Consider the following 57,106-nt stretch of genomic DNA (forward strand, 5'->3'; position numbering starts at 1 on the left):
CGGACGCACGCGGGCTGCAAACTCGACAAACGAGTTAGTGGTCGCATCGAGAAAGTGCTTGTCGAAACCTGAGTTCACTGGCCACCCTTTTGCACGAAGTTCCTTACAAAGTCTTCGGCGTTTGTTTCCAACATGGAGTCGATGTCGTCCAGGATGTCGTCGACACCCTGCGTGTTGATCTGGGCCTGACCGGCTTCAACAAATTCTTCTGAATCGTCGTTGTTATCTTTTCCGCCACCGGCGTGTTGCTGAAATTGGCTCATCTCATTCCCTTTCGTTGTCTGACAGTTTAATAAGTGAGAGCGCTGTGAACAGCGACTGGGCGTCAGTCACGTCAGCAAGTGCCTTTTCCGCGAGCTCTCGCGTACCCAGTTCTGGGTAGCGCATGGGAATGCGTACGTAGTCATGCCCCAGGTTGAGCACGATCGTGTCCCAGCTTGCCGATTCAACAAAGTCACCAAAACGTGACACCAAGGTTCCACGTAGCCACGCACGGGTATCTTCGGGCGGGTTCGTCACCGCACGTTCAACGGCCTCGGGCGTGGTTAGGCGACGGATCCTGCCCGATGCTTCGAGTTTGTAAAACAACCCTTTCTCCGGGCGCACATCGTGGTACTGCACGTCGATGAGCTGGAGCTTGGGGTGATCCCACGGCAGGTTCTGTTTACGCACATAACCCTGGAGCAACTGGTATTTCGCAACCCAGTCGATCGAATCAGCCAAGGACAACGGGTCGGACGCAAGGCCCTCAAGGAACCGCTCCCACTCAGCGACGACCTCGGCGGTGGCCTCACAGTCAGGATCCATGTGAGCCTTCACCGCGTCCAGGTACGTGCGTTGGATTTCCAACGCCGTCATCTCTCCCCCGCCTTCCAGCGGAAGGCCGGCAGACAGCCCGAGGTCGTGCGAGACCGTGTAAAGCGCCTCAACTGGGTCTTTCAACAAGATCTGAGGTGCCAGGCCACGTTCGATCAGCGCAAGTACCAAAGACGTGGCACCAAAGCGCACCAGGGTGGCGGGTTCCGCCAGCGTCGCATCACCAATGATGACGTGCAGACGTCGATATAGCCCGGGTTCAGCGTGTGGTTCGTCGCGCGTGTTAATAATGGGCCTGCGCAAGGTCGTCTCCAGTCCCACGCGCTCTTCGAAGAAGTCGGCGCGTGAGGAGATTTGGAATCCGGGGACTGACGCAGACTGCCCGATACCCACTCGGCCAGATCCGCACAGGATCTGACGAGTGACGAAGAACGGGGTGAGTCCTTCGACGATCGCGTCGAACTCAACAGCCCGGTCCACCAGGTAGTTTTCGTGGGTTCCGTAGGAGGCGCCTTTTGAGTCGGTGTTGTTCTTGTACAGGTTCACCGGCTGGTCGCTGGTGGCCAGATTGCGCACCGCTTCAAGCGCTACAAGGTCACCCGCCCGGTCATAGAGCACCACGTCTCGCGGATACAGGCTTTCGGGGCTCGAATACTCCGGGTGCGCATGGTCGACGTAGAGTCGCGCCCCGTTTTCAGTCACCACATTTGCCAGGTACTGCGCTTCAGGTTGTGACTCCGGCAGATGCGTGAGTTGGGAAATGTGCGCGTCGTCGACGCTCATGAGAAAGCCACGGGCGTCGGCAAGGGGGCTTTCGGCGGAGAAGTCCCAGAAGTTCTGGCTAGATTTCAAACCCCGAGGTTGTGCGTACGCATCGACCACGCGCGCCGAATCGCGCATGGGGTTGGCTTTGGGGTTACCCGGTTGCCAGACACCGAACTCGGTCTCGGCACCCATTACACGCCGAACACTAATCACGTGAACCTCCCTGGCTCGCAACTACACTATGAGCGTGTCACGAAAATCAACGTCTCATCTTCTTATCACCCTAGTCACCGATGCCGTGCTCGTGTGTCTTTTTGCCGTCGTGGGCTACTACACACACGCCCAGAACCTGGAGTTCTCTGGGATTCTGCGCACCGCGTGGCCGTTTATGGCAGCGCTCGCGATCGCTTGGTTGGCCAACGCTGTGTGGACTGCTCCTCTTGCGCCACTTCGCACGGGCGTAGGGATCTGGGCGACAACGGTCTTGGTGGGAATGATCATCCGGATCATTCTGGGCGAAGGCACCGCCGGCCCGTTCATTCTGGTCGCCTCGGGCGTCAACCTTTTCACCTTGGTTGGCTGGCGTTTGCTGGCCAGCCAACTCGCGGGGAAAAGCGGCCGGTAGGTATCAGAACATCGACATGTGAGTGATCCGCTCACCTTTCTTTCCGGAAACCCGCGCCCACTCGTCGGGGTTCGACGTGTTGGGCAGGTCTTCGTGTTCACGGAATTCTTCGCGAATAGCCGTGTGGAGGTGCTCCCACGTGATACCGCGTTCGCCCGTTGACAACAGCGACTTAATTGCGTGTTTCTTGGCGCGGTCGACCACGTTGGAAATCATGGCACCGGAGATGAAGTCACCAAAGAACAACGTCTCTTTCTTCCCAGACACGTAGGTCACTTCGACGAATCGGTTTTCATCTGTGCGCGCGTACATGGTTTCTACGCACCGGTCTATGAGATCGTTCACGGCGTCCTGAGCCGTCGTGTCTACCGTGTGAATGGGCAGATCGGGAGTCAGATACTTGCTGAAAATATCCCTCGCGCCGTTTTCGTCAGGACGCTCGATACGGATTTTGACGTCGAGACGCCCTGGACGAAGGATCGCTGGGTCGATGAGGTCTTCGCGGTTCGACGCACCCACCACGATGACGTTTTCGAGCTTTTCAACACCGTCGATTTCGGCCAATAGCTGAGGAACAACCGTGGTTTCGACGTCGGAGGACTTACCCGTTCCGCGGGTGCGGAAGAGCGATTCCATTTCGTCGAAGAACACCACGACCGGCGACCCTGCAGTTGCTTTTTCTCGCGCCCGAGCGAAAATCTGGCGGAGCTGACGTTCGGTTTCACCCACGAACTTATCCAGGAGCTCTGGCCCCTTGATGTTCAGGAAGTACGAGCGGGTGGAGGTATCTTTCCGGCGCTTGGCCAAGGAGTTTGCCACGGCCTTTGCAATGAGGGTTTTACCGCACCCAGGGGGCCCGTACAGCAGAATTCCCTTAGGCGGTTTGAGCCCGTGTTCCGTGTAGAGCTCCGGGTGTTCAAACGGCAGTTCAACAGCGTCCTGGATCTCTTCGATCTGGTGGTCCAATCCTCCAATGTCGCTGTATGAAATATCCGGAACGGTTTCCAGTAGCAACTGGTTCGACTCGGGCTTCTCAATCTGTTCGAACGCGAATTGCGTTTTTGAGTCCACCAGCAGGTGGTCCCCGGGACGGATCGTGATCTCGCGCAGCGGGGTGGCCAGCGTGTAGATCTGTTCTTCGTCGTTCACCCCGCCCACCAGGACACGGTCGCCCAGAACTTCGCGTACGGCGACAACGGTTCCGGCGGCGTGGAAATCCAGCGCTTTGAGAACCACGAGCCCTTCAGACAGCAACACGGTCCGCCCGGGTTGCAGATCATCGGCAACCACCTCGGGCGCTACCGCCACCCGCATTTTGCGGCCGGCATAGTGAACGTCACACCGAAGGTTCTCACCGGGGACGGCCTGAACCACCGTGGCGTATGAATTGGGCGGTTCGGTGAGAGCGTTCGCTTCTGCGCGGATACGTTCAAGCTCGTCACGCGCTTGGCGCAGGGTCTTCGTCAGGGCTTCATTTCGTTGCGCAGCGTTGAACAGTTGCTGGCGCAGCCCCGCAAGCTCCTTGCGTACCTTGGGCAATTCAGCTTCTGTCATGATTCCTCCTGACCAATAATCCCGGCTCGCTTTCCCGCTTCTCGTGCGGCTCTGCGGAGCTTCTTACCAGTAGTGTTAGGGATTCCCAGCGCCTCGTCGGTCACTTCGCCAGACTGCCACGCGTCAATGTCTTCTTGGGACGGCTGTTGTCCCTGCGGGCGCTTCTTCTTTTCAAGCGGCGTAGTGCCAGGTGCCAGACGGCGCGCAAATACCAGGAATCCCGTGTGCCCGATCATGCGGTGCTCAGGGCGAACGGCCAGCCCTTCTACGTGCCAATCACGCACTGTGCTCTCGAGCGCTCGCGGTTCGGTGTAGAGGCCGCTTTCTTTCAGAGCCTCCACCGTGCGCGACACCTGTGGCACCGTGGCCACGTAACACACGACTACACCTCCAGGGCGCAAAGCGTGCGAAACCGCGTCGATACACTCCCACGGTGCGAGCATGTCCAAGACAATCCGGTCGACTTCTCCGGCTTGGTAAGCATTGGGCAATTCGTGGGCGAGGTCGCCAATGCTGAGTTTCCATGCTGGGTGGGAACCGGCGAAAAAGTCTTCGATATTTCCCTGGGCGATTTGAGCGAACTCTTCGCGACGTTCAAAACTGTGAACCACGCCGGAGTCTCCCACGGCGCGCAAAAGAGCCAACGTGAGGGCACCAGAGCCCACTCCGGCTTCAACCACAGTGGCACCTGGGAAGATGTCACCAAGGGTGACAATGAGTGCTGCGTCTTTAGGGTAGATTACCGCTGCACCGCGAGGCATCGACAGCACAAAGTCCTCATACACAGGGCGGACTACCTGGTAGTCGACGCCTGCCGTGTTGGCGATGACCGTACCTTCTGGCTGGCCAATCAGGTCGTCGTGAAAAAGTTGGCCCTTATGAGTGTGGAAAACATGGCCCGGTTGCAACATTATGGTGTGGAGCCGACCTTTGGGGTCGGTCAATTGCACTTTGTCGCCGGCACGTAAGTTTCCCCGGCGGTCTTGGGCTCCTGTTGCTTGTTCTGAAGTCACCCCATCAACTCTAGCGTGTCCTAGCAAGCGACCGCTGAGCTGTTCTATACGTGGAGCAATTCGTCGAAGAACTCCTGGAGGTCAATAACACCGGTGAGTGTGCTGTCTTTCATGACGAGGCAAAATTGTGCTTTGGGGCGGTGCGTGAGTGACTCCAGCAAGTGTGGAGCGGTAATGTCCCCCGGAACACCGATCCATCCGCCCAGCGGGTGGGCGTAGCTGTGTACCAGGTCATCGGAGGCGTTCTTGGTCACGATCGCTTGCGTTGCGGCGTGACGGTCGAGCAGTCCGTACGGCAGTCCCCGTTCGTTGAGGATCACCACAATGGTGGACGGACCGGCGACCGAATCTGCATATTCCAGGGTGGCATCGATGCTGGCGTTCCAAGAAGCCGCGATTGCAGGTTGGATGACTTTCTTCAGGTCGTAGGTTTCCATGCGCCGTGCGCGTTGCGCGTGTTTGGCAGCGTCAGCAGCGGAGAACCACAGCATGATGGCAATCGCCGAGGTCCAAATAATGGTGACAATGTCCGGTTTCCGGCCTGCGATCAGGGGTCCCACGAACGCACCCACGATGAAGAGCACTGCGATGACCCGACCGATGAGTGCGGCCATGATGGTGCCGGTGAACTGAGACCTCGTGATGCGCCAGATGAGAGCTTGGAGGGCCCAACCTCCATCCAAAGGGATTCCGGGGAGGAGGTTGATGAAACCGAGTGCTGCATTTGCGAAAGTAAATGCCAAGAGCAAAAGCCACACGACCGAGCCCTGCTGGGTTGAAGTCATTCCCCACCAGCCCAGCGCAGCCAACCCGATGTTCACAAAGGGGCCAACGATCGAAATGATGAAACTGTGCGTGGCGGCCCTGGACGAGTTGTCGTCTGTGCGAGGTTCAAAACGCGTGAACCCACCCCAAATGTTGAGTTCGATCGCAGCGACCTTCTGCCCAGTGAGCGTTCCTGCAATCGCGTGTGCGAGTTCGTGTAGGAACACTGAACTAAACAGCAGAACCGCATAGGTGAACGCGACAAACCATGCACCGATTCCCAAGTCGGGGCTAAAGTGACGCACCCACGGCGTGAACAGCATGGTGATGACGGCTGCGGCTACGAACCACGACCACGCCAGAATAATTGGGGTGCCCAAAAAACGGCCGATGATCAGGCCGTTCGATGCTCCCTGTTGTTTGGCGTGTGGCATGGCTTTATCCTAACGGCCCAACGGTCGCTGGGCGTGCTATTTCAGACCTGCGTGGCTCGATGTGGTTATTGTGGTTTTATGGCTGAACTCATTGCGCTTTCCCCCTCGCGGGCAAACGATTTTGTGTCGTGTCCCCTGAAGTTTCGCTTGCGAAGCGTGGACAAGATTCCAGAACCGCCGTCGGCAGTCGCGTTTAAAGGAACTCTTGTTCACGCGGTTCTTGAACAGCTATTCGATGTGCAGCCACATAAACGCACGCTCGATCACGCTAACACTCTCATCGAGCCCACGTATGCCTCACTTGCGCAGAAAAATTCCGACGTTTCAGAGCTTTTCCCTGAGCAAACTGACCGCGACAAACTTTTTACGGAGGCCGCGTCGCTTGTCCGCGCCTATTTCACGCTAGAACTCCCCCAAAACCTCGAACCTGACGCTCGGGAAAAGTTCGTGCAAACAGAACTCCCGGGCGGCTTGAAGTTGCGCGGATTTATCGACCGAGTCGACCGCGCGTCTGGCGGTGAGGTACGTCTGGTGGACTACAAAACTGGCAAAGCTCCAAAACCGCAGTACTCTGGGGAAGCCGATTTTCAAATGCGCTTCTACGCGCTTGTCCACTACATGCTCACCGGTGAGATCGTTCACACACTTCAACTCATGTATCTAGGTTCCGGGCATGTGAAAGAACTCAAGCCCACTATGCAGGACATCGAGCGCACGTTTTTTCAAGTTGCAGATGTCTGGAACGACATCACCGACTGCGCTGAGTCGGGCAACTGGCGCCCTAAAAAGTCACCGTTGTGCAACTGGTGCTATTTCAAAACCATGTGCCCGGCTTGGGGCAATGAAGCACCTGAAGCTCCCCAGATTACGAACGTTGCAGTGGTTGAACCAGATTTCCCAAGGACTGCGCGTTAAGCCCGTCTAATGTTTGCACTAGAACGGCTCCGGGCTGTTCTTCCAAGGGCACGTGATTTGGGATGCCCACAGTCAACGTGCCCGCTGCGATGGCGCTGGCCATTCCCGGTACCGAATCTTCCAACGCGATACACGCAGAGGGTGCCACATCGAGAGCCGAGGCACCCGTCAGATAAGGCTCCGGGTCTGGTTTCCCTTTGGTGACCTCGTCGCCCGTAATCAGCGTTCGGAAAGTGCCTTCCGGCAGTCCGTCGACCACTGCCTGAGCCAGCGGGCGGTACGACATGGTCACAAGTGCCATGGGTACGTGCGCGTCCGCAAGTGAAGCGATCAGTTCTTGTGCCCCCGGCCTGAACGGGATACGTTCGCGTACCCGTTCGATAACACCGCGCAAGAGCGTCTGTACGACCTCGTCGGTGGCAAGTGGCAACCCGAATGACCGCATGATGTCGGCCGATGTGGTGAGTTCATTGCCCACCATGAGCATCGCTTGTTCATGCGTCCATTCGAGTCCATGAACCGCCATGAGTTCAGTCTCGGCAGCCATCCAGTACGGCTCAGTGTCGACAAGCGTTCCGTCCATGTCCCACAAAACAGCGTCGTAGTTGAGGCTCATACCAGTTTGATTCCTAGCAACGCATCGATCGCTTTCACGACGGCCTCCGATTCGCTTTCTGACGTGTTCTGGTCGCGTGCCGCCGCCCAGTCGTCGATGAGGGAAAGCGCGGTGGGGGTGTCCAGGTCATCGGCCAAGCATTCGCGGAGCTCCCGGATAACGTCCTTCGAGACCACGTGGCTACCGCATTCGGCGGCGCGCTTCCACTGTTCTAAGCGTTCGGTCGCTTTTGCCAGGGCGGCGTCGTCGTACATCCAGTCGGACCGGTAGTGGTGGTCCAGAATCGTGAGTCGAATCGCCATGGGGTCAACACCCTGTTTGCGCAGCTGTGACACCAGCACCAGGTTGCCCAGCGACTTGCTCATTTTTTCGCCTTCGTATCCCACCATTCCGGTGTGCATGTACGAATGCGAAAGTGGGGTGTCTAACCACGCGGCAGCGTGAGCCGCACCCATTTCGTGGTGCGGAAACACTAGGTCGTTGCCCCCACCTTGAACGTGCAGCGGCAGGCCCGCGTACTCCTGAGCGATAGCGGTACATTCGATGTGCCACCCTGGGCGTCCGGCTGGCAGTCCGTCCGGGTTCCACGACGGTTCGCCTTCGCGTTTTGCGCGCCACAGCAGTGGGTCTAGTGGGTTTTCTTTTCCTGGAACATCAGGGTCTCCCCCGCGTTCGGCGAAGTATTTGGCCATGGTGGCTTCGTCATAATGCGACACTGACCCGAAAGGTGGCGTGTACTTTGAATCGACCCTGAAGTACACGTCTCCGTTGTCCAAGCTGTATGCGAAACCCTTGTCAAGCAGTTCCACAACACTGCGCGCAACCAAGTCCATGGCTTCGACTGCACCGATGTAGTGCGTGGGCGGAATAACCCGCAATGCTTCCATGTCTGTGCGGAAGAGGTCGATCTGTTCGCGTGCGAGTTCTTGCCAGTCAACTCCTGTCGCCTGGGCACGTTCCAACAGTGGGTCGTCAACGTCGGTGATGTTTTGCACGTAGGTGACGGTGTATCCCGCGTCGATCCACATTCGGTGAAGAATGTCGAAGGCGACGTACGTGGATGCGTGGCCCAAGTGGGTGGCGTCGTACGGGGTAATTCCGCATACGTACAGTTTGGCTTCGTCTCCACGAACCAACTTGCGTAGTGGTCCTCGCGCGCTTGTGCAGTACACGGTAGGTGGATCGCATGATCGCACGAGGGCAGGAACATGTGGTGGCGTCCAAGATTTCACACAGCCAGCATAACGTTCGATCGAACTCCGTGCTCACCCGCAAGTTTTTTAGAGATTTTAGAGGGGTGGCCAGGGAATCGGCGTGCGGTTAACCGGCGGATACGGAAACGTCCCGGCGGACAACAAAGCGCGTGCTCGTTCGTGCAACGCGTGTGTTTCGGTTTGGGTTGTTCCCAAGTCTTCCGCGGTAAGTTCCAGCGTGCGTTCGCACGCCTGAAGATGCCGAGGTGCCAGCCGGGTTCCAGCGAAACCCCATAGGACTGTGCGGAGTTTGGGTTCGGGGTGGAAGCTCAGACCGTTGTCGATAGCCCATAGAGTCGCTTCCTGCTCACCTGGCAGATACCCGTCTATCACGTGGCTTCCTTTACGGTCGGCGTTATTGGCCATAACATCGAACACAGCGATGTCGAAAAGGCGGTCGCGTAAAGCGTGGCCCACAACGACCTCGGCGCCGTCAGTGTTGTACCCCCTAAAAACCGGTGCAACGTTATCAGGCACGTGGTCACTGGGCCACGCGTCGACAACCGGATCATCCCCTGCCGAATCTACAAACAGCTGAACCGATCCGGGGCCGTGAGGCAGATCCGAGCGCATGATGGTTTCGGGAACACAGCTGAGACCGCTCAGGTGGCTCAACCGGTAGGCGGCGACTTCGCGTCGGGCGAGCTCAGAAAAATCCTGCAAGAACGCCTCACCCTGGCTGGGTTTATAGACCGCTTTCAGTGCCGCTCCCGTGGGCGGGGTGAGCACGATGAGGTACGTGTCGTTACTCGCCTCGGGAATCAGACCCAGGATCGTGGCCGGCCACGTGGCGATATCTTGTTGGGCGCTCACTCAGCGAGCGACCCCGTTTGCGCGCGGACACACGTGGCCCTCGGGATCCAACGGAAGTGAACAGAACGGGCAGTCGGCACGGCCGGCGTTCACAACGAGTTCGGCGTGCCGGGCAAACTCACGAGCCTGGACAGCATCCAAGGTGACACGCAGAACGTCACGCTCGGTGTCTTCGTGAGGTTCCGCGCTAATCCCTGCTTCGCGGTCTGCTTCCGAGAGTTCGAAGCATTCGACCACCAGACGGTGAATACGCGTATCCCATCCCAGGCTCATAGTGCCAACCCGGAATTCCGCATCCACCGGCATTGTCAGTCCTGAATTATCCACGTAGTCCGGAAGCGCAGAAACCGGGATGTTACTTTCGCCCACGCTTTTGGAACGCACCGTGTCAAGAAGTTCGTTGATGCGCTCCCCGAGCATCTCCACCTGCTCTTTTTCAAGCAAGACCGAGGTGATGGTGGAGTCGGAAACCGCTTGGAGATAAAAAGTACGACCCCCGGGCATGCCGACTGTGCCGGGAATGAAACGGTCGGGAGAATCGTGCTCAAATACGTGGCCGGACATATTCCTAGCCTACCGTTTTCGCGTATAAGATGGAGTCATGAGCCTCGAACCGGAAGTTGCATTAGAAGAGTTCCTCTCAGCAGTCCGCGCACACTTCTCTGCCGCAGCGCACCGCACCTCTGACACCGACGCCCGCGTCGAGGCCACGTACATGGCGCTCGCCGACGCTTTTGAAGTGTACGAAGACGCCTTGTACAACGCATTCGACGAAGTCACTCCGCTTGAACTGTTCGACGACATCGAAGACGCAATCGCCGATGACGACAACGCGTATGACATGGACGACTTCGATGACGACCTCGACGATGATGACGACGACTACGACGAGGACGATGAGGATGACGACGAGGACGACCGCCGCTGACCTGTAGTCGCTCGGCGGTAGTCGCTTAGCTCGAAATCTGCGAAAGCGCGTCCCGAATTTCTGGTTCCAGAACTAGATCGGACTCCAGTAGCTCCGTTAACTGTCGAACCGTCCGTGGGGCCACGATCGAGCTGGACACGCCCAGTCCACGGTTCCACGCCAACGCAATATCGACGGGTCGCACGCCCAGCGCCTCGGCCGCTTTGCTCACCCCTTTGAGAATCGGCTCGTAATCCGGTCCCAGGTATGCGCCAACGTACTGTCGCAGATCGTGGGCTGCGCGGGAATCTGCAGGCGTTCCCGTTGCGTACCGGCCCGTGAGAACACCGCGCCCCAGGGCAGCCCCGGCGATAACGCCCATACCCATGTAATCGCACGCCGGCACAATGTCGTCTTCAGCCGAACGGTTCACCAACGAAAGTTCCGTAAACGCGCACACAACGTCCACCTCGGCGCGCATGAGCGCGACCTGCCATGCTGTGTGGTGAGCAACAGCAACATAGCCGATCTCACCTCGGGCTTGTAGGTCACGCAAGGTCAGCGCCGTTTCAGTCAGCGGCGTGTGCGGATCGAAGGCGTCTACGATCACCAGGTCCACGCAGTCACGGCCCAGAGTTTGGCGCAGCCGTGTAACCTGCTCCGTGATGACGGCGCGGGAGTTACTGATCTGCAGTTCGCCACCGATCGACTCGATCCCGACACGAGCAGCCACACGCAACGTGGAGGGAACTTTCATGGAACCGACAAGTGCGTGGGCGCTCGACGTACACGCAGACAGTTCAAGCAGCGTCCCACCAGCATCAACGTAGGCTGACATGAGCTCGAATGCCGTTTCCTGATCGACCCTGCTCCCCCACTCAAACGTCCCAAGAGTGAGGTCCGAAACAGTGAAACCAGACTGACCAACACGGTTGTGCAACATAAGTGTTGAGGTTACCGGAATTTTCGGAGTAGTGTAACGCCTGGTCGTGTAAGAAAAGGGGTGTTCATGGACTGGCTCGTCGCCATCATTATGGGAATCGTGCAGGGACTCACGGAGTTCCTACCCATCTCCTCGTCCGCGCACTTGCGTATTGTGGGCGAGTTCCTCATGCCGGGTCGCGAACCGGGCGCCTTCTTCACTGCGATCATCCAGATCGGTACTGAAACGGCTGTTCTGGTGTACTTCTGGAAAGACATCGTTCGGATTATTTCCAAGTGGTTCAAAGCCCTGGTTGGCAAGCACGACCGACGTGACCCCGACGTTCGCCTGGGCTGGCTCGTCATCATCGGGTCTATCCCAATTGGCGTGCTGGGCCTTCTGTTCCAGGACATGATCGAGACGACGTTCCGAAGCCTGTGGATCGTGGGCAGTATGCTCATCATCTTTGGTCTGCTGTTGGGCCTTGCCGACCGCGTGGGTCGCAAGGAGTACACGCTCGACAAAATGTCCTGGGGACAGGGTTTGCTCTACGGTGGCGCCCAAGCGTTGGCGCTCATTCCCGGCGTGTCGCGTTCGGGTGGAACGATCATGGCCGGGCGTTTCATGGGCTTTACGCGTGAAGCTGCCGCTCGCTATTCGTTCTTGCTTGCGATCCCAGCAGTGATGGCCTCCGGTCTGTACTCGCTGGCCAAGGCTGCCAACGAACCGCTCACCTTGGGATGGGGCCCCACGGCCGTTGCGACGATCGTGAGCTTTGGCGTGGGTTACGCGGTGATCGTTGGATTCCTCAAGTTCATTCAGACCAAGTCGTTCGCAGTGTTCGTGTGGTACCGCGTGGCCTTGGGTATCCTGATCTTCGTCCTGTTGGGCACAGGAGTTCTGAGCGCTTAAACGCGCGTGCTTTTAGCACTCGCCACCCAAAGTGGTGCCAGGTATTCTGCTTCCGCCCAGGCTCAGCGTCATCGCCTGTCCCTGTACATGAAGCACGCAAAACTGGGCAGGCTGCACCCCAAAGCGTTGAAAGTTACTCAGTCCCGCGCCGACCGCATGAGCGACCATCGCTTTTATGACATCGCCGTGGGACACGATGAGTCCAGTTTGTCCCGGCCCGAGGTCGTTGATGAGTGACGTGAGTCCGTCCACGGCCCGGTTAAAGACGTGGGTCATCGCTTCACCGCCGGGGAACTCGAATGTGTGGGGTGACTGCTGGACCCGCTCCCAGTGTGCGCGTGTGCGCAGATCATCGAGAGCTAGACCGGACCATTCGCCGTAGTCGACTTCGTCGAACCGGCTGTCTGCTTCAAGAGTGACGTCACTGCTCTGGGCGCTTGTGCGGTTTGAAGCAACAATACGTGCAGTGTCCACGCACCGGTCGATCGTAGAGTGCCGGATCACATCGATGCGCGGGAGTTCTTGAGCTACCTTGGCCACCTGCTCACGACCTCGGTCAGTGAGCTCAACACCCGCAAGGCGACCAGCAAGAACGCGTTGCACGTTCGCTGTGCTTTCACCGTGGCGCAACAGTATGATCGTCACCATGGCTTAAGACTACGGAGGTTACACAGTGAGGGGCAACAGTTGGTTGGCCGTGAGCGGCGCGTTCATGGTCGGTGCAACGATCGCTGTGCAGGGCTTAGTCAACGGTGCTTTGGCCTCGAAAGTGGGAATCGGCGTTTTGGCCGCTACGGCGTCGTTCTCGATCGGTTTAGTTCTGATCTCGATCATCACGGCGTGTAGTCGTTCTGCCCGCCGAGGTGTCGTCACCGTTGTGGGTTACCTGTTCTCGGGTTTGGTTCCCTTTTGGTTGTTCTTGGGTGGTGTCGCAGGTGGCACCGTGGTCATCTCGCAAGCAGTCTCGGTCCCTGTCATTGGGGTGACGATTTTTACGACTTCCATTACTGCGGGTCAGTTGGTGGGTGGTCTGCTGGTCGATGCCACCCGAATTCCTCCTGGCGGGAAGAAGAAGATTACCGTCCAGCGAGTCGCGGGCGTGCTCATTGTCATGGCCGGAGTCGCTGCCTCTGCGACCGGTTCAGCGTCTTTGGGGTTCGCGTGGTGGTGGCCCCTCTTTCCCTTTGGAGTGGGCACCTTGGTTGCGCTTCAGCAGGCGGTCAACGGGCGTATCCGAGTCATTAGTGGATCCACCCTGGCGGCGACGTTTATTAACTTCGCGGTGGGTACGTCGTACTTGGGTCTGTTTTCAATCGCGCTAGTGTCGATTGGTTATTCGTGGACTGCTCTGCCGCGGACGCACGAAATGTGGATGCTCACCGGCGGGATCCTGGGTGTCTTTGTGATCGGGATGTCGGCGTTTGTGGTCCAGGGTTTAGGTGTGCTCACCATGACCATCATTACCCTTCTTGGGAATATGACGGCATCGGTGGTCATCGATATTGCGACGGGACACGCCCAAACTGCCTTAAGCCCGCTTACCCTGCTGTCGCTGGGTTTGGTGACTACCGGCAGTCTGGTCGTGTCTACTGCACGGACTAAGCCGAAACCATAAACCTCACAAGAGTACGTGCGCCGAAGTCCAAGGCTTCCAGGGGAACACGCTCGTCGACACCGTGGAACATGGCTGGGAAGTCCAAATCGCCTGTCAGTTTGAGCGGCGCAAAGCCATAGCCCGTAATGCCAAGTTCGGACAATGCCTTGTTGTCGGTTCCACCAGACAGCGTGTACGGCAAGACCGTGGCGCCAGGATCTTCGGCTTCAACCGCCTCTTTCATCCGATCGACCAAGTCACCCTCAAACGGTGTTTCAAGCGACACACCCGAAATGACTTGCTCGACCACAACATCGGGTCCAGCCAGTTCCTTCAAGGTCAAAAGTGCGTCTTCGTTGCGCCCGGGCAAAGGACGGCAGTCGATGAGTGCCGATGCCTGACCAGGAATCACATTGTGCTTGTACCCAGCGTCAAGCGCAGTAGGGTTTGCTGTGGTCTTGAAGGTCGCCCCAACGAACTTCAAAGCTGAGCCCAGCTCTGCAAGAAGCTTGTCGCGGTTAGCTTCCGTGTTCTCAATGCCTGTCAGTTCGGATACACCAGCAAGAAGTTCACGGGTTGCGGCAGGGGGTTCGGTAGGCCACTCGTGCTCACCGATACGGGCCACTGCGGCCGCCAACTTCACCACCGGGTTGTCGTTGTTAATCTGCGAACCGTGCCCCGCATTACCGTGGGCTGTCAGGCGGACCCACTCCATTCCCTTCTCGGCAGTTTGTACTAAGTACGCACGCTGCCCGCGAATATCAACCGAGTATCCACCCACCTCGGAGATGGCTTCAGAGGCACCTTCAAACACCTCGGGGTGGTTCTTCACAACCCAGTGCGAACCGTAAGTGGAACCAGCTTCTTCATCAGCGAAGAACGCGATGATCAGATCGCGGTCCGGCTGAACGTTGTTACGCACCAGAGCGCGAACACCGGCAACGATCATGGCGTCCATATCCTTCATGTCAACCGCACCGCGACCCCACACGCACCCGTCTTTAATGACCGCTTCGAACGGGTCGACGCTCCATTCGGACGCGTCAGCCGGAACAACGTCTGTGTGGCCGTGGACAACCAACGCCGGGCGGTCCGGGTTCTTCCCCGGGATCCTCGCAAACAGGTTGGCCCGCCCAGGAGCGGACTCGAAAATCTGGGACTCGACGCCCACCTCGGCGAGCTTTTCGGCAATATAGTCCGCGGCAATGCGTTCAGGGTTCGCCTTTCCTTCGCCCCAGTTCTGGGTGTCAAAACGGATCAGGTCCTGGCACAGCTGCACGACCTCTGACGCCGCCTCATCGCACACTTTGTCTAACGCGCTCATAAAAACTCCTTTCACCAAATCAGTGTAGGAGCGTAACGCCAACCACGTTGATGTGTTCGTGGTTTGAACAAACTTCATGTTCTCTTCACCCCAGTTCACCTGTCACCAGCGATGACACAAGGACACAAAGGCTAAGCTGAAAGAACGCGTATTTTGCCAAAGGAGAATCCGAGTGAAGATTATCGTTTTCGGTGGAGACGGCTTCTGTGGCTGGCCCACTGTTTTGCACCTGTCTCAGCGTGGCCACGACGTCATGATTGTGGACAATCTGTCTCGTCGCAGAATTGACGATGAACTCGGAGCACAGTCCCTCACCCCTATTGCTTCGATTGAGGAACGCATCGACGCGTGGGAAGAAACCTCTGGCAACAAGCTTCAGTTCCGCAACTTCAACATGGCAACCCAGCCGGATCAGCTGCTGGAGACGCTGGTTGAGTTTGCGCCGGACACGGTCATTCACTTTGCACAACAGCGGTCCGCTCCTTATTCCATGAAGCGACCTGAAAACAAGCGTTACACGGTGGACAACAACGTGAACGCCACCAACAATTTGCTCACCGCGATTGTCGAATCGGGTCTGGACATCCACCTGGTACACCTGGGAACCATGGGCGTGTACGGTTACGGAACCGCCGGCATGAAGATCCCGGAAGGTTACCTCGATGTGGAGGTACCCAACGAAGAGACCGGTGAGAACGTTCACCAGCAGATCCTCTACCCCACGAACCCTGGCTCCATCTACCACATGACCAAGGTTCTGGATCAGCACTTGTTCGCGTACTACGCCAAGAACGACGCACTGCGTATCACCGACCTCCACCAGGGAATTGTGTGGGGCACCAATACGGAAGAAACGCGTAGCGACGAACGTCTCATCAACCGGTTCGACTACGACGGAGACTACGGAACCGTCCTCAACCGGTTCCTCATGCAAGCGGCCGTCGGCTACCCGCTCACGGTCCACGGAACCGGGGGCCAGACGCGCGCATTCATCCACATCCAAGACACCGTGCGTTGCATTGAAATCGCAGTCAACAACCCACCGGCATCTGGCGATCGCGTCAAAATCTTCAACCAGATGACCGAAACGCACCGCGTGCGCGACCTCGCCAAGCTCATTTGCTCGATTACCGACGCCCGCATGGAGCTGGTGAACAACCCGCGCCACGAGTCCGCCGAGAACGACTTGCACGTCAAGAACGACACGTTCTTAGACCTCGGCTTGGAGCCCACCACGTTGTCAGAAGGCCTTCTGCTGGAGGTTGAAGAAACCGCCAAACGTTACGCAGACCGCGCTGATATGTCGAAGATTCCAGCCCGGTCGCTGTGGACCAACAATCAGTCCGCCGGAGTGCCCACCGACGCTCCTGTAGTCGGCTAACTGTCACGGGTCATGCGGATCGCAATATTCACCGAGGTTTTTCTTCCAAAAATCGACGGTGTAGTCACGCGGTTGCTGGGCACTTTGGACCAGCTTCGCGACATGGGGCACGAGGCGGTCGTGTTCGCTCCGGGACACCCGCCTGCACGTTATGCGGGGTTCCGGGTAGAACCCGTCCGGTCGATTTCGTTTAAGCCGTGGTATCCCGAGCTCAAACTCGGGTTGCCCACGGAGCGGATCGCAACCACTATGGAACGGTTCGAACCGCACGTGGTTCACGCGGTGAATCCGGTGTGGCTGGCCGCATGGGGAACCATGGCGGCCACACGACGCAATCTGCCACTGCTCGCGTCGTTCCACACTGATGTTCCAGAGTACGCCACCCGCTTGGGGCTCGAATGGATCACCGACACGTCTACGCGCTGGGTGCGGTACATGCACAACCGTGCCGAGGTGAACCTATGTACGTCCGGCCCCATGGTGAAGCGCGCACAAGAGGCGGGCATTCGCAACGTTGGGTTGTGGCCGCGGGCGGTCGACACGCAGACGTACTCGCCTGAGAATTATTCGCACAGCATGCGTGAGCGGCTCACGGGTGGCAACCCTGACGACCCGCTGGTGTTGTATGTGGGAAGACTGTCCAAGGAAAAGGACCTCGACGTGTGCCGAGGCATGCTGGAACACCTGCCGGCGAACACGCGACTAGCTATGGTGGGGTCAGGGCCGCACAAGGCGCAGTTGGAGGCGATGTTCGCAGGGACGAACACGGTTTTCACTGGCTACATGTCGGGCCAGGATCTGGCGGCGGCGTACGCGAGTGCGGATGCGTTTGTGTTCCCGTCGACAACCGAGACGTTGGGGCTCGTGGCACTTGAGTCGTTGGCGTCCGGTGTGCCAGTGGTGGGGGCACGTGCCGGGGGGATTCCGTACGCAGTTGCTGACGAGCGTACGGGCTTTCTGTTTGAGCCGGGGAATTCCGCCGAGGCGGCCCACAAGATTTCGTTGCTGTTGGACAACCGCTCACTGCGGGAGAAGATGGCGCGTGCTGGTCGCGAGCAGGCTCAGGAGTGGGGTTGGCGAACTGCAACTGAGGCCTTAGTGGGCTTTTATGAATCCGCGATTGATTTGCACCGGTATGCGCCCAAGTCGCTGGTGGGCCGGTTGCGGTCGTAGGTTCATTCCGCGGCCAGGCGCATGGCTTCGCTCCACGTGCCGAACGTGTTACGCACTGTAGCTCCTGCAGGGCGCTCCCGCCCTTGGGCTCGCTCTGCTTTGACCCATTCTTCGTATGCCTTATACGAACGGTTGTCACTGGCTTTGCTGAAGTCGGTCATGGCCTTGCGGAAGTCGTCGTGACTAAACCTGCTACTTCCCCGAGCTCGCCCGGTTTTTGCGGTAGGAATCCCAACGGCGTGGAGTGCGTCGTTCCATGCGCCCCCGCCCAGGTGAGCGCGCACGGTCTGGCTGGTGGGTGGCCACAGGCGCACGCCTGCGTTTCCGCTTCGAGGCATGCAGGCGACGATCTGCGACCGCGCCTTGTCGTATGCCGCTGCGCTGAGAGTTTTTGCTCCTGGGCGGCCCACCACGATTTTCGCCGCGGTGGCGAGTTGCAGAATGGGTGTCGCGTCAAGCTCGTGTGCCTTTTGCTTTGTAAGCAGGTCGGTTATTTGTTGGTGGAGGTCCGCGTCGACGTCAGCGTCGGAAGCGGATTCGACGTCGTGCACCAGGGCATATATGTAGAGAGTGGCTACTTCAGTGAGCTGGTGCTCGGGATGTGACATGCGTCCTCCGTGTTCACGGTGCGTTTTTCGGGTCTGATCATCTCATATCGAACGGTTGTGGCCTTGCGCTTTGACCTGCAACGGCATCGAGAATGACATTAAGATAGAGCGACTGAGTGATACCAGTCACATAGTCTATGCGATGACTGTTGTCCGTGTTCCGTGGAATGACGAAGTGAGGATCAAACAGGTTCTCGACCTCGGTGCACAGAACCTCGTGGTTCCAATGGTGTCGAACCCAGGGTGTACGCAATGTGGAGGAAATCATTGCGACCGAAGGGGTCGACGCTCTGTTTGTTGGTCCGGCAGACTTGGCTGCTCACATGGGGCACGTGGGTGATTCTTCCCACGCCGAGGTCGTCGCAGCTGTCGATCATGTGGTGAGTATCGCTGTTGCGGCAGGTGGCCCGAATCCGCGCACGAGACTCACGTTCATAAGCTCAGTTACGCGATTAGCCCACCTTGGACAGCCAGCGAACTGGTGCGCCCTCGCCTGCGTGGCGGAATGGTTCCAGTTCGTTGTCCCAGTCCTGACCCAGGAGCGCGTCCATACGTTCCGCGAAGAGGTCGGGGCGTCCTGAAGCAATTTCCATGACTGACCGGATGCGGTCTTCGGGGACGACGATGTTGCCGAACGCATCGGTGATTGCGTGGTAGATGCCGAGTTCGGGCGTGTGGCTCCAACGGCCACCGTCGTAACCTTCTGACGGTTCTTCGGTGACTTCGTAGCGAACGTTGTCCCAACCACGAAGCGCAGAGGCGATCTTGGCACCTGAACCGGCTGGGCCACGCCAGCAGATTTCGGCACGCAGAAGTCCTGGTGCCGCCGGTTGGTCGGACCAGTCAAACTTAGCTTGAGCGCCAAGAGCACCGCCTGCTGCCCATTCGATGTGTGGGCACAGTGCACGCGGTGCAGAGTGGACGAACAGTACGCCCTGAGTATTCATTGTTTCCTCCTTTGTGAATACGTCTTCCCCTACGATCCACAACGGAGGTCAGTTCATAGTTTACGGCACGACTCGCACGAACAAAAACAGGCTGAGCCGTAAGCTTTGCTAATCTTGTCTTTGCGCCCCTGTAGCTCAGCTGGTTAGAGCAGAGGACTCATAATCCTTTGGTCGTCGGTTCAAGTCCGACCGGGGGCACTTTTGATGCCTAAACGTTCCTGCGCGAAGCAAGCCGGCTCAGAACGGCGCGGGCACCGTCCACGCACGCAAAACGGTCGGTGGTGAAGTACGTTTCAAAGTCGGTTCGCCCTTCTGCCCCGGGCCGCGCAAGCCGGTGCGCAGTAATCATGGCGGACCAATCTGAGCTCACCACGACCACTCCGTATTCGTTGCGCAACGGATCCGATGAGTCTAACGGCCCTGTCATGATGTTCGGCAGGGTGGTCGCGACCGACTCCCCTGACACGGACGCCAGGACTCCCACCTCGGGAGCGATACTGCGGATGAGGTCACCAATCGTCGGATCCAGACACTCATCAGATGAGTGAACTACCACGACAACCGCGGACGGTCCCGCGTGTTTAGCTCGCTCAAGCAGAGACCGGATCTCTTCGAGCAGAAGGTCTTGGGAGGTAATCAGTGGGTCGCGCCCCAGTGACTGGCTGATGGAGTACGGGGTTCCCTGCACTTGCTTGTTGCGCGTGTAGTGGTCTGCCAGGTAGTCTTCGGCGGCCATTTCGAGAGGTTCGGGAGTTTCGGTTCCCGGTCCGAAGAATGGTCCGCTGATGAGGCGGACTCCCATTTGCTCGGCAAGGTCCACGTCGCGTTCGTCGCGGACGCCGCGTGCAAAGATCACGCCCGAGGTGCGTTCGATGTGGGATTGAAGGAGCCACGTGAGTTTGGAGAGGTATGCGCGGTCTTCGATGCGCAAGACATCCGGGTGAAGGCCCACAATCGACGGGTTGATGAGCGGGATGAAGGAAAGCGACTCCAGGTCCAGACCCACGTTGCGAATTCCAATCCCCCACCCCATCTGACGGGCCGAGCGGATTGAGCGCAACACGGCAGCCGGATTGTCGCGCACACTTGTGTGATCGAGTTTCAGGATCATGGAGCGCGCTTGCGAGTCGGGGCGTTCTTCTAGCGTGACGAGGGATTCTGGTTCGGCTGAGAAGAAGAGGCGCGTGTTTTGTGTAATGCCCGCGTTTTCAGCATCACGCAACGCGATGCCACGGATTGATGAGTCGTAGTCACCTGTGTGATCAGACTGCTGGATCGATTCACGTAAGCGATCGCTGTCACAATCGTCGATATCGCGACGGAACGGAGTGACCACATAGCCTGCAGGAGACCCCGTGACGTTGTCGTGGACGGGTTCAAATTTGGTGCCAATGAGCCCGTGCCGGATCACATGTTCGAGGTCGTCAGAATCCACCGAACGTCTCCTCACAGTATTGCTTAAGTGTGTAGGACTTGCGCAGGTTGTGGCGCAGGGCTCCCAAAGAATCTTTCCATAGGAACCGTTCTTATTCTTCCACAGCTTAGTTGCTAACGCGCGCGACGTCCCTTGACCATGTCATAAACGCCCACACACCCGGCCAATGCAACAATGACCGAAATGATGGAAAAGGACAGCGCAAAGGTTCCATCCCACCCAAGCGCTTGTTCAAACCCAAAGAAGACGCCGGTGATACTGGCAATGCCAACTGCGGTTCCCAAACGTTGACCCGCCTGGATGACACCTCCCGCTGAACCCGCGTACGCCACGGGCACGTCGTTTAAGGAAAGTGTTTGATTGGGGCTAATCACGACGCCTTGAGCGCCACCGACAAGTGTCAGCGGAATCATCATCCACCACACGCTCACATCAAACGACCGGTTGAGCAGTGCGACGCTAGCCGTGCCAATCAGTCCCACAAGCACCACCACGATACCCATGACGACCAGTTTGCGACCGTACGTAAAAACCCGTGAGCCCGACCAGCGAGAGGTAAAAATTGACAACACGGCGGCAGGGAGTCCGATCATGCCTGCTTCAAAGGCAGTGAAGTCGTGCCCCTGCTGAAGGAATACTGCAACGATCACCCATACGCTCGTCACTCCAGTGAACTGTAGCGTGATGAGTAAGGTTCCGTTCGCGAAACTCGGAGTACGGAAAAGCGCCAAATCTACCATGGGTTGGCGACCTCGTTTGGTGTAGTGGCGTTCCCACAAGGCCCAGGCAGCAAACATCATGAGTCCCACTGGCAAGAGCAGATACACCAGCCCGCTTTCGTGCTGAAGGAATGGCAACATGACAAGCAGAATTGCCAGGGTAAAGATCATTGTTCCCACGGGGTCGATGTCAGGTACGCCGGACTTGAGCGCCCGCCACGCACCTTGTGGGAACCATAGGAATGCCAAGATGATCGCGAACACCACGATGGGTACGTTGACTAAGAACGAGGATCGCCAGCCCCACTCAGGGCCCAACAATGCGATCAAAACACCGCCCAGAACCGGGCCAATGGCAACCGAAACACCTACTGTTGCACCAAACAAACCGAAAGCAACGCCACGTTGCTTACCGGTGAAAAACTGTTGGATCAGCCCCACTGTTTGGGGGTTCAGAAGGCCGGAGCCCAGCCCCATGCCCACACGCGCGAGATTCAATATCAACGTATTTGGGGCGAGCCCTGCGACCAACGAACCCGCACCAAACAGGACCAGACCGGCGATAAATAAACGACCTCGGCCGTAAACGTCCCCTGCGCGACCGGCCGGCACCAGAACGACACCGAACGACAGCGTGTACCCCGCAAGCACCCACTGGAGACCAGAGTTGGAGGCACCAATCGTCGACTGCACGGACGGCAGAACCACGTTGACGATCGAAACGCTGAGCAACGCCGAAAGCAACGGGACGAGCGCGACTCCTAGGAGTCTGCGCTGCTCAAGTGTCATCTCACCTGAGCTCATGACTTCTGTGCGATGACGGCCCGGTATATGTCTTCGAATGTGCTCACGGTGTGGCTGATGTCGTGTTGGCGGGCAATCGTCTGGGAGACTTCGCTCATGCGGCCGAGGTCGTCCTCCTCTGCCGTAGCGAGGCGGGTAAACGCGGTTGCGAGTTCGTCTACGTTGCGAGGTTCGAAGAGGTAGCCGTTCTCGCCGTGACGGACCAGGTGAGGAAGGGCAACGGCGTCGGCGAGGACAACGGGCTTGCCGGATGCCAACGCTTCAAGTGTGGCGATCGACTGCAGTTCCGCGGTGGACGGCATGCAGAAGAAGGTGGCGTCTTTGTACGCCTGCACAAGTTGTTCTTGGCTGACTTTGCCGGGAATGTTGACGCGGTCCGCAATGCCGAGGTCCTGCGCCTGTTGTTTCAGTGCCTGAAGTTGTTCGCCTGCCCCGATGATCGTGGCGTGGAGGTTCAGTTCTGGTGAGGTGCGTGCAACTGCTGCCAGCAGGTCCTCGATGTGTTTTTCACTTGAGAGGCGACCTACGAACAGGACTGAAGGTGGCTTGTCCCCCGCGGGTTCGTCGCTGGGCGAGAATTCCGACAGGTCGATTCCGCACGACACTGGGCGGACGTGGCGTGTGAAGCCGTTTTCGGTAAGGAGATCGGCGGCGAGCTGGGTGGGAACGGTGAGATAGTCCGCTTGTTCGAACTGGTTCTTCAGATCCCGCCAAGCCATGCGGGTTCCGACCGAACGGACCGGGCCAGGGGCAAGGATGTAGGGTTCCACGTTGTTGGGCATGAAGTGGTTAGTGGCCACCAGCGGGATGTTCCGGGCGGTTGCTTCAGCGATCGCATACCGGCCAATCACAAAGTGAGCTTGCGTGTGAATAACGTCCGGCTTAATCGTGTCAATCAGGTTCTTGACCGCAGGTTTGACCCACCACGGCATGCAGATCATCCATGTGGGGTGCCACGGCCAGTGCCAGGACCTGATGTAGTGAACCCACACATCGCCTGCGCGTTCACTGCGTTCGTACCCCGAAGGTGACGGACAAATGACGTGAACCGAGTGCCCTCTGCTCGCTAAACCGTGGGCGAGTCGCTCCGCAAAAACTGCTGCGCCATTCACTTCGGGCGCGTAGGTTTCGGCGGCCAAACAAATCGTCAAGGGCTCTGAAGCGGCGTGGTGCTCTTTCAGTGTTACTCCCAGTTCGGTCGTCATGGTCGGATTTCAATCTACCGCACTTGGGTCGAGGTTCGTCCAATGTACGTGTCAGACGTGTCGTTACGCACGTGTTCTTACGTGCTGGTTTGTGCTTTGAGTTCGGCTCTGCGCAGTACGTCTGGATGGTACTTGGACAGAATAAAGACTGCGCCGCATGCGCTCAAACCGATAAGGCTCATCACGATCACAACCCACACGGGAGCGTCTGTTGCTTCTCCCAGGATCACGGCACCAAGAAACACAGCGACGATAGGGTCGATCACGGTTAGTCCTGCGATGACGAGTTCTGGCGGACCGGACGCATAGGCGGACTGAACAAAAATGGATCCGGCTAGTCCGGCCAACACGATGGCGGCGACGTTCAGCCACGTGATGCCACCAAGTCCGTAGGTCAGAAACTGCACGGAAACCACGTGGGTGTTGGTGGCAACGCACGCGAACAAGATTCCGCCTGCAATGACGTATACCAACTGTGGTGGGGCTTTTATGATCAGCTTCACTAACGTGAAAACGGCGATAGATACGCCGGTGGCCCACACAAGGGGCAGCGTCTCGGCACCCTGCTGAACTTGAGGTTTCGCCACCATGGCCGACATAAACACGAAAAGCCCCACACCCACGGTGCACCACGCGACAGAGGCGATGATGCGTTTTGTGAGTTTGAGGTTTCGAGTTCGTTGGGCGATGAGGACTGAAATGACGAGTGAGATCGCACCTACTGGCTGTACAACCATCACGGCTGCAAGAGCCAGGGACAGCGTGCCGCAGATAACCCCGACAACGGTGATCGACATTCCCAGTACCCACGTGCGGTTTGAGAACATCCCTAGGAAAGACTTCACACCGAACTTGGTGCCGGTGGCATGGGACTCATTGACACCTCGGTGTTGGAATACCGCCCCGAACGCCAAAGCCACGGCCGATACGACGGCGAGGCATAGTGCGATAGGAGTAGTATTCACAACGATTATCTTAAAGGGGAGATTCTGAACGTTTGGTGACTGCCACGGGGGCGTGGGCCACTATTTGATGCCCATCACGCCACATAGGGGCACGGACCAGTCCAGTTGCTGGGCCTTTTCAAACAGTGGGAGGGCTTTTTCGCGTACGTGGGCGGGGATTTCGACGGCTTTGCGTGCGTCCATGTCCACGTGAAGTAGCACGGTTTCGAAAATCATTGCGAGCTGGTCGCGTTCGCGGTCCAGGACGAGCACTACGAGGTGGACACCTTTTGAACCGAGCTTCACCGGGTACACGTGTCCCGTGAGGCGTTCACCGAGTGTCATTTCCGCCAGGTAGCGCAGGTGATGTTCGACTGTGAATAGCGAGAGGCGGTGTTCGTCACGGTATGTGCTGTCGAAACCGGCTTCCTCCATGAGGGTCAGGGAGGCCAGTGACGCCACGTCGATGTAGTGGCGAATGTTCATGTGTTCGTTGTGGTCGATCCACTCTGGTGGCACGCGTAGGTCTGCGTGAGCGGGAAGTTCCATGACTTGGTCGAAAGTGGGGAGCGTCATTACTTTTCCTTTCGAGGTCCGAGGTTCTTGAACGAGAATAACCTACGGGCGGATTCCACGGATATACGCGTCGATGAGCCATTCGTGGAGATCTGGGATTTGTTGCTCTACAAACGCTGGAAGAGGACGGGTGGCGGCAGCGACTCCGACGATGAGTCGCATGGCGTCAATGTCACCGATCAGGCCCGCTTCACGGGCTCGGACGAGGATGGGGTCGAAACGCGCAAGGCGGTCTGCGCGGGCGGACGACACTCTTTCCGAGGTCGCGAATTCTGGATCCTCTTCAGCCACTGCAACGAGCTGGGCGCTCAAATGCGTCTGGGCGAGCTCGATGATGAAAGTGCGCCAGGCCGCCTCCGGGCCAGCGTCCCACTGCTCTAAAGCGCGGTCCATGGCGGCGAGTCCCTCGGAGCTCATCTGCATAACCAGGGCGAGGAAGAGATCGCCACGTGTAGGGAAGTGCCGATAAAGTGTCGCAATTCCAACACCGGCCTCCGCTGCAATGGCCCGCAACGAAACACCCGCGCCTTGTTCTGCGATCAAGGTGCGGGCAACGCTTAGTAGTGCCTCTCGGTTCTGTTGAGCATCTGACCTCATGTGACCTCCCGTGTTTGCACCCCATGTTTGCACCAGTATAACCGGAGCGCTATGCTTCTTTTATATCCGGAGCGCCGTGTTCTGTTTAGTGAGGAGTTGTCATGTCAGAAACCGCACAAAAGACAAAAGAGACATCGGAGACGAGGAAGCGTCGCCAACTTGGTCCGGTCGCCATCACCGGGCTTGTAAGTGTCATCATCGCCCTTATGTTGCTGGCCTTCCTTACGCCAGCTATTCACTCAGGCGCGCACGACATTCCTTTGGCCGTGTCAGCACCGGAACCTGCCAAGGCCGCATTGACGCAAAAGATCGAGGCATCTGGCGCATTCAAGGTTGTTGACGCTTCTGGCCCAGAGGACGCCGTAGAGAAGGTGAAGAACCGCGAGACGGTTGGCGCAATCTCTGCCACCCCGACTGGGACTGAGGTCACCATCGCCAGCGGCGCTGGAGCACCATATGTGGCGGCGCTGAAAGGCGTTGCGTCACAGATGAAAGCCGGCGGGCAGGAAGTCACTGTCAACGATGTTGCGCCTATGACGGAGCAAGATCCGCAGGGCATGGGCTTGGCTTCAGCGCTGTTGCCACTGATCTTCGGAGGTATGGCTTCGTCGGTGTTGCTCGCTACGCAGCTGAAGTCCGCAAGCAAGAGGACTCTAGGCGCTGTTGGCGTGGCAGTGCTAGGTGGACTCGTCGCCGCCGCGATTTTGCAGCCGTGGTTTAACGCCGTAGCTGGTAGCTTCTGGTTGCTTTGGGCTGGGCTGTCGCTTGGAATTCTTGCGATCTCGAGCACCGTGCTGGGCTTGTTTTCGGTCATGGGATTCGGAGGAGTTGGCATTGGTGCTGTTCTCATGCTGTTTGTCTCCAATCCGCTGTCAGGCTTTACTGCTGGCCCCCACTGGCTCCCTGCTGGTTGGGGTGCGTTGGGGCAGTGGATGCCAGTCGGCGCGGCCGGCACTTTCCTTCGTTCGGCTGCCTATTTCGACGGTCGCGGCTTAGGTGCCTCTCCTTGGGTGCTCGTAGCCTGGATTGTCGCTGGCTTGTTCCTGATCGCGATCGGAGCTCGCCGACGGAAGGACTGAGCTAGAACGGCTCTGGTTAGAACGACCTCGATTAAAGGGTGACAGCCAGCACTGCCGCTCGACTAAGCCACCACCGGCCGGGTTTGCCAGATCAGCTTCAATCAGAAAGGTGGTGGCGAATCAGAATGGTGGTGGTTCTTTGCTGGGTTCCCATGGTCGGGCGTCGCCGTTAAACACCTCCCCTGCGTTTGCGTACTCGTCAGCGACCGCGCGGTCATACCCGCTCACCGCCCCGTCAGTTCGCCCGTCAGCCTGGCCGACAGTTCTTCCGTCATCTGACCCGGCAGTTTGCCCACCAGTGCCCCTGTCCGTTTGTACGGGTGTTCTCCGGCTGGGCGCCTGGCTATGAGCGCTTGTTTGTTCTGTTGCTAGGTAGTTGTTGATGGTGTGGCTGATGTCTTGGTCACCGGTATCGAAGTACTCGATTAACCGCTCATAGTGAAGTTGGTTGATCCTCGATTCTGGTGGGTAGACCAGCATGGCACCAATCCTGGGCAGCACCCACGCCAGGGAACCGTCATCCATCTTGTCGACGCGGAGTCGTTTCTGGGTTTTCTCTTGATGATGCCGTTTACACAACGGGTGCAAATTCTCCATCACAGTCAACCCACCATTCTCGGGGTCCTGATGGTTGAACGGTTCGATATGGTCCTTCTCACACACCCTGGCAGGGACCGCGCACCACGGGACACTGCAATCAGGGTGCCTAGCTTCGACCATGCGTTTCAAAGCTGCTGGTATGTAGTACTTCGTCGGCGTAGACTCCAGGACTACCCCGGTTTGCGGGTCGGTGAACATCCGGTACACCCACTTCGCCTGAGCAATCACCTCATCAGCAGTCTTAGCATCTAACGGCACCCGACCATTCATCATCACCGGAACCCGCACATCTGGGTCCACATTGACCGGTAGCCCAAAATCAAGCTCACTGCCCGCAGCACTATCAGCACCTGGCGAGCCTCCGGCACCCGGTGGCACATCAGTCCCTAGTGGCGCACTACTCCCCTGGTTCTGGGATGTTTGTTCTTTGGTTTCGTGTCTTCCAGAATCTTGTTGTTCGGGTCTGTGTTCACCTGGCCCGGGGTCTTTTCCGGATCTTTGTCTTTTCGGTCTGCGTTTCTCGAATCGGTGCTTTTCGTTTTCGTATTCTCTTGGTCTGTGTTCTTCGTTTCCGTCGGGACTTCGCTCTTGTCCAATGTTTGGTGGTGGGTTGTTCATGAGGAAGTGCAGTACCGGGACTGTGAGAGTAATGCTGGCTTGGGATTTCAACCATTCTTCTTTTTCAGGCATCGACACGCACAACTCAAGCTCACAAACCTGCTCAGCCTGCTTAGCTTCACACCTGTCAGCCCACACAGAACCGTCCGCATCGCCCGGACCGGGCCCATCAGCACCAGGCCCGTCAGTTGCGGAACCGCCGTTTGCATCAGCACCGTTAGCGTCAGCAGCGGGAATCCCCGCCTCGAAAGCACTGTTTGTACCCTTGGCAGTAGCGTTCCCGCCCTGAGCTTGTGTGCCGTTTTGGAGGATCACTTCAGCCCCATCCGTACTCGGGCTATCTGGCCCGGTGTAGGTGACTCTGATCGGTGCTTGTTTACCTGTCCGGGTCACTCGGACACGCAGCGTGGTTGAGGGTTTAGCCCCTGTGATCAAGTCCAGGGTGAGTTGGTCCATGAGCCGGTCATCATCAACCTCAACCCGACCTAGATCACCAACCCGCACTTCAGAAACTTCACCGTTGTCTTCGGTGACGAAAAGGGCTTGTTGTTCATCCGTCAACGTGGCAGTGAAAGGTTCTACGTGGTTCGCCATGATTGCCCTGGCAGTCCCGCGTACACGCTGATAAAACGCTTCCATCTCCAACACCGGTCCAGTCAGACTCAACGTGGCTGTACCGTCATCATTGACCCAGTACGACACTGACCGGTTACGTTTCGCGTTCTCCGCCCGGGTTTCTGGGGTCGTGAGCATGGCAAGCACTTCAGTGACATGCCGTTTAAAGGTTTTCCATGACACGTCCACCCGTTTACTGGTGAGCATGTCATCAAACACGGGGATACACACCCCAGCACGACCAACCCTGCCAGCGGTATACAACACCCGGTCGAACCCGATCACACCCTGCCTGGCTAGTGACCAGAGTTTGGGCATGAGCACCACAGCTGTCATGATTTTCCGCACCTGGGTCACCACCTGGGCACGCGTACAATCCAAAACCTTCGCTAGCACCCCTTCTGTTGGGGTGGGTAACTCGTCTGGTACGCGTTCGACACTGGCAACCGTGCACACTTCACCAGAAGGCAGGGCCACACACGCCACCACATCATCCACGCCAACAGAAGTCTGAACACCAGAGCTTTGTCCTGCTTTCCCGTTAGTGACCAGCGGTCCTACACCAGGGTTGGAGGTGAACACCGCGTGCATGCCATCGGTGAAATCATCCACAGGCGTTACGTGGGCGCTGATCAAAGAAGCGACTGCTTCGGCTTGTTTCACCCGGGCTTCGTCCATGAGGCGCGTGGTCGTTTTGACTGTTTCGAAGAGTTCAACAGCCGGCCCGTCATACATGTCATTGCGTACATGGTGATCTGTTGTGGTCATATGGTTTCACCTCCTTGTGTGTTTCTATTCTATTTGTGTTCGAATGTAAGAGTCAAGGGTTTTGTTCGTTTTGTTTCGATTTATTTTCGAACGAGCGTTCAGTGAGTGATACCAAAAGGCTTCAGCTGGAGAAGCCAAAAGCGCTCAGACATCGGCACGACGAACGCTCAGCTGAGAAAACGACAAGCGCTCAATTGAGGAGACGACGAACGCTGAGCTACGGGCGCGAAAAGCGATCAGTGAACCGCATTCAGCTGTGGACACCGCAGACGACGCTCGCCAGCGAAAGTGATAGTGACGATAGACCAGCGCTACAAGACATTTGCCAGCGCGCGTAGGACACTCGACTCTTACAGCCGATCGCGCTTCACCAGCAACACCCTCATGTAAGCCAAAGGATGTGCACAGTCGCGAGCCGAGTTTAATGCTCAAAAAGTGTGTACAACAGGAGCCTTACGCCCAGCGCCCCGTAGGGCAACAGGCAGTTATACATGCTCCACGAATACACCGCACAAACCGGGCATTACGGCGCAAAGCGAGCGAAACTGCGCAATATAATGCGCCGTATCGCTCGCTTCGCGCCGTATGGACTGAAACATAAAGAGCCAAGTCACCAGTAGACCCCGCCACAACCCCAGAGCAACAGGCCCGCTACTACCCCAACCAGAGAAAGCTAGCCACCTTGTCAGGCCAGGACCACCTCGGCACGCTAGCTGGTCGCACCTCGGCTGAGACTTTCTACCGCAACGCCAAAGGGCGCCTCCTTAACGGAAGACGCCCTCACTCAGTACGGCCCTACACAGTACGGCACACCCAGGCAACTCAGCTCGAACGGCGATCAGACACACTCGCCGTCGACTCACCCACTCCGCACACCCACAAACTACTTGTCGTACAGGGCAGCGTACTCCCGGGCAAAGTTCTTCATCACAACGGGACGACGCACCTTCAACGACGCCGAAAGCTCGTCCTTTGTCTGCTCGAGATCCCGCGGCAACACCACGTACTTCCTAATCGACTGCGCACGGTTAACGTTCTCGTTCGCGTACTTCACAGCAACGTCGAGCGCTTCGCGCACCTTGGGGTGGCGACCGGCCTCTTCAATGCTCATCGCAGGCAATCCGTGGGTTTTCAACCACCCGGGAAGCATTTCACCGTCGAGCGTGATCATGGCTCCCACGAACCGCTCCCGGTCCCCCACAACTACCACTTCAGAAATGAGCGTGTGCCTGCGGAGTGAGTCCTCGAGAACAGCTGGCTGCACGTTCTCACCGCCTGCGGTCACGAGCAGTTCCTTCACCCGCCCCGTCACCGTGAGGTAACCTTCGTCATCGAGCTTCCCGAGGTCGCCCGTCTTGTACCAGCCGTCGTCAAAGGCCTCCTCGGTCGCCTCCGGGTTATCCAGGTAGCCACGGAAAACGTGGGGCCCCTTGATCTGGATCTCACCCGATTCCACTACTCGCAAAGAAGCACCAGGAAACGCTGTCCCCACCGTGCCAACCTTCAAGTGCCCGGGAAGGTTCACAGACGTGGGAGCTGCGGTCTCGGTCGCCCCGTACCCTTCCAAAATGTGAATGCCGAGCCCACGATAGAAGTGCCCCAACCACTGCCCCAGCGGCGCGCCACCGCAAATCGCGTACTCAACATCGCCACCCAGGGCCTTGCGCAGTTTCGAAAACACCACCGCGTCCGCCACTGCATGCTGGGCTTTCAGACCCAGCCCGGGGCCACCTCGGTCTTGGGCCACCGAGTACGCATGCGCGACACGAGACGCCCAATCGAAAATCATCTTCTGCAGCTTGCCTGCGTTGCGCGCCTTGTTAAACACGGTCTCAAAAACGCGGGGGACGGCCAGGAGCCATGTTGGTTTGAAATCGCCGAGGTCGTCCACGACAGTCTTCATCGACGGCGTGTACCCCACAACGCACCGGCTGTACAGGCACACGAACTCGATGAACCGACCAAACACGTGCGACAGCGGCAAGAACATGAGGATGCGGCTATCCTGACCGGCCAGAACTGTCCCGCCCAGTGCCGGGTTTTCCACACCGTTGACGGCGTGGTGCATGAAGTTTGCGTGGCTCAGTAGCGCGCCTTTGGGGTTTCCCGTGGTTCCCGAGGTGTACACGATGGTCGCGATGTCATCGGGCTGGAGTGCGTGGATGCGGGTATCGACCTCGTCCTGCGGGGTCTCATTTGCAGCACCCTGGAGACGTTTCACGTCTCCCCTGTCGATCACGTGGAGGTCCAACGACAGTTTCTCTACGACAGGGGCGGTGACATTCGCATACTCTTCCGACTCCACGATCAGCGCGGTCAGATCCGAGTTTTCTGCGATCCATTCCACTTGCCTGGTGGAGCTCGTCTGATAGATGGGCACCACAACCCCGCCGGCGCACATGATCGCCAAGTCGCACACGACCCAGTCATAACTGGTGTTGCCCATAAGACCTACACGGTCGCCAGGCTTCAGCCCGTGGGCGATCAATCCCCGCGCCGTGGTGAATACGTCACGGGCGTAGTCACGCACGGTGATCTGCTCAAACATGCCCGATGCACCGCGGCGCTCACAGTAGACGTCGTTCGGGTAGTCCCGTAGACGTTCGACAAGGACCGCCGGAATGCTCGCCGGGTAGGACAGATTTTCTTCGACAGGCGTCGACGCTTCGCGTACTGACACGTAGACCTTCAGGGGTTGGAGAGACTTTACAACCGTTCAGTTTACGTTTGATAGCGCGTTTATACGAACCGCGTGGCGCATCAATTTTGAGTTCGTTTAAAAAGCTGTTACTGTTAATTCTCGTGCTCAGCACGATATTCCTCCGTAGCTCAGTTGGCAGAGCATTCGACTGTTAATCGAAGGGTCGCTGGTTCGAGCCCAGCCGGGGGAGCATAAATAAAGCGGGACGCGCAGTGCGTGTCCCGCTTTTTCGTCCTTTCGCCTACCCGCTACGCACCCTCACTTCAGCACGTACCTCAGGAAAATTTCACTCCCCTGGCGAAGCACCGAGGTGAGGGTCATCCTGGTCGGATGTTCAGCCTCGGAGTGCGCAGTGCGGGGCGCCTCACCGGCAACAATCCACGGCGCCACCGTCACACACAGATCGTTCACCACACCAGCGCCAACGAACTCGCCAAACACCCGCGGACCACCTTCACCGTGAACGTGAGTCAACCCCCGGGCCTTCAACTCCTCAACCACCCTGACCGGAGACACGGAACGCTCACCAGCCACAACGACCTCGGCGACATCTGCCAACCGCTCCCGCTTCCCAGCCGGGGCAGCCTCACTCGTCACCACCACGGGCCGCACAGGCGCTTCAACAAACATCGCATCCTCAGGATCCACACTGAGCCTGTTAGACACGACAACCAACGTGGGGTGGGCCGCAAGCCCATGACGCACCCGCCACTCCTGGTCCGCCGCCGACATCCGCATAGCCCCGTACCCTTCAGCTTTCAACGTGCCGGACCCCACCATGACACAATGCGCAGGCAAACGTTGTAGCCGCAACAGCCGCTGATCGTGCTCATCACCCAATCCGCCGGAAAGCCCATCAACCGTGGCCGCGCCATCAATGGAGCTAATGAAATTCATCCGCACCCACGGCCCAGACGGAAACCCATATATCTCCAGCAGCTCGTCGTCGGTCAGCTGGTCCAATTCGCGAATTTCCACGCCACTCCCCTAACCAAGCAATCCCCTAGCCCCTAAACGTTATGCGTGGGATGCGTGTTGTGGATCAGTTCAAACGGTTCACGCAAGCCCAAGATCGCCTCGGTCATATGCACCGCATCCACCGTCGCATCAATGTCATGCATGCGCACAATCCGCGCACCGGACATCACACACGCCGTCATCGCAGCAAGCGAACCGGCCAGCCTCTGCCCCTGCTCCCGATTCGTACACTCGCCAATGAAGTCCTTATTCGACACCGCCACCATCACCGGGAACCCCAGGTCCACAATCTCACCCAACCGGCGAGTCAACTCCAACGAGTGCAGCGTGTTCTTATCCAGGTCGTGCCCGGGATCCACAATGATCCGGTCACTCGCCACCCCGGCCTTCCGCAAACGCTCAACGCGCTCCCGCACAAACGCCACCACCTCGGCCACCACATCCTCGTAGTACGCCGCTGGCTTCTCTTCACGTGGCTTCCCAGCCGAGTGACACACAATCGCATACGCACCAGCCTGCGCAATGACGTCGATCATGTCGGCGTCTACAAAACCTGACGTGTCATTGATGACCTGCGCCCCTGCCTCAAGCGCTTCACTTGCTACCTGCGCCCGGTACGTATCCACGGAAATCACCGCCTCCGGCCGCTCCCGCAACAGCGCACGCACAAACGGCACCACCCGCTCGCACTCCTCCTCTGCGCTCACGTGCGGCCCGCGACCAAACGGCACTCCCCCAATGTCAATCCAGTGAGCACCCGCGTCCAACGCGCCTATCGCCGCCCGCACCGAGGCGTCCAAACCAAAAGTCGCACCCTTGTCGTAGAAGGAATCGGGAGTTCGATTCACGACCGCCATAATTGCGACTTTTTCATTCTTCCCCAGCCCGGTGGGCCCTATACTCCCTCGCATACACACATCGTACTTCCACGTCTTGCCACCACCAGGACCGACAGTTTTGTGTTTCGCGTCACTAGGACGTACACATATACATGTGCTTTTATCCGAACCTTCCACGCCTGTGATCCTCGATGTCGACACGGGACTCGACGACGCCTACGCGCTCATGTTCGCTGCCCGCTGCCCCGGCATCGACCTTCTGGGCGTGACGTGTGTGGCTGGCAACGTGGGTGTGGCTCAGGTTGTTCGCAACACCTTAGACGTTTTGGACATGAGTGGGGCGGCCGAGGTGCCCGTCGCCTCAGGCGCGACCGGCCCCCTGGTGGATGACCACCGTAGTGCAGATCATTATCACGGCGAAAACGGTGTGGGCGGAGTGCAGTTGCCCCGCTCGCCACGACAGCCCGTGGAGGAACCTGCCACCGAATTTCTTTACCGGTTGCTTTCCGAATCATCACGTCCAGTCACTCTTATAGCGTTAGCACCACTGACGAACATTGCGTTACTTTTGCGAGCATACCCAGAGGCGCACAAACACATCGAGCGGATCGTCTGGATGGGTGGGGCACGCCGGTACGGTAACGTCACTGCATCTGCCGAATTCAACGCGTGGAGCGACCCCGAAGCCGCACACGAAGTTCTTCACAACGGAATCCCCATCACGCTGTACCCCCTGGAACCCTTCTACACGGTTACGGTCAGCCACGAGCGGGTGGCCAGATACACCTCGGCGGAGGATGCGCGGATCCGCACCATTGGACAGATGCTGGCATACTCCCAAACCCGCAACGCAGGTGAAACCCGCATTCCGGACCCCACCGCATCCTGTCTGGGAGACGCAGGCGCCGTCATGAGTGTGGCCGCACCAGAACTGACAACAGTGTCACGCTTAGCCGTCGATATTGAACTCAACGGTTCACTCACGCGCGGACGCACCGTCATTGACGAACGAACATCTCAAACCGACACTCAAGAGGCAGGCGCAACCGTCAACACGCAGGTCATCACAGCAGTCGACTACACAGCAATGGAACAACTTTTTGTGAACACCGTCATCGCAGGAGAAGAGACATGCCAAAAGTCATCGTCGTAGGGTCAGTCAATGTCGACACGGTTCTCATGGTGAACCGGCACCCGCGAGTCGGCGAAACAATTTTTACGAACAAACTCGTTATTCAGCCGGGCGGAAAAGGCGCAAATCAAGCCGTCGCCGCCGCAAAAGCTGGCGCACAGACGTATCTGGTGGGCCTCACAGGTGACGACAACGACGGAAAAAGGTATCGCAAGCACCTAGTCAATTGCGATGTCGATGTCAGCCACTTAGGACAAGTCGAAGGTTACACGGGCTCGGCGTACATCGTGGTGGATTCACGTGGCGAAAACTCGATCGTGGTAGATCCTGGCGCAAATCAGCACATTGGTGAGGCTCAAGTTCAAGCAGTACGAGAGCTCGTGGAGCCCGGCGATGTTGTGACCACCATGAACGAAGTGCCAACCCCTGCGATCATTGGCGCAATGGGCGCGGCCAAGGAAAGGGGCGCAACCACCGTGTTTAACCCGTCCCCGTGGGAAGAGGACATGCGCAGACTAGTGGAGATGTGCGACGTTGTGGTTGCTAATGAGTTTGAGTCACAGCAGTTGGGTAGTGAAAACAGATCGATTGCGATGACTTTCGGGGCGCGTGGGGCACTGTGGGACGGCATTTTTGCACCCGCCCCAGCAGTTGATGCGTTCGACTCAACCGGCGCCGGCGACGTTTTCACCGGAACCCTGTGCGCAATGCTCGCCCAGGGCGCGTCAAAGGAAGACGCTCTCACGGTGGCCGTCCACAAGGCTTCGCACTCCGTGACGCATCAGGGCGCACAGATCTGGACAGTGTGAGCCACGTCAACACCGTTCATTGACCCACGTCACCGAGTGTGTCATTCATCACCATTGCACCAAAACCGCCCGTTGAAGTGGCAATCGTTCATTTTGTGCCCTTAAGGTTTGGCTCTGCATATATTGTCTTAACCTAAGGATTCTCATGGCTTCACCAGCCACCAGCACGGGAGAGCACTCTCAGACGAAAGACACTCGGTTTTTCGGCCACCCACTGCCGCTCGCCCAACTATTTGGGCTCGAAATGTGGGAGCGCTTTTCCTACTACGGAATGACTGGGCTCCTGGCCCTGTACCTCTACACCGCTGTCGACATGGGTGGTGTGGGCTTGGAAGAACCAACAGCCCTCGCCATCGTCGGTGCCTACGGTGGTGCCGTGTTCTTAGCAACGGTTCTGGGGGCGTGGGTTGCTGACCGTCTGATGGGAGCGGAACCAGTTCTCTTTTGGTCGGCAGTCATCATCATGTGCGGGCACCTCGCGCTTGCTTTCATCCCCGGGCTGGGCGGTGTCGCAGTTGGTCTAATTCTCGTTGCTTTGGGATCTGGTGGTCTTAAAGCTAACGCCTCGGCTCTTGTGGGAAGCCTTTATGACGAAAAGGACTCACGACGTGAAGCCGGTTTCTCGATCTTCTACATGGGTGTGAACCTGGGTGCCTTCTTGGGTCCACTTCTGACGGGTATTTTGCAGCAGCGGATTGGCTTCCACATTGCATTCGGCGCAGCCGCAGTTGGAATGGCGTTGGGCCTTGTTATCTACCTGACTGGTCGCCACAAAATGCCTACCGAGGCGCGCCACGTCCCTGAGCCTCTCCCGCGTAAGAAGATGTGGGTACTGCCCGCTTCGATCATTGGAACTGTTCTCGCTATTTTCGCCCTGTGGACGACCGGGCTGATGAACAAGGAGAACCTGGCTACCTGGACCGCTCTTGTATCCTTGGGTGCAGCGGTGATCTACTTCGCCGTCATGCTCGCTTCCAAGGGTGTTGATGGCACAGAGCGCAGCCGCGTGGTGTCGTTCATTCCTTATTTCATCGCATCCATTGCGTTCTGGTCGCTGTACCAACAGATCTTCAACGTCATGACCAGCTACTCGCAGAACCAGCTGGACCGCACCCTGTTCGGCTGGGAAATGCCCATCAACTGGATCCAGCTCATCCCACCGGTCTTCGTGATTGCTCTGGCACCAGTGTTCTCGGCACTGTGGCTCAAACTGGGTGATCGCCAACCTTCAGCGCCGGTTAAAGCTGGCCTGGCACTCATCATCATTGGTGGCGCCTTCCTCATGTTCCTGGTGTACGCAAACGCAGAGAAGAACAGCGTCCCGCTTCTGTGGGTCACTCTCATCTTCATGTTGTTCGTGATTGCCGAGCTCATGATTTCGCCTATCGGATTGAGCCTTTCAACCCGATTGGCACCCAAGGCTTACACGTCCCAGATGATTGCTGTGTTCTTCTTAGCTTCAGGTGTTGGTACTGCCCTGTCTGGAGTCTTCTCCGAGTACTACGACGCTTCTAACCAGGTTCCTTATTGGTCCGCACTTGGTGCAGGCTCAATCGTTGTGGGTGTAGTGGTCTTGGCAGTTGCTAAACCAGTCGTGAAACTCATGAAGGGTGTCCGGTAAACACCTACATTGAGCTGACATGACGTTCGAATCAACTCGGCTTGAACGCTACTTAGACGGCAAAGCCCACGCTTGGCTACACAAATACCGTCACGCTTCAGGACTCACACGATGGGTCGTGGAGTTCACAGTGTTTGTTCTTAAGCAAGCGTGGGCTTGCGTCTTTGGCGCAAGCTTCCTCGTTGTCCTCATTGCGTTTAGACTGTGGTGGCCAGAAAGCGCGATCCTAAGCCGTAACGACGGACTCGTAGTCGCTGCAGTGATCATCCAGATCCTCATGATCAGTCTGAAGCTCGAGACCGGCAAAGAGCTATGGGTCATTATGCTCTTCCACATCGTTGGTACCGGTATGGAAGTGTTCAAAACCGCCGTGGGTTCGTGGAGCTACGGAGACCACGGCGTGATTCGTATAGGGCACGTGCCCCTCTACTCAGGGTTCATGTACGCAGCTATCGGTTCTTACATGGTGCGCGTGTATAAGCTGTTCGACCTGCGGTTTAACCGGTATCCTCCACGCTGGCTCACCGCGGTGATCGCGTTGGCAATCTACGCCAACTTCTTCACCCACCACTACATGTTTGATTTCCGCTGGATACTCACAGCCGCAGTGATCGTCACCTTCGCCCCGTGCGTCATGCTGTTTAAGAATCATCGCAGCCGGCCATATAGACGGTTACCTCTCCTCGTCCCGTTCGTGGGCACCGCTTTTTTCATCTGGTTAGCCGAAAACATTGCCACCTGGGCCGGTGCGTGGATCTACCCAGCTCAACAAGACGGCTGGGAGCTTGTTTCGATCCAGAAACTCATTGCGTGGTTCCTACTCATGATCATTTCTGTGGTGTTAGTAACGTTCGTCTACCCGCCACGCCCCCACCGGCAAGCCTGAACCCCAAGAACGATAGAATTACGCATAACGAAATACACGTGGGTTGGGTGAAGAACGGGGCGTGACAATGAGCAACAACTTCAATCCGCAGAAAGTCGCACACTTCAAGTCAAAGTTTGCAAAACCGAGCAGCAATGCGCAGCCAACACCCCAGGCTCCGCCTGCACCCGCAGCCCCAGCGCAACCGCAGGTGATCCCACCCCAGCCAGCGACTGCCCAGCCCGCGACCGCCTCGGCGGACGGCTCCAAAACGTCCCGCATCCTCATGGGCGTAAGCGCGCTCATCCTGGTCGCAGCACTTGCTGTGGGCGGCACCTACCTGTTTATGCGCAATGACGACGGCACCGTTTCCTCGCAAGGAACCGCGACAGAAGACCAGCCAGCTACCGGCGACGAAGACCAACCTGCAGCGGGCCCAGACCAGGCGAGCCTTGCTGACGACGAAACTGTAGACACAGCGCCAGACGGCGCGGATGACTCGGGCACCTCGGACGACTCGGACTACGCTGGCACCTCGGGCACCTCAAGCGAGGAAAACCTCGATCAGAAGGTTGAAGACGACAAGGTTGTTGTCGAACAGAACCTCATTGGCAAGTGGGTCCCGCAGATCGCGTCAAAGAAGGTAGGCATGGAAGCCGACGGCAAGGTGTGGGACGCAGACGCGATCTATGAAGAGCATCAGGAGCTCGCCAACGAGTACGGTACCTCACAGGTTCTGTTGCTGAAGTCGGAAGACTACGCCTCCTATCGCCAGCCGGGCTACTACGTCACGGTCATCGACTCGTCCTACGACAACCCCGACGACGCGCTCCAGTGGTGCACGTTCCACTCGTTAGACGCCGACCACTGTTACGCCAAACAGATCAACACCACCGGCGGACCGGACGGCACAACGCGCCTACAAAAGTAGGCGCCGGCTTAGGGTGCCGTCCCGGACCCCCGCCGAGGTGGTTCCTAATTTTCCGTGTCCACTCGCGGGACGAACTGATGTGGTTGGGTGGGCACGCTTTCGCCCCGGACGAATGCGCGGTAGGCGGGGTCGTGGGCTTCAAGCACGCGTAGGACGTTCTTGTAGCCGAGCCCTTCGAGTTCCTGGCTTGTCCACCCGCGAGTTTCGAGTTCTGCAAACAAGTCTTGGTACGTACCAACGTGGCCGAGGTCGCTGATTGTTGTGTCTATGCCGTCGAAGTCCGCTCCGATTCCCACGGAGTCGACGCCGGCAAGTTCGCGCACGTGGTCCACGTGGTCGGCGACCTGTTTGAGTGTCACCGCAGGTGCGGGTGTTGACTGGTCGCCTTCTTCCCATTCGTAAAGGTCCTGCGAAATGAACTTGGGAACGAACGGAACCATGACAGTTCCACCGGCGTCACCAATGCGCGTCAACACGTCGTCGGGTACGTTGCGCGGGTGTTCACACAGCGCACGCGCTCCCGAGTGCGTGACCAGAACAGGCATGTCTACCAAATCAAGGGTTTGGCGCATCACGCTGGGTGCGACGTGCGCAAGGTCAGGAATCATCCCGATCCGCTCCATCTCTTTCACAACTTCACACCCAAAGTCGGTGAGCCCGTCATGACGCGCCTCGTCGGTTGCGGAGTCGGCCCATTCGATGGTCTTTGACCATGTGAGAGTCATGTACCGAGCGCCTAAACGCGCATACTGGCGCAACACTGCCAGGGACCCGTCGATCTGGGCACCACCTTCGACACCAATGAGTGAGGCGATCACACCGGCTTTCATCGACGCGCGCACGTCATCTGCAGTCAGCGCCAGCTGGAAATGTTCAGGGTACGAAGCGATAAGCCGGTGAACAAAGTCAATCTGCTCAAGCGTGGCAGTAACCTGCTGCGCACCTTCCAACACAGGGTCGATCCATACCGACCAGAACTGCCCTGCTACCCCACCGGCGCGCAGACGCGGAATATCAGTGTGGAGAACCGGAACTTCGCCGTCCAATCCTTCTGTGCGGTACTGGCGTTCTACACGGCTCTTCCAAGCCAGGTCGTTGTGTCCGTCGATTACGGGGTACATGAATCGCTCCTTTCGTGGCTTCTATCATGTCAGATGAGAGAACACCCGTGACGAAGGCGGCTACGGCGCGCACACCTCAGTTTGTTCGTGCCATACACGCAAAGGAGATTGGTTGTGGACACTGTTCGTTGGAGCATCGACATCAGGGATATCGACGGTCCGGTGTTGCATGAAGAAGGAGCGGATCTTCTGTGCGAAACCGCCAGCATCGGCAAGATCTTCCTTCTCGTAGAGGTCGCACGCCGAATCCTGGACAATGAATTGGACCCTGCGTCCCCCATCGACATTCCGCAGGACCACTTAGTTGAAGAATCTGGGATCCTGTACCGGTTCGTCAACCAGAACATCGCGGTTGCTGACGCGGCTTTGCTCGTGGGTGCGTTCTCAGACAATTTAGCTACCAACGCCCTCATTCACATGTGCGGCTTGAATACTGTGCGTTCCGTTTCCAGCGAACTTGGCTATGAGCACACGGCACTCTTGGATTTCATTCGCGACGAGGAGCGCACTCCTGACCTCCCCTGGGCATCTTCAGCCGGTACAGCCCGGGAGCTTTCGCACGTCATGGAACAGCTGCACCGTGGAGCTGTCGTGTCTCCCGAGGTGAGCGCTCAGGTGTTGTCGTGGCTTGCCTCCGATGCGGACACGTCTATGTTCGCTGACGCGTTCTATCTTGACCCGCTGGCTCACATTCATGAAGACGGGGTGTTGTTGCGGCATAAGACAGGAACCACCGAGGTCGTCCGGGCTGATGTGGGAATCGTCACCGGCCCAAAAGCCACAGTGTCATATGCGGTACTGGCGAATTGGAATGGAATGGATGATCAGCGCGAACCAGTCATGCAGAGAATGCGTGCGCTGGGAGCTCAAGTGCGCGCGTACATTTCGAGCGGTACTACGCATGTAGGCTAAATCCATGAAACCTGTTGTAATCGAGACTGAACGCCTGATCTTGCGCCCGTTGCAACCCGGTGACGCGCAGGCAATTTGCGACATTTGTCAGGACCCACTGATCCAAAAGTGGACCATGGTTCCCTCCCCGTACGTGCTCAACGATGCGCAGACGTTTGTTTCTTTGACCACTCAGTGGTGGGAATCCGACCAGCCCACCTGGATCATGCTTCTCAAAGACGCACACACGGAAAGTGCCACACAAGCGGACGCTGCTACCACCTCGGCGAAGGTTGCCGGCTTGATTTCCTACAACAACCCACTCATCGCCGGAGACCGCGGCGAAGTTGGATACTGGGCAAACCCCGACCACCGTGGCAAGGACTACACCAGCGAAGCACTCAACGCGATCATCGACTGGGGCTTCGAGCTGGGGCTGGGCGCCATCGGTTGGCGCTGCGAAGTCCACGACGGTGTGCCCAACTACGCGAGCGCTCGCGTGGCGCAAAAGTGCGGCTTTGTCTACGACGGCACGATCCGCTTAGAACACACCAACAAAGGCAAGCTCTACGACTCGCGAATCGCAACGCTCACACCACAAGACCCGCGGACCGACACCGGCCCGTGGCCAGACTAAAGCCCACAGACTCTGTCGTTAAGACGCTTTCGACTCCGCAACGATCGACAGCACTTTTTGGTACCCGGTTGGAAGGTTCACACCAGCTACACCGGACGCCTCGGTCATGGGAACCACGTGGATCTGCTGGTTTTTCACCGCAGGAATCTGAGCAACGGCCGGGTTGTTGAGCAGCGAGTCGAACGGGGCCCGTCCCTTGCCCATGAAGTCTTCGAGCAAGATGACGTCCGGTTGAGCTTTAACCAGCTTTTCTGCGTCGATCGGTGACGTGTTCTCAATCCCCAGAGTTTCGGTTGCGTCCTTGGCACCAGCACGGATCGCAAGTCCGGGAAGCATCTGATCCGAGTCCATCACCATAATCTTGTCGCCACGCGCCATGAGAGCAAGCGTGGACGGTTTGTGCTCACCATCCCCACGCTTGTCGTCGATCTCCTTGATCTTTTTCAAAAGCGCATCTGATTCGGATGTTGCCTTGTCTTTTTCGTGGAGAGCTTCGCCGACCCGTTTGAGTGTTACCGCGTACTTCTCTGGGGTGCTGAAGTCGTCTGTGCGCAACTGCAACACCGGCACGTTCGCCTTTTCCAACTGCTGAGCAGCCGATTTTTCGCCCCCGTGACGCGCGGTGGTGAGCACCAGGTCAGGCTTGAACGCCAAAATCTGTTCAGCGTCCGGGTTCACGCCCGGTGGCAAAGTGTTTTCAACCTTCCTAGCTTCCAGCGGCACCATGCCCATCTGCGGGTTCTTCGAACTTGCGCTCACAGCCGCCATGTTGTCAGCACCGGTGAGCAGGAGAGCCATATCAGATACTTCAGAGCTGGTTGCCACAACGCGAGTGGGCTTCTTTTCCGGAACTACGAACTCGCTCGCCCCTGAGTCACCGTTGCCCTCAGCGTTGCCGGCGCCTTCCGACTGACCGTTCGAACATCCCGTCAACGCCAGAACGCCAATCATTCCCACCGCACACGTTCGGACAGCGGACCGGACAACCTTCTTCAGCATCATCTCTCCTTCTAGGCCCCCAACGGGCCAGCTCAAGGATAGTCGCCGCACATGCGTATGCACCTATTCGCATGTGCGCATATACCCGCGCAAGCGTCAGTCCAAGGGTGTGACGGTGAGCGTATCCGTGACCTCGGAGCGACGCACGTCCACCTTGACCCCGTACGCGCTTTCCAAGAAAGCGGGGGTGAGAACGACCTCGGGCGGGCCCTGTGCCACCACCTGCGAACCCGCCGAGGTGGGAGCCAGCAACACGAGTTCGTCGCAGTACCGTGCAGCTTGAGTAATGTCATGGAGGACCGCGATCACGGTCCGGTCACCGCGCGCCCACGGGCGCAGTAACCGCAGCACCCGCTGTTCGTGGCTGAGGTCCAGGGCCGAGGTGGGTTCGTCGAGAACCAGGGTGGGGGCTTCCTGCGCGATCGCGCGAGCCAGTGAGGTGAGTTGGCGTTCTCCTCCACTGGTTTGGTGAACCGGCCGGTCAGCCCAACCCGTGGCTCCCACCTGCTCTAATGCCGCGTCAATGACTTCGACGTCATGCGCAGATTTCACGGAGAATCGCCCTTGACGCACATACCGGCCCATCGCAACGAGCTCACGGCCGGTGAAGTCGTCGGGAGGTGGTGCATCTTGGGCGACGAACGCGATTCGCTGAGCACGTTCCCGGGCACTCAAGTCGGCAACTTCAGCGCCGTCAACGCGCACCGAACCCGTGTACGCGCGAACACCAAGGATCGCGTGAAGAAGCGTGGACTTACCCGCCCCATTGGGCCCAATAATGCCGTGGACGTGGCCTGGCGCAAATGTCGCGGAGACTCCACTCAGCACCGTGCGTTTGCCGTATGAAACCGAAAGGTTTTCCAGCGTGACACCTGTTTTCATCGTGCTCGCACCGCCCGTTGTCATCGCCCCCTCCTCATGACCAGGTACAACAAGAACGGTGCGCCCACGAGTGCTGTCACGGTTCCTGTTTGGAGCACAACAGGGTTAAAAATCATCCGTGCGCACGTGTCGGCAACAACCAGGAACGTTCCTCCTAAAAAGAACGAGGCCGGGAGCAAGAACGTGTGGTCGGAACGGAACATCAAACGCACCAGGTGCGGGACCACCAACCCAACGAACGCAATAATTCCGGTGATCGCAACACCAGCGGCGGTGGTGAGAGCGGCCGCCGCTAAGACCAGCTGAGACACCCGGCGCACTTCGACCCCAGACGACTGAGCGGTGGTCTCCCCCAACGCAAACATGTTGAGTTCGCGCGCAAAGAACAGAACACCGGCGGCACCCACAAACAGCGGAAAGATAGCAACGCCCACATCGCCCATGGTGCGGCCCGTCAGATCACCGTTGAGCCAAAACATCGCCGAACGCGCGTCCTCCGCATTCGTCGCATTCGCAATCACGGCTGAAATCACCGCCCCCAAGAACGCATTCATCGACATGCCGACCAACAACAGCGTTGCGGGTGAACCACCTCGGCGGAACCCAATTGCTTGAACCACGAACGTGGCAACCAACGCGCCCACGAAAGCACCCAGGGGCAGAACCCAGGCGTTCGCAACGCCCGTCACAATGCACAGGACCGCCACAGTAGCCGCGCCACTGGACACCCCGGTGATACCCGGTTCTGCCAACGGATTACGAAACACCGCCTGCATCGCCGCACCGGCAACACTGAGCGAACCACCCACCAAAGCCGCCGTGAGAACACGAGGCAGGCGCACCTCGGTGACCAACAGATCAGCACCTTCTGGCCCCGCACCACCGGGCAGCAACCGACCCAAGGCGCCAAGCACCTCGGGAAGGCTCAACGTCACAGGCCCGACCGCGACAGCAACAAAACTCGTGGCAAGCAACACCGCGGCAAGCACACCGAGCCACACAAACCGGGTCGGCAATGTGGTGGGGCGCAACACGGACGCGCGAGCGCGCTGAGATTCATCAAATGTGGGCATGTCTCCTACAAGAATACGGATACGATAAATGTATGGCGGTAGACCCAGCGGTGTTGCGTGAATTTGCGTCCGAACTAGGAATACGAACTGAGTACTACGGCAGTGACGGTGCTTTCAAAAGCGTGCCGCACGAAACCTTGCAAGCGGTCGTTAAGTCGTTTGGGTATCCGGTTGAGTCGAACCAGGATGTTGACGCGGCCCGCGCCCAACGCACCCTCGCATACTGGCAACGGACCTTGCCGCCCGTCACCGTGACACGAGACGACCGGGAGGACACAATCCCGGTTCATGTCCCCCATGGGACGTCCGTGAACGTGGACGTGCTTTTTGAAGACGGCGGGGGTCAGGCGCTCACGCAGGTTGAGGACAATACGCCGCCTTTTGATACCGGCGCCGAGGTCGTTGGCCAGGCCCGTTTTTTACTTCCGGCAGGGCTGCCGTTGGGGTGGCACACGCTGGTGGCGCACACGGAGAAAGGTGAGGCACACGCGCAGGTGGTGGTGACACCGGCACGGTTGACCACCTCGGACGTGGTGAGCAGACGACGCGGCGTGGGGGTTCACGCGCAACTGTACTCCGTGCGGTCAGAGCGGTCCTGGGGGCTGGGCGATATCGCTGATCTTCGTGACCTGAGCGCGATTTTAGGCGCGCGCTACGGCGCTGACTTTGTGCAGATTAACCCGTTGCACGCCACTGCACCCGCTCCTCCGGTTGAAGCGTCGCCGTATTTGCCGTCATCGCGGCGTTTCTTCGCCGCCCTGTATGTGCGCGTGGAGGACATTCCGGAGTTTGCGCAGGCGCCTGAGCCTGTGCGACAGCGTGTACGCGAATTACACCAGCAATTTGCGTCAGTGAACCGGCTGAACACGTTACTTGATAGGAACCGCGTGTTGACGGCGAAGCTCGAAGCGCTGGAACTGTTGTTTGCGGTTCCGCGCACCCCGGCCCGAAAAGCACTGTTCGACGCGTATCGCAGGGCTGAAGGCGCTGGACTGGCTGAGTTTGCACGGTGGTGCGCCGAAGAGGCAGGGCGACGCCAGCCTGGGGACGCGGTGATGGCCGATCCTGAGTTCCACGCGTGGGTGCAGTGGATCATCGACGAGCAACTTATGCACGCTCAGTCAGCCGCGACGGCTGCGGGTATGCGGATTGGCATCATGCATGACCTCGCTGTTGGAGTCGAACAAAACGGTGCCGATGCGTGGATGCACAGGAACGTTTTAGCCGAGGGTGTGTCGGTGGGCGCTCCTGCTGATCAGTACAACGAGCTTGGGCAGGACTGGTCACAGTCCCCGTGGCACCCCGAACGCATGGTTCAGCACTGTTACCGACCGTGGCGTGACATGTTGCGTACGCTCATGCGCCATGCCGGTGGACTGCGGGTGGACCACATTCTGGGGCTGTTCCGTTTGTGGTGGATTCCACGTGGCAACACCGCGCTGAACGGCGCATATGTGACCTATGATCACGAGGCGCTGGTGGGGATTCTGGCACTGGAGGCGCAAAGGTCCGGCACCGTTGTGGTGGGCGAAGACCTAGGAACCTTTGAACCGTGGATCCAGGACTACTTGCAGGAGCGCGGGATCCTGGGCACGTCGGTACTGTGGTTCGAGCGGGACGGTGGGACACCTCGGGCCCCACAACACTACCGACGCGCGTGCCTGGCAACGGTCAACACGCACGACCTGGCGCCGGTGCGGGGATATGTGGACTGTTCGCATGTCAAGGTGCGTGAACAGTTGGGGTTGCTCACCCGGTCAGCGCACGAGGAGCTTGCGGACGAAAGGCAGGCGATTGATGCGGTTGTCGAGGCTGCCACTGAGGTTGGGTGTTGTGGCCCTGATGGCGCCGGCGACACGGATGATCTAGTTGTGGGGTTGCACAGGTATATTGCGCGGACGCCGGCGGTTCTGGTTGCGGCGGGGCTTGCCGACTGTGTGGGCGAACGGCGCATGCAGAACCAGCCGGGAACAAGCACCGAATACCCGAACTGGAAACTTCCACTGGCAGATTCGAAAGGTCGCGTGGTGTTGGTCGATGATCTAGCTGGGCAGCCTCTGCTTGGCCGAATTATGGATGCGCTTTCCGAATAATTTTTTATACGATGGGCGCGTGACTGACTCATATAGCGTAAACGCGGAATGGTACGCAGCGCTGATTGCGCCTTGGCAAGACGGGATGGACAGCGCGGTTCGGCAGCTTATAGGACCGGTCGACGGTGGTGCTGCTGTAGATATCGCCAGTGGCGTGGGCACGGGGTTGCCACTGTTGCATGAACTGGGTGCGGAGCGACTGTACGCGGTTGAACCGTCTGAAGCGATGCGGGTTGGGCTTATGACAACGGTGGCGCGCGATCCAGAGCTCATGGGTGTCACCACCATTGTTCCGCAAGCGTTTCCGCAGGCGAGCGAGTTGCTGCCGACGGAGTGGTCTGCGGGTGTGATGCTGAATGCGCTTGGGCATCTGGACGATGCTGACCGGGAAACGTTGTGGGCAACGGTTGAGCAGCGACTGGTTCCTGGCGGGCGGTTTGTTCTTTCGCTTCAGCCACCTGAAGCGGTGACGGAGGTTCCGTGGGCCGACTTTGGGTCTGTTCACATTGGCGATCACATACTGCAGACGCGAGGCAAGGCGGAACCGCTGAGTGGCACGCATGTGGAGTGGACCATGGAATGGACGCTCATGGACCAGGACCGTGCCGTAATTGACGCTCGCACAACCACGTACCCGTGGCGGGTGCTCAGTCACGACCAGGTGGTTGACGAAGCGTCCCGTCACGGGCTTGTGGAGGTTCACGGCGAGGCTATTCCCACGTTTGTTGCGTTGGAGAAGCCTGTCTAGACGGTAAGCAACTACTTCGTAAAGAAGTCGTTTGGACCGGTGATGTTTCCGTCCTTGTCGTACAGGTAGAAACCCTTGCCGTCAGCAATACCGCTGAAGCCAGCGTCGATCGCCTCTTGTAGCTTGGCGGCAAAACGCTGTTCGGTTTCGTCTTCAGAGTTACGTGAAATGTTTGCTGCAACGTTGAAGCCGACTACGTCGTACACCTCAAACGGGCCACGTCCAAAGTGGGTTCCGGCCTTCCATGCGTTGTCGATCGCTTCAGGTTCTCCAACCCCGTTGATGTAGAGGGCTGATCCGGCACGCAACCATGGGATCAGCAACGAGTTCAGGAAGTACCCTGGCGTTTCTTTTTCTACGCGAACTGGAACCATTCCTGTTTCTTCAGCAAATGCAACAGCCTTGTCCACGATCGCGGGATCCGTTTTGGGCGTACCCATGACTTCTGCGAGGTTCTGGGACCAGATACGGTTAGCGTAGTGAATTGCGACAAATCGTTCAGGCGCCCCAGTTGAGTCAGCAAAAAGCGAAGGCAAAAGCGACGAGGTGTTGGTGGCAAGCACTGTGCGTGCGTCTGCCAGTTTTCCTACCTTTTCCCATGTTTCGCGTTTCAGATCCAGGTTTTCTGGAACTGCTTCGATGACGATGTCAACGTCGCTCACGACTTCTGCAAGTTCAGTAGTGGTTGAAATTCGCGACAGCGCATCTTCGAACTTTGGTTCACTGAAGTCGCTGAGATCTTCCGAGTAGCCGCGACGCATCCAGTCCCAGCGAGCCGGCAGTTTGTCGAGTGATTCCTGGAACGGGTCAAAGATTGTGACATCTTTTCCGTGGTATGCCGCTTGCATAGCAATTTGGGATCCCAAAACTCCGCTTCCCAAGATTGCTACAGTTTTAAACTCCGTCATTGTGAGCCCCTCCTCATGAGTCGAATGCCTGCGGTTCGAATGCTACTCCTGTCAGGAGACTAGGCAGCGTCGTCGGGAAGCAAAATGTCTGTGAATTCTACTTGGACAAGCGGTCTTTACGACGTAGCTGACCTGCGAGGATGGGAGCAACCAGCGACGTGAGGACAACCAGGATCCAGAAGTCGCCATTGCGCACATCGAAGGTGGCGAGGAATTGCTCGATTGTTGCGCCTTCAAGGAACTTAGGCACGGCGTCGAAGACGTTGGTCAGAACGAACCATCCAATTCCCATAATGACGTAGTCCGCGGGTTTGCAGTCCCGAATCCTGGGGATAAAGATGAAGGCCATCCCTAAAATCACAATCGATAAGATAATCCCACTTACTGGGCGGGCCGCATCTCCGATCGCGCCGACCAGCACTTTTTCGCGAAAGCCACCGTTGAGAATGGCCAGCGGAATAATGCCCAACCAAACGGCAAACGCCTTCAGGAACTTCATGGCTAAATTATCTCAAATGTGCTGTTTAAGCTTTGACGCAGCACCTGGCTGAAACAACCTAGACGATGCTCAACACAAGAATGACGCTGGAAAGTATCAGCATCCCCAAACAGTTGAGCCAGAACGCGATGCCAGTTGCTTTTGCTCGAATGTGAGACGCCACTGCACACAGAAAATAAACGACGACCCCAACATTCGCGGCAAACGCTACGCCAGGTATCCAGATACCTGCAATTAGCCCCGCCGCAGCAAGCACCTTGACCACGAGCAGAACCCACCACCAATCTTCGGGGAGGCGCACACTTTCGAGACAGTCACGAATAAAACGGACCGGCCTGATTGACAGCACGACATCGGCAAGGAGAACAGTAGCCAGAAACGCTGGCAGCAGCCAGAAAGATGGAATCCACAAAATTAGTTTCCTCCCTTGTGATCGCAAATCGCGGCAAACACATGACGGAGCTGCACCAAGTAGCCATGTGCGGAGATTTCAGGAGTGGCTGACCAGATGAATAAGCTTCCGATATACGCTGCGTACAGCGCGTTGGCTCGGCTACGGCTTTCACCCGTTCTCGAGCATCCACAATCAGTCAAAAGCTGTTCGAACACTGAGGTCAACCGATTCGCGAGATCAGTGAAAACTACTGAAGAATGTCGCCCACTGACTATGATCGACGCATACGTCTGCGCAAGGTCACGGTGTTCTTCGAACAGCACAGCGAACGGTTCCACCACAGCAACCGCATCTGCATCACAGCAGGCTCCACCAGTAAAGACCTGTGCATCAACCGTCTCTTGACGTTCCGAAATGAGACCATCAAAAAGTTCCACAAGAAGGGCCTCTTTGTCTCCAAAAGACATAACTGTTCCGACACTCACACCTGCCTCATTCGCAATGTCACGAATGGTCGTCGCTTGGAATCCTCTGCTGTGGAGTAACCGGCTCGCGGCTTCCAGCACAGCGCGACGCGTCTCAAGGCGTGCAACAGTCCGACGACCAGCCACCTTCACCTCCCTGAACATGTTCACTGAACACGTTCATCATACATAAGAAGCATGACCGATCATGACGTGCGAAACGACGCAGTTCACAAAATGACTGTCAGAGAGTAACCACTCGAAGAAGCAACTGCAGCATGCTCGACTAGCCGTTTATCGAGGGCACGAAATCGACAGCTTGTCACGCCTGAACTCTACAATTCGTCAATGTTGAAATCGACAATTCGTCATTAACGGCTTCGTTGTACCGTCATGAAAAACCGCCTCCAACCACGCGCCACAGGGCAGCCACCTGAAGAGGTGGCTGCCCTGTGTCATGCGCGCCTTTGCTAGCGCCTGTTAGCGCACAGCTGAGCTAGTGCCGTCCACGGCGTCGTGTGCTTGTCAGCGCAACACTTCCTACACCAATTCCTGCCAGCGCAAACAGCAACAGAATTGACACTTCGGTTCCCGTGCGTGGAAGAGTGCTTCCTTCATCCCGTGCTTCTTCCGACGAATCTGCAGGCGATTTGTTGCCCGTGTCTTCGCCTTCACCAGCGTCGCTGTCTGGCGATGCTTGGTGGCTACCGGTTTCGTCTTTTTCAGTGCCTTCCGAACTGTCCGAATCCGGAGAGGAAGGTTCCTCAGGGTCAACCGGATTCTCTGACTCTTCACGGTCACCAGGCTTTCCAGGTTCCTCGCCATCCCCAGGCTTCTCCGGCTTCTCGCCTTCCCCCACCTCGGGAGTCTCCGCTTCCTCAGGGTCGCCAGGCTTCTCCGGTTTCTCGCTATCCCCAGGCTCCTCCGGCTTCTCGCCATCCCCTGGTTTCTCCGGTTCCTCGCTGTCCCCCGGCTTCTCTGGCTGTTCCTTTTCGGTTGCCGGCACGGTCACTTCCTGAGTCGCGGTTCGTCCATTCACCGTCACGCTCAGCTTTGCGGTACCAGGACGTAGCGCAGTGATTTGCCCACTGACGGGGTTGAACCGGATGACAGCGTTCTCGTCAGTGGCCTCTTCGGACTGCTCACTGCCGTCAACGATGTGAACACCTTCGCCACCCCACTGCGCGGTCACCGGCCACGCCACTGGAACAGTCCTTCCGTCCTGCACGAACGAAGCAGTGACCTGACTGCTCTCACCCAGCAAAACAGCGCGCGAGGTTTCTAGCGAGATCTCATCCACCCACGGACGAGTTTCTGCCGCCAACCAGTCCACACGGTCTTGCGGGGACGGATTCTTTCCGACCTTGCCCTTTGCCGGATCGATACCAAGCATCGTCCAACCGGTGAAGCCTCCTGTCTCCGGGGTTCCGGCCGGTCTCTTACCGGAGTTCCCGTTAATCAGATAGGTCACGCCCTCCACTGAAGACCCGTGGAACGCACCCACATGCGCGTTGATCACCGCTGCTGACTTGCCTGACTTGCGCTTGAAATCGGCCATGAGTTTCTCAAAAGCACGGGCTTCACGCTCATCTGCCATCTGACTGTTCTTCGTCGGCAGAGGATCGTTAGGCGGGTGGTGGAAGAATACCGTCACGCCAGTCAGCTTCGAATCACGCGCAACTTCGTCCAGTTGCTTCTCCAGCTTTGCTATCTGGTCGATTCCACCACTGCGCAGCGAACCGCCCGCCGTGTTGAGCGTGATCACTCGGGTCCCGTCAACGTCCTGCGAGGAGGTCGCAGATCCGATCTCCTGCTCAAACACCCCAATGTCACTGCCCATGATCTCGTGGTTTCCGGGAACGTAAATGTGCGGAATACTCTTATCCCACTCCTCGTCAATGATCTTCTTGGCAAGCGCAAAGTCTTCCTTGGATCCCTCGTCGACAAAGTCACCGTTGATGATCAGCAGATCGGGCTTTGCTTCACGGATTTCACGCAGTGTGCGACGAGCACCTGCCACCGCCTCGGACTCGGGTTGAGCCGCAATGAACTGAGCGTCGCTCATCACCGCGATCTTCTGCGGGCGACCCTCAACGTCACCGTGTGCGAGTAACGCCGGGTCGTGGATTGCGGGCTCCTTGTCACCCTCCGCCGTGGGCACAGTGGTTACCTGCAGGTTGGATACTGCGATGTCACCTGTGTACTGCGCTTCCGGCCGCGTTTCCATCATGCGAATGCGGTCGACCGTCAGCGGTTGCGCGAGGCCTTCGGGCACAGCGAACCTGACCGTCTGCCACCCTTCCTTCTCGAGGTGGTCGCCGTCAAGGTTCGTAACAGTGCCGTTCGGGTCGGTCACCTGCAGGCGTGGCCAGGTGCCGTTACCATCACTCTTGACGTCCAGGCTGAAACCGATCGCCGTACCGTCAACGGGCTCGATCTTCTTAGCTCCCAAGTAGAAGCCTCGGGTTGCACTCGACGTAGTGAAGTCGTACTTCATGCCAATCGCTGGCTTGCCGTCTTGACCGTCGGCCTTGGCGATCTCACCGGAGGCACGGTCATTAGCAGCTTCAAACGCCGCTAGGTCGGAGAAGTCCCACACGGCTGAGTCTTTTGTGCCGAAGGCAACCGGCACCGAGGTGGTGAGGTCTCCCACGGTGAAGGTGACTTTCCCTGTGGCGGTCTTTCCGGTGGCGCGCACCGTCCAGGTGCCCAGACCGTCGTCTTTGACTTCCACTCCGCCTGTGGTGCTCACCTTGACGTCCGAGGTTTCGATGCGAGCCTGCTGGCCGTCACCATCGAGCCCGTTGAGTGTGATCTTGGCTCGCGTGTCAGTGTTTGGCAGACTGAGTGACTTTTCGGAGGCACGTAGTGCAATTGCTTTGCCCAGCACTCGCAATTTGGCCTCATCACTCATGTTGCCGGCACTGTAGGTGACCTTCCCGGCTCCGCGTTCTTCACCAGTAATACGGGCGGTGTTCTTGTCAGTCGATTCAACCTTCAAAGGCGCGTCTGCGCTGAAAGTCCCATCGACCTCGGCCGGGGCGAGGTTGGAGGACAGTCCGGTGCCCTTAATGGTGCGGGTGAGTCCGGGGAACACTGCGTCTTCACCTTCGAGTCCCAGGCTCAGCTGAACGCCCGAGGTGTCATCCGACTTCGCGGAGGAGTAGAAGACGAGCGCGTTGGGGACTTCTCGCACTTCACCATCGGAAGGGGTGTTCCAGATCTTCTGTCCTTCATCGCCGGCAACGCGGGCGGACATGGCCGACGACCCGCCACCGTCAAGGTTGAGCGCGTTGTGCGCGCCCATGTTTCGCAAAAGTTCGCCAGCTTCGGGCAGCGTCATTCCGCGAGATTCATTCGAACGACCGTCGATCACCATGACGAACAGTCGCGTGCCGTCCTTGCTGATTCCCACGGCTGTGCGCGGGTGTGTGCTCGTTGCGAGGTCGTCCTGCATGTTGGGCACTTTGCCGTTGGTGAGGATTTGGTGCGATCCAGCGATCCCGAGGTCGACGTCCTCAGACGGCCCCACTTCGATCTCGACGTTGTCGCCTTTGGCCAGCTGGGCGATTGTTTCTGCCCCGGCTTCACGGCCGATGAGCACCTGCGTACCGTCGGCAACCCTGCGTTCGCCGAGGCTGTCGACGATGCCTGTGGTTTCCGTGACGGTGCCATCTTTGATGACAGCGGCGGCAATCTGTTCCACCTTTTCGTCTGGCGCGCCCACCGGGCGGTCCAGGGTGTAGTCTCCCCAGGCCGAGGTGTACACACCGATACCATCTGCCTCCAACCTCGGGGTGTTCATTCCGGCGAGGTCGTGCTTGTTGTTCCCGGGCAGTGTCGCTGTCCCGGTGGCTGAAAGCTCTTGGACCGCGGCGCGCCCTTGCGCGATGGTCAGTGACGGTTGGGGTTTCGAGTTCCCGGCGCGCAGGCCCTCGCTGCTGACCGAGGTGAAAATCGGTGCGTCCGAGTAGTTGATGTCGAAGAACGTGCCGTTGACCGCTGCGACGGCTTCTTTGCCGCGGGGGCCTTGGTGCATGACGTCATCCAGTGGGGCGCGCCCCGTGACAGTGCCCGTGTCGCGCAGGTCGGTGGAAAGGGTTGATTCGCCGAGGTCGGCGGTGAGAACGCTGCCTTCGTTCCAACCGGGTTCCTCGAGGCGGGAAAAGGTCGTCAGGTCCAAGCCGGGTGCGACCGGTTTGGTTTCGGAGGTGCGTAGCACGCCACCTTTTGACAGCTGCTCGTCGGTGATCTGGGCGGCAGCTGGGGTGGCCAGCCATTGGTCGAGGGCCGTCAGCCCCGGGGTGAGAAGCGCAAAAACTGTGAGTAACGCGAACAGGCGTGTGCGGAACGAGGCGCGCTGTCGGGGCGGTCTGTGAACGGCTGCGGGGTGCTCGGTAGATGCGGAGTGCATGCTGTCCTATCGGGGATAACGCTGACTATGGTCGCGGAAACCGTAACAACGCGACACTAAGCGCAGATAGCTGTGAAGTGAATCTCACGTGTACCGCGATAAATTGCCTCATACAGAGCCGATAAATTGCCTGATATAGTGCCGATAAGTTGACGGTTATCTCGTGGATAAATCGGCGGTTAGCCTGCTATTGTTCAGATTATGGCCATCGACTACCCAACTGACAACCCCTCCTACCTTCCGCGCTACATCGACCTGGAACTAGATGAGCTGGCGGGCGTCTCTGCCATCGCCATCGACGGACCAAAAGCAGTCGGCAAGTCCGAGACGGCCACAAGGCGAGCAAATCGCACATACTTCCTCGACCGCGACAGTGAAAGGGAACTCCTTCGAGCTGACATGGACGCTCTACTGGTCGCGGATGACACACTGTGCATCGATGAATGGCAACATTTGCCTCAAGTGTGGGATGCAGTGAGGCGGAACGTCGACAAACAGGTGGCCACTCGCTATCTTTTAACCGGAAGTGCCACACCCAAACAGGGCATAGATACACATTCCGGAGCCGGACGCGTGATCAGCCTACGCATGCGTCCACTCGCTCTATCTGAGCGTGCCGACACCTCCCCCACGGTCAGAATCTCAGAGCTCTTCACTGGAACCGCCGCGATCGCCGGCCACACAGACTATTCACTCACCGACTACGCTACAGCGCTCTGTGCTACTGGCCTGCCGGGTGTCTACCGACAGCCAGACCGGCCTCGCCGCCAACTCATTGACGCCTATGTCCAGCGTGTCATCGATCGCGACGTCGCCGATCAGGGGCTGATGGTTCGTAAGCCCGAGTCTTTGCGTGCTTGGTGGGCGGCGTACGCAGCCGCCTCCTCGACCACCACCTCGTATACCAAAATCCTGAACGCAGCTTCTCCAGGTGACTCTGCCAAAATCTCCAAAGATTCGGCTCTTGGCTACCGCGACATCCTCAGCAAACTGTGGTTGTTGGATCCAGTACCGGCCTGGTTCCCCAATCCTTCACCCTTCAAAAAACTCACTGCTGCTCCGAAGCACCAAATTTTTGACCCCGGCATTGCGGCGGCTCTGCTGAGTCTCACGCCGAACATGCTTACTTCCGGCGAGCCCGGTTCATGGGAGATGTTTGGCCAGCTCTTCGAATCGCTGGTCACGCTCACGGTCCGCGCGGCGGGTCAAGCCGCCGAGGCGAAGGTCTCACACCTGCGTACACAAGGCGGAGCTCAAGAGATCGACCTGATTCTCGAACGCTATGACGGAAAAGTCATTGCCTTCGAAGTGAAGCTGAAACCAACGCCTACGGACAAGGACGTACGCCACTTGCATTGGCTGGGTGAACATATCGGTCCGCGTTTGGCAGACAAGGTCGTGGTCACAACGGGTACAGATGCTTACCGGAGGCCAGACGGCGTGGCTGTAGTCCCACTCGCATTGTTGTGTTGAGCACATCGGTTTACAACACGTGGACTGGCATTCGTTCATGCACTCCAAAGAAAACGACTAGCCGGAATTCCCTGGCAATGCAGTGCGGATGCCAAAGAAAACTAGAACTGCTCCGCCCACAGTGTCAATCCGTCGTTTCCAGTCAGCCAGGTTGAACTTCTCGGAAATCTTGCTGAGGCCTGTAGACCAAAGCCCAAGCCAGACGGCCATCACACAGACGTGCACGGTAGCAAGAGTCAGCATTGACGACACTCCCATTAGCTGCGCCGGAACAAATTGCGGCGCCAGTGTTAGATACACGGTGGCGGCTTTCACATTGAGCACGTTTGCCAGATATGCCTGCCCCACCTCGTGGACGACGGGCTTCGAGGAACTGTGTGCATATTCAAGCGATGACGAAACGCTCCTCCGACGCCCACGCCATACAAGAAACACACCGAGACCCACCAAATAGATCGCGCCAACGAACCTAAGAACCTGGTACACCTCCGCTGAGCGCATCACAACCGCCGCAAGTCCGAGACCCGCAAGAAGCCCGTGAGTAATGATTCCTACGGCTGTCCCTACGATGACGGCCCAAGCACCACGCCTATCACCAACCAGGCCACGTGAACTCACCAAAGTGAAACTGGCACCGGGAGTAACGACAAGTGGAGTAACTGCAATACCGAAACCAATGAGCGCAGCAATTGAAAGCATTCAATCAGTATGCCACTGCGTCAAAAACATGGTGGCCTGAATCAGTAATCCGGCGACCTCCCTCCGCGCAGTACCTCAGGAGACCTCAATCAATTTTGTGGTCGCGAGTTGAACTGCAATTTATGACCATCAGGGGCATCGACAGTCGCATAGATTCCCCAAGGCTCGTGATTCACCTGTGACGTAGTGGCGCCACGAGCCCGTAGTTGCTTTACGGTCTCAGCTACATCATCGCAAGCGAAGGTGAGAAATGCGCCTTCTCCAGGTTGCCTACCGAACGCTGACGCTTGGGCGAGAACGATGGATGTCTCTGCACCCCGAGGCTTGATTTCGAGCCATCGCGACGATTCCACCATTGGAGCATCCATGATGACCTCGAATTCAAGTACGTCACGATAAAACTTCAGTGCCTCGTCTTGGTCGCTAACGTACACCACGGCCGACGCAATCCGCTTGATCATGTTACGAATACTAGCAACACAAGTTCTGCAAACGATCACGTGCAGTCCGTCAAGTTAGTGTTAAGAACACCGTCAGCTAGCAAACCTCATCCGAAGTCACTTATTGCGTGAGCCACGTCGTTTCATAACGACCATGGCAATAACGGCCGCAAGGGCTACTATTACACCCAAAATCAC

The 57,106-nt window shown here is 58.0% G+C and carries 55 protein-coding genes, 2 tRNA genes and 1 pseudogene (2 of these 58 cut by a window edge); 21 read left to right on the forward strand and 37 right to left on the reverse strand.

Going from position 1 to position 57,106, the window contains the following annotated elements; genetic code table 11:
* The 3 genes in view from prcB to dop are tightly spaced (at most 1 nt apart) and all read right to left on the reverse strand, a layout consistent with a single transcriptional unit that may run on beyond the window.
* On the reverse strand, positions 1-78 hold the beginning of the coding sequence (prcB, locus tag JOE56_RS00525) for a proteasome subunit beta (RefSeq protein ID WP_204514365.1). The gene continues 720 nt to the left of window position 1, outside the view; 78 of the gene's 798 nt are visible here — the first part of the coding sequence; its start codon is at positions 76-78; its stop codon lies off the left edge, out of view.
* Complete coding sequence (locus JOE56_RS00530; RefSeq protein ID WP_204514366.1) at positions 75-263, reverse strand: ubiquitin-like protein Pup; 189 nt, start codon at positions 261-263, stop codon at positions 75-77. Before JOE56_RS00530 ends, prcB begins: the two co-directional genes overlap by 4 nt.
* A gap of 1 nt (position 264) precedes the next feature.
* On the reverse strand, positions 265-1,794 hold the full coding sequence (gene dop, locus JOE56_RS00535) for a depupylase/deamidase Dop (protein WP_204514367.1): 1,530 nt from the start codon (positions 1,792-1,794) through the stop codon (positions 265-267).
* 28 nt (positions 1,795-1,822) lie between these two features.
* Between dop and JOE56_RS00540 the strand changes: the two genes are divergently transcribed.
* Positions 1,823-2,206, forward strand: coding sequence for a DUF3054 domain-containing protein (locus tag JOE56_RS00540; protein WP_204514368.1), 384 nt, complete (start codon positions 1,823-1,825; stop codon positions 2,204-2,206).
* A gap of 3 nt (positions 2,207-2,209) precedes the next feature.
* Here JOE56_RS00540 and arc read toward each other — a convergent pair whose 3' ends face one another.
* The 3 genes from arc to JOE56_RS00555 are packed head-to-tail and all read right to left on the reverse strand — an operon-like array spanning position 2,210 to position 5,972.
* Positions 2,210-3,760 (reverse strand): proteasome ATPase, encoded by a 1,551-nt coding sequence (arc, locus tag JOE56_RS00545; protein WP_204514369.1) that lies wholly within the window; start codon positions 3,758-3,760, stop codon positions 2,210-2,212.
* The gene (locus tag JOE56_RS00550; RefSeq protein WP_204514370.1) at positions 3,757-4,773 is read right to left on the reverse strand and encodes a class I SAM-dependent methyltransferase; all 1,017 of its coding nucleotides are present in this window, start codon (positions 4,771-4,773) and stop codon (positions 3,757-3,759) included. The genes arc and JOE56_RS00550 overlap by 4 nt, the downstream gene beginning before the upstream one ends.
* Before the next feature lie 44 nt (positions 4,774-4,817).
* Positions 4,818-5,972, reverse strand: a complete 1,155-nt coding sequence (locus JOE56_RS00555) for a site-2 protease family protein (RefSeq protein WP_204514371.1) — start codon at positions 5,970-5,972, stop codon at positions 4,818-4,820.
* Positions 5,973-6,050: 78 nt separating this feature from the next.
* Between JOE56_RS00555 and JOE56_RS00560 the strand changes: the two genes are divergently transcribed.
* Positions 6,051-6,887: a RecB family exonuclease gene (locus tag JOE56_RS00560; protein WP_204514372.1), complete on the forward strand. Its 837-nt coding sequence runs from the start codon at positions 6,051-6,053 to the stop codon at positions 6,885-6,887.
* Here JOE56_RS00560 and JOE56_RS00565 read toward each other — a convergent pair.
* Genes JOE56_RS00565 through JOE56_RS00580 form a run of 4 tightly spaced genes read right to left on the reverse strand, consistent with a single transcriptional unit; the run spans position 6,838 to position 10,133 of the window.
* Positions 6,838-7,503: an HAD family hydrolase gene (locus JOE56_RS00565; RefSeq protein ID WP_204514373.1), complete on the reverse strand. Its 666-nt coding sequence runs from the start codon at positions 7,501-7,503 to the stop codon at positions 6,838-6,840. The genes JOE56_RS00560 and JOE56_RS00565 overlap by 50 nt on opposite strands.
* The gene (gene mshC / locus JOE56_RS00570) at positions 7,500-8,735 is read right to left on the reverse strand and encodes a cysteine--1-D-myo-inosityl 2-amino-2-deoxy-alpha-D-glucopyranoside ligase (RefSeq protein ID WP_204514374.1); all 1,236 of its coding nucleotides are present in this window, start codon (positions 8,733-8,735) and stop codon (positions 7,500-7,502) included. Before mshC ends, JOE56_RS00565 begins: the two co-directional genes overlap by 4 nt.
* Positions 8,736-8,792: 57 nt before the next feature.
* A complete protein-coding gene (locus tag JOE56_RS00575; RefSeq protein WP_204514375.1) occupies positions 8,793-9,569 on the reverse strand; it encodes an SCO1664 family protein in 777 nt (258 codons plus the stop codon).
* Positions 9,570-10,133, reverse strand: coding sequence for a DUF3090 domain-containing protein (locus JOE56_RS00580; protein WP_204514376.1), 564 nt, complete (start codon positions 10,131-10,133; stop codon positions 9,570-9,572).
* Between the two features lie 37 nt (positions 10,134-10,170).
* On the opposite strand from JOE56_RS00580, the gene JOE56_RS00585 reads away from it, so the two are divergent.
* Positions 10,171-10,497, forward strand: coding sequence for a hypothetical protein (locus tag JOE56_RS00585; protein ID WP_005884703.1), 327 nt, complete (start codon positions 10,171-10,173; stop codon positions 10,495-10,497).
* Positions 10,498-10,522: 25 nt separating this feature from the next.
* Here JOE56_RS00585 and JOE56_RS00590 read toward each other — a convergent pair whose 3' ends face one another.
* Entirely contained in the window at positions 10,523-11,419 is an 897-nt protein-coding gene (locus JOE56_RS00590) for an aldo/keto reductase (protein WP_204514377.1), read from the reverse strand.
* A gap of 66 nt (positions 11,420-11,485) precedes the next feature.
* Between JOE56_RS00590 and JOE56_RS00595 the strand changes: the two genes are divergently transcribed.
* Positions 11,486-12,310, forward strand: a complete 825-nt coding sequence (locus JOE56_RS00595) for an undecaprenyl-diphosphate phosphatase (RefSeq protein ID WP_005884699.1) — start codon at positions 11,486-11,488, stop codon at positions 12,308-12,310.
* Between the two features lie 12 nt (positions 12,311-12,322).
* On the opposite strand, the gene JOE56_RS00600 is transcribed toward JOE56_RS00595, so the two are convergent.
* Complete coding sequence (locus tag JOE56_RS00600; protein WP_204514378.1) at positions 12,323-12,958, reverse strand: histidine phosphatase family protein; 636 nt, start codon at positions 12,956-12,958, stop codon at positions 12,323-12,325.
* Between the two features lie 49 nt (positions 12,959-13,007).
* Between JOE56_RS00600 and JOE56_RS00605 the strand changes: the two genes are divergently transcribed.
* Positions 13,008-13,925 carry a DMT family transporter gene (locus tag JOE56_RS00605; RefSeq protein WP_204514379.1) on the forward strand — a complete coding sequence of 306 codons (918 nt, stop codon included), beginning with the start codon at positions 13,008-13,010 and terminating at the stop codon, positions 13,923-13,925.
* Here JOE56_RS00605 and JOE56_RS00610 read toward each other — a convergent pair.
* On the reverse strand, positions 13,909-15,228 hold the full coding sequence (locus JOE56_RS00610) for a M20/M25/M40 family metallo-hydrolase (protein ID WP_204514380.1): 1,320 nt from the start codon (positions 15,226-15,228) through the stop codon (positions 13,909-13,911). The genes JOE56_RS00605 and JOE56_RS00610 overlap by 17 nt on opposite strands.
* Positions 15,229-15,400: 172 nt before the next feature.
* Here JOE56_RS00610 and JOE56_RS00615 point away from each other — a divergent pair, with 172 nt between their 5' ends.
* Positions 15,401-16,609 carry an NAD-dependent epimerase/dehydratase family protein gene (locus JOE56_RS00615; RefSeq protein WP_204514381.1) on the forward strand — a complete coding sequence of 403 codons (1,209 nt, stop codon included), beginning with the start codon at positions 15,401-15,403 and terminating at the stop codon, positions 16,607-16,609.
* 12 nt (positions 16,610-16,621) lie between these two features.
* The gene (locus JOE56_RS00620) at positions 16,622-17,782 is read left to right on the forward strand and encodes a glycosyltransferase (RefSeq protein WP_204514382.1); all 1,161 of its coding nucleotides are present in this window, start codon (positions 16,622-16,624) and stop codon (positions 17,780-17,782) included.
* A gap of 2 nt (positions 17,783-17,784) precedes the next feature.
* Here the strand turns inward: JOE56_RS00620 and JOE56_RS00625 are convergent, their stop codons facing one another.
* On the reverse strand, positions 17,785-18,390 hold the full coding sequence (locus tag JOE56_RS00625; RefSeq protein WP_204514383.1) for a hypothetical protein: 606 nt from the start codon (positions 18,388-18,390) through the stop codon (positions 17,785-17,787).
* 254 nt (positions 18,391-18,644) lie between these two features.
* Between JOE56_RS00625 and JOE56_RS11705 the strand changes: the two are divergent.
* Positions 18,645-18,737: pseudogene (locus tag JOE56_RS11705) on the forward strand (aldolase/citrate lyase family protein); the annotation flags it as partial.
* Positions 18,738-18,842: 105 nt separating this feature from the next.
* Here JOE56_RS11705 and JOE56_RS00635 read toward each other — a convergent pair.
* A complete protein-coding gene (locus JOE56_RS00635; RefSeq protein ID WP_204514384.1) occupies positions 18,843-19,337 on the reverse strand; it encodes a DUF3145 domain-containing protein in 495 nt (164 codons plus the stop codon).
* A gap of 124 nt (positions 19,338-19,461) precedes the next feature.
* On the opposite strand from JOE56_RS00635, the gene JOE56_RS00640 reads away from it, so the two are divergent.
* Positions 19,462-19,535, forward strand: a tRNA-Ile gene (locus tag JOE56_RS00640).
* 10 nt (positions 19,536-19,545) lie between these two features.
* On the opposite strand, the gene JOE56_RS00645 is transcribed toward JOE56_RS00640, so the two are convergent.
* From JOE56_RS00645 to JOE56_RS00670, 6 genes are all read right to left on the reverse strand, one after another.
* Entirely contained in the window at positions 19,546-20,772 is a 1,227-nt protein-coding gene (locus JOE56_RS00645; protein WP_204514385.1) for an EAL domain-containing protein, read from the reverse strand.
* A 113-nt stretch (positions 20,773-20,885) separates the two neighbouring features.
* A complete protein-coding gene (locus JOE56_RS00650; RefSeq protein ID WP_239530305.1) occupies positions 20,886-22,280 on the reverse strand; it encodes an MFS transporter in 1,395 nt (464 codons plus the stop codon).
* A gap of 11 nt (positions 22,281-22,291) precedes the next feature.
* Positions 22,292-23,500 carry a glycosyltransferase gene (locus JOE56_RS00655; RefSeq protein WP_005884679.1) on the reverse strand — a complete coding sequence of 403 codons (1,209 nt, stop codon included), beginning with the start codon at positions 23,498-23,500 and terminating at the stop codon, positions 22,292-22,294.
* Positions 23,501-23,577: 77 nt separating this feature from the next.
* Positions 23,578-24,465, reverse strand: a complete 888-nt coding sequence (locus JOE56_RS00660; protein WP_239272083.1) for a DMT family protein — start codon at positions 24,463-24,465, stop codon at positions 23,578-23,580.
* Positions 24,466-24,525: 60 nt separating this feature from the next.
* Positions 24,526-25,020, reverse strand: coding sequence for an acyl-CoA thioesterase (locus JOE56_RS00665; RefSeq protein ID WP_005884675.1), 495 nt, complete (start codon positions 25,018-25,020; stop codon positions 24,526-24,528).
* 42 nt (positions 25,021-25,062) lie between these two features.
* Complete coding sequence (locus JOE56_RS00670) at positions 25,063-25,617, reverse strand: TetR/AcrR family transcriptional regulator (RefSeq protein ID WP_204514386.1); 555 nt, start codon at positions 25,615-25,617, stop codon at positions 25,063-25,065.
* 101 nt (positions 25,618-25,718) lie between these two features.
* On the opposite strand from JOE56_RS00670, the gene JOE56_RS00675 reads away from it, so the two are divergent.
* Complete coding sequence (locus tag JOE56_RS00675) at positions 25,719-26,696, forward strand: ABC transporter permease (protein ID WP_005884671.1); 978 nt, start codon at positions 25,719-25,721, stop codon at positions 26,694-26,696.
* A gap of 120 nt (positions 26,697-26,816) precedes the next feature.
* Here JOE56_RS00675 and JOE56_RS00680 read toward each other — a convergent pair whose 3' ends face one another.
* The gene (locus JOE56_RS00680; RefSeq protein ID WP_204514387.1) at positions 26,817-29,297 is read right to left on the reverse strand and encodes an HNH endonuclease signature motif containing protein; all 2,481 of its coding nucleotides are present in this window, start codon (positions 29,295-29,297) and stop codon (positions 26,817-26,819) included.
* Positions 29,298-30,180: 883 nt separating this feature from the next.
* Positions 30,181-31,977 carry an AMP-dependent synthetase/ligase gene (locus JOE56_RS00685; RefSeq protein ID WP_005884633.1) on the reverse strand — a complete coding sequence of 599 codons (1,797 nt, stop codon included), beginning with the start codon at positions 31,975-31,977 and terminating at the stop codon, positions 30,181-30,183.
* Between the two features lie 138 nt (positions 31,978-32,115).
* Between JOE56_RS00685 and JOE56_RS00690 the strand changes: the two genes are divergently transcribed.
* Positions 32,116-32,188: transfer RNA gene (locus JOE56_RS00690), tRNA-Asn, on the forward strand.
* A gap of 68 nt (positions 32,189-32,256) precedes the next feature.
* Here JOE56_RS00690 and JOE56_RS00695 read toward each other — a convergent pair.
* Entirely contained in the window at positions 32,257-32,976 is a 720-nt protein-coding gene (locus tag JOE56_RS00695; RefSeq protein WP_204514388.1) for a dihydrofolate reductase family protein, read from the reverse strand.
* Positions 32,977-33,008: 32 nt separating this feature from the next.
* A complete protein-coding gene (gene folP, locus JOE56_RS00700; RefSeq protein WP_204514389.1) occupies positions 33,009-33,887 on the reverse strand; it encodes a dihydropteroate synthase in 879 nt (292 codons plus the stop codon).
* Between the two features lie 82 nt (positions 33,888-33,969).
* On the opposite strand from folP, the gene JOE56_RS00705 reads away from it, so the two are divergent.
* The 5 genes from JOE56_RS00705 to JOE56_RS00725 all read left to right on the forward strand — a co-directional run bounded on the left by JOE56_RS00705 (position 33,970) and on the right by JOE56_RS00725 (position 39,173).
* A complete protein-coding gene (locus tag JOE56_RS00705; protein WP_204514390.1) occupies positions 33,970-34,968 on the forward strand; it encodes a nucleoside hydrolase in 999 nt (332 codons plus the stop codon).
* Positions 34,947-35,756, forward strand: coding sequence for a ribokinase (locus JOE56_RS00710; protein WP_204514391.1), 810 nt, complete (start codon positions 34,947-34,949; stop codon positions 35,754-35,756). Before JOE56_RS00705 ends, JOE56_RS00710 begins: the two co-directional genes overlap by 22 nt.
* A gap of 145 nt (positions 35,757-35,901) precedes the next feature.
* Positions 35,902-37,377, forward strand: a complete 1,476-nt coding sequence (locus JOE56_RS00715; RefSeq protein ID WP_204514392.1) for a peptide MFS transporter — start codon at positions 35,902-35,904, stop codon at positions 37,375-37,377.
* A gap of 19 nt (positions 37,378-37,396) precedes the next feature.
* Entirely contained in the window at positions 37,397-38,263 is an 867-nt protein-coding gene (locus tag JOE56_RS00720) for a DUF817 domain-containing protein (protein ID WP_204514393.1), read from the forward strand.
* A gap of 67 nt (positions 38,264-38,330) precedes the next feature.
* Complete coding sequence (locus JOE56_RS00725) at positions 38,331-39,173, forward strand: flagellar basal body-associated FliL family protein (RefSeq protein WP_204514394.1); 843 nt, start codon at positions 38,331-38,333, stop codon at positions 39,171-39,173.
* A gap of 44 nt (positions 39,174-39,217) precedes the next feature.
* Here the strand turns inward: JOE56_RS00725 and JOE56_RS00730 are convergent, their stop codons facing one another.
* The gene (locus JOE56_RS00730; RefSeq protein ID WP_204514395.1) at positions 39,218-40,294 is read right to left on the reverse strand and encodes a dipeptidase; all 1,077 of its coding nucleotides are present in this window, start codon (positions 40,292-40,294) and stop codon (positions 39,218-39,220) included.
* A gap of 114 nt (positions 40,295-40,408) precedes the next feature.
* Between JOE56_RS00730 and JOE56_RS00735 the strand changes: the two genes are divergently transcribed.
* Positions 40,409-41,206 (forward strand): serine hydrolase, encoded by a 798-nt coding sequence (locus tag JOE56_RS00735; RefSeq protein ID WP_204514396.1) that lies wholly within the window; start codon positions 40,409-40,411, stop codon positions 41,204-41,206.
* Positions 41,207-41,210: 4 nt separating this feature from the next.
* Positions 41,211-41,822 (forward strand): GNAT family N-acetyltransferase, encoded by a 612-nt coding sequence (locus tag JOE56_RS00740; protein ID WP_204514397.1) that lies wholly within the window; start codon positions 41,211-41,213, stop codon positions 41,820-41,822.
* A gap of 18 nt (positions 41,823-41,840) precedes the next feature.
* On the opposite strand, the gene JOE56_RS00745 is transcribed toward JOE56_RS00740, so the two are convergent.
* The 3 genes from JOE56_RS00745 to JOE56_RS00755 all read right to left on the reverse strand — a co-directional run bounded on the left by JOE56_RS00745 (position 41,841) and on the right by JOE56_RS00755 (position 44,776).
* Positions 41,841-42,821 (reverse strand): ABC transporter substrate-binding protein, encoded by a 981-nt coding sequence (locus tag JOE56_RS00745; RefSeq protein WP_204514398.1) that lies wholly within the window; start codon positions 42,819-42,821, stop codon positions 41,841-41,843.
* A gap of 96 nt (positions 42,822-42,917) precedes the next feature.
* Positions 42,918-43,727 carry an ABC transporter ATP-binding protein gene (locus JOE56_RS00750; RefSeq protein WP_204514399.1) on the reverse strand — a complete coding sequence of 270 codons (810 nt, stop codon included), beginning with the start codon at positions 43,725-43,727 and terminating at the stop codon, positions 42,918-42,920.
* Positions 43,724-44,776, reverse strand: coding sequence for a FecCD family ABC transporter permease (locus JOE56_RS00755; RefSeq protein ID WP_239530309.1), 1,053 nt, complete (start codon positions 44,774-44,776; stop codon positions 43,724-43,726). Before JOE56_RS00755 ends, JOE56_RS00750 begins: the two co-directional genes overlap by 4 nt.
* Before the next feature lie 32 nt (positions 44,777-44,808).
* On the opposite strand from JOE56_RS00755, the gene malQ reads away from it, so the two are divergent.
* Together malQ and JOE56_RS00765 are read left to right on the forward strand one after the other, a co-directional pair.
* A complete protein-coding gene (gene malQ / locus JOE56_RS00760) occupies positions 44,809-46,869 on the forward strand; it encodes a 4-alpha-glucanotransferase (protein WP_204514400.1) in 2,061 nt (686 codons plus the stop codon).
* A 19-nt stretch (positions 46,870-46,888) separates the two neighbouring features.
* Positions 46,889-47,617 carry a class I SAM-dependent methyltransferase gene (locus JOE56_RS00765; protein ID WP_338028588.1) on the forward strand — a complete coding sequence of 243 codons (729 nt, stop codon included), beginning with the start codon at positions 46,889-46,891 and terminating at the stop codon, positions 47,615-47,617.
* Between the two features lie 11 nt (positions 47,618-47,628).
* Here the strand turns inward: JOE56_RS00765 and JOE56_RS00770 are convergent, their stop codons facing one another.
* The 5 genes from JOE56_RS00770 to JOE56_RS00790 all read right to left on the reverse strand — a co-directional run bounded on the left by JOE56_RS00770 (position 47,629) and on the right by JOE56_RS00790 (position 54,296).
* The gene (locus JOE56_RS00770; protein ID WP_204514402.1) at positions 47,629-48,525 is read right to left on the reverse strand and encodes a 3-hydroxyacyl-CoA dehydrogenase; all 897 of its coding nucleotides are present in this window, start codon (positions 48,523-48,525) and stop codon (positions 47,629-47,631) included.
* Between the two features lie 97 nt (positions 48,526-48,622).
* Entirely contained in the window at positions 48,623-49,024 is a 402-nt protein-coding gene (locus tag JOE56_RS00775) for a hypothetical protein (protein ID WP_204514403.1), read from the reverse strand.
* Positions 49,025-49,082: 58 nt separating this feature from the next.
* Positions 49,083-49,436: a DoxX family protein gene (locus JOE56_RS00780; protein WP_239530310.1), complete on the reverse strand. Its 354-nt coding sequence runs from the start codon at positions 49,434-49,436 to the stop codon at positions 49,083-49,085.
* 2 nt (positions 49,437-49,438) lie between these two features.
* The gene (locus tag JOE56_RS00785) at positions 49,439-50,047 is read right to left on the reverse strand and encodes a TetR/AcrR family transcriptional regulator (RefSeq protein ID WP_239530457.1); all 609 of its coding nucleotides are present in this window, start codon (positions 50,045-50,047) and stop codon (positions 49,439-49,441) included.
* A 331-nt stretch (positions 50,048-50,378) separates the two neighbouring features.
* Positions 50,379-54,296 carry a phosphodiester glycosidase family protein gene (locus JOE56_RS00790; RefSeq protein ID WP_204514405.1) on the reverse strand — a complete coding sequence of 1,306 codons (3,918 nt, stop codon included), beginning with the start codon at positions 54,294-54,296 and terminating at the stop codon, positions 50,379-50,381.
* A gap of 201 nt (positions 54,297-54,497) precedes the next feature.
* Here JOE56_RS00790 and JOE56_RS00795 point away from each other — a divergent pair, with 201 nt between their 5' ends.
* Entirely contained in the window at positions 54,498-55,769 is a 1,272-nt protein-coding gene (locus JOE56_RS00795) for an ATP-binding protein (protein WP_204514406.1), read from the forward strand.
* A gap of 57 nt (positions 55,770-55,826) precedes the next feature.
* Here the strand turns inward: JOE56_RS00795 and JOE56_RS00800 are convergent, their stop codons facing one another.
* The 3 genes from JOE56_RS00800 to JOE56_RS00810 form a co-directional block, all read right to left on the reverse strand.
* On the reverse strand, positions 55,827-56,468 hold the full coding sequence (locus tag JOE56_RS00800; protein ID WP_204514407.1) for a LysE family translocator: 642 nt from the start codon (positions 56,466-56,468) through the stop codon (positions 55,827-55,829).
* 89 nt (positions 56,469-56,557) lie between these two features.
* Positions 56,558-56,929 (reverse strand): VOC family protein, encoded by a 372-nt coding sequence (locus tag JOE56_RS00805; protein ID WP_204514408.1) that lies wholly within the window; start codon positions 56,927-56,929, stop codon positions 56,558-56,560.
* Positions 56,930-57,025: 96 nt separating this feature from the next.
* Positions 57,026-57,106, reverse strand: partial view of a cytochrome c biogenesis CcdA family protein gene (locus JOE56_RS00810; RefSeq protein WP_204514409.1) — the 3' end only. Its footprint extends 732 nt past the window's final position; the window shows 81 of its 813 coding nt (coding positions 733-813); its start codon lies beyond the right edge, outside the window; it ends in the stop codon at positions 57,026-57,028.

It is taken from the genome of Brevibacterium paucivorans (genome assembly GCF_016907735.1).
GTDB classification, from domain to species: domain Bacteria; phylum Actinomycetota; class Actinomycetes; order Actinomycetales; family Brevibacteriaceae; genus Brevibacterium; species Brevibacterium paucivorans.

Excerpts from the sequence above, each read along its gene's own strand:
- folP (WP_204514389.1), bottom strand. The coding sequence starts at position 33,887 with ATGCGAGGGAGTATAGGGCCCACCGGGCTGGGGAAGAATGAAAAAGTC.
- JOE56_RS00595 (WP_005884699.1), top strand. The coding sequence starts at position 11,486 with ATGGACTGGCTCGTCGCCATCATTATGGGAATCGTGCAGGGACTCACG.
- JOE56_RS00710 (WP_204514391.1), top strand. The coding sequence starts at position 34,947 with ATGCCAAAAGTCATCGTCGTAGGGTCAGTCAATGTCGACACGGTTCTC.
- JOE56_RS00590 (WP_204514377.1), bottom strand. The coding sequence starts at position 11,419 with ATGTTGCACAACCGTGTTGGTCAGTCTGGTTTCACTGTTTCGGACCTC.
- JOE56_RS00625 (WP_204514383.1), bottom strand. The coding sequence starts at position 18,390 with ATGTCACATCCCGAGCACCAGCTCACTGAAGTAGCCACTCTCTACATA.
- JOE56_RS00755 (WP_239530309.1), bottom strand. The coding sequence starts at position 44,776 with ATGCCCACATTTGATGAATCTCAGCGCGCTCGCGCGTCCGTGTTGCGC.
- JOE56_RS00745 (WP_204514398.1), bottom strand. The coding sequence starts at position 42,821 with ATGCTGAAGAAGGTTGTCCGGTCCGCTGTCCGAACGTGTGCGGTGGGA.
- JOE56_RS00530 (WP_204514366.1), bottom strand. The coding sequence starts at position 263 with ATGAGCCAATTTCAGCAACACGCCGGTGGCGGAAAAGATAACAACGAC.
- JOE56_RS00665 (WP_005884675.1), bottom strand. The coding sequence starts at position 25,020 with ATGACGCTCCCCACTTTCGACCAAGTCATGGAACTTCCCGCTCACGCA.
- JOE56_RS00540 (WP_204514368.1), top strand. The coding sequence starts at position 1,823 with ATGAGCGTGTCACGAAAATCAACGTCTCATCTTCTTATCACCCTAGTC.
- JOE56_RS00775 (WP_204514403.1), bottom strand. The coding sequence starts at position 49,024 with ATGAAGTTCCTGAAGGCGTTTGCCGTTTGGTTGGGCATTATTCCGCTG.
- JOE56_RS00555 (WP_204514371.1), bottom strand. The coding sequence starts at position 5,972 with ATGCCACACGCCAAACAACAGGGAGCATCGAACGGCCTGATCATCGGC.
- JOE56_RS00785 (WP_239530457.1), bottom strand. The coding sequence starts at position 50,047 with ATGTTCAGGGAGGTGAAGGTGGCTGGTCGTCGGACTGTTGCACGCCTT.
- JOE56_RS00655 (WP_005884679.1), bottom strand. The coding sequence starts at position 23,500 with ATGACGACCGAACTGGGAGTAACACTGAAAGAGCACCACGCCGCTTCA.
- JOE56_RS00650 (WP_239530305.1), bottom strand. The coding sequence starts at position 22,280 with ATGACACTTGAGCAGCGCAGACTCCTAGGAGTCGCGCTCGTCCCGTTG.
- JOE56_RS00610 (WP_204514380.1), bottom strand. The coding sequence starts at position 15,228 with ATGAGCGCGTTAGACAAAGTGTGCGATGAGGCGGCGTCAGAGGTCGTG.
- JOE56_RS00795 (WP_204514406.1), top strand. The coding sequence starts at position 54,498 with ATGGCCATCGACTACCCAACTGACAACCCCTCCTACCTTCCGCGCTAC.
- JOE56_RS00715 (WP_204514392.1), top strand. The coding sequence starts at position 35,902 with ATGGCTTCACCAGCCACCAGCACGGGAGAGCACTCTCAGACGAAAGAC.
- JOE56_RS00750 (WP_204514399.1), bottom strand. The coding sequence starts at position 43,727 with ATGACAACGGGCGGTGCGAGCACGATGAAAACAGGTGTCACGCTGGAA.
- JOE56_RS00585 (WP_005884703.1), top strand. The coding sequence starts at position 10,171 with ATGAGCCTCGAACCGGAAGTTGCATTAGAAGAGTTCCTCTCAGCAGTC.
- JOE56_RS00680 (WP_204514387.1), bottom strand. The coding sequence starts at position 29,297 with ATGACCACAACAGATCACCATGTACGCAATGACATGTATGACGGGCCG.
- malQ (WP_204514400.1), top strand. The coding sequence starts at position 44,809 with ATGGCGGTAGACCCAGCGGTGTTGCGTGAATTTGCGTCCGAACTAGGA.
- JOE56_RS00565 (WP_204514373.1), bottom strand. The coding sequence starts at position 7,503 with ATGAGCCTCAACTACGACGCTGTTTTGTGGGACATGGACGGAACGCTT.
- arc (WP_204514369.1), bottom strand. The coding sequence starts at position 3,760 with ATGACAGAAGCTGAATTGCCCAAGGTACGCAAGGAGCTTGCGGGGCTG.
- JOE56_RS00730 (WP_204514395.1), bottom strand. The coding sequence starts at position 40,294 with ATGTACCCCGTAATCGACGGACACAACGACCTGGCTTGGAAGAGCCGT.
- JOE56_RS00560 (WP_204514372.1), top strand. The coding sequence starts at position 6,051 with ATGGCTGAACTCATTGCGCTTTCCCCCTCGCGGGCAAACGATTTTGTG.
- JOE56_RS00720 (WP_204514393.1), top strand. The coding sequence starts at position 37,397 with ATGACGTTCGAATCAACTCGGCTTGAACGCTACTTAGACGGCAAAGCC.
- JOE56_RS00600 (WP_204514378.1), bottom strand. The coding sequence starts at position 12,958 with ATGGTGACGATCATACTGTTGCGCCACGGTGAAAGCACAGCGAACGTG.
- JOE56_RS00675 (WP_005884671.1), top strand. The coding sequence starts at position 25,719 with ATGTCAGAAACCGCACAAAAGACAAAAGAGACATCGGAGACGAGGAAG.
- JOE56_RS00790 (WP_204514405.1), bottom strand. The coding sequence starts at position 54,296 with ATGCACTCCGCATCTACCGAGCACCCCGCAGCCGTTCACAGACCGCCC.
- JOE56_RS00740 (WP_204514397.1), top strand. The coding sequence starts at position 41,211 with ATGAAACCTGTTGTAATCGAGACTGAACGCCTGATCTTGCGCCCGTTG.
- JOE56_RS00620 (WP_204514382.1), top strand. The coding sequence starts at position 16,622 with ATGCGGATCGCAATATTCACCGAGGTTTTTCTTCCAAAAATCGACGGT.
- JOE56_RS00580 (WP_204514376.1), bottom strand. The coding sequence starts at position 10,133 with ATGTCCGGCCACGTATTTGAGCACGATTCTCCCGACCGTTTCATTCCC.
- JOE56_RS00635 (WP_204514384.1), bottom strand. The coding sequence starts at position 19,337 with ATGAATACTCAGGGCGTACTGTTCGTCCACTCTGCACCGCGTGCACTG.
- JOE56_RS00725 (WP_204514394.1), top strand. The coding sequence starts at position 38,331 with ATGAGCAACAACTTCAATCCGCAGAAAGTCGCACACTTCAAGTCAAAG.
- JOE56_RS00805 (WP_204514408.1), bottom strand. The coding sequence starts at position 56,929 with ATGATCAAGCGGATTGCGTCGGCCGTGGTGTACGTTAGCGACCAAGAC.
- JOE56_RS00670 (WP_204514386.1), bottom strand. The coding sequence starts at position 25,617 with ATGAGGTCAGATGCTCAACAGAACCGAGAGGCACTACTAAGCGTTGCC.
- JOE56_RS00800 (WP_204514407.1), bottom strand. The coding sequence starts at position 56,468 with ATGCTTTCAATTGCTGCGCTCATTGGTTTCGGTATTGCAGTTACTCCA.
- JOE56_RS00770 (WP_204514402.1), bottom strand. The coding sequence starts at position 48,525 with ATGACGGAGTTTAAAACTGTAGCAATCTTGGGAAGCGGAGTTTTGGGA.